Source organism: Mesorhizobium sp. BHscii (genome assembly GCF_053848065.1).
Genome location: NZ_JBSPKW010000004.1, coordinates 1 through 56217 on the forward strand (window position 1 = coordinate 1; position 56217 = coordinate 56217).

52 protein-coding genes (1 of these 52 only partly in view) are annotated in these 56217 nt (G+C 63.0%); 15 read left to right on the top strand and 37 right to left on the bottom strand.

The window, feature by feature from the left end; translation table 11 throughout:
• Window positions 1–457: 457 nt before the first annotated feature.
• Entirely contained in the window at window positions 458–2797 is a 2340-nt protein-coding gene (locus ACWTU7_RS07315; RefSeq protein ID WP_455846502.1) for a spermidine synthase, read from the bottom strand.
• 107 nt (window positions 2798–2904) lie between these two features.
• Window positions 2905–3642, bottom strand: coding sequence for a protein-L-isoaspartate(D-aspartate) O-methyltransferase (locus ACWTU7_RS07320; protein ID WP_029354979.1), 738 nt, complete (start codon window positions 3640–3642; stop codon window positions 2905–2907).
• A gap of 1373 nt (window positions 3643–5015) precedes the next feature.
• Here ACWTU7_RS07320 and nuoH point away from each other — a divergent pair.
• From nuoH to ACWTU7_RS07335, 3 genes are read left to right on the top strand one after another with little or no spacing between them, the layout of a single operon-like run.
• Entirely contained in the window at window positions 5016–6002 is a 987-nt protein-coding gene (gene nuoH / locus ACWTU7_RS07325) for an NADH-quinone oxidoreductase subunit NuoH (RefSeq protein WP_455838532.1), read from the top strand.
• 23 nt (window positions 6003–6025) lie between these two features.
• A complete protein-coding gene (locus tag ACWTU7_RS07330) occupies window positions 6026–6592 on the top strand; it encodes an NADH-quinone oxidoreductase subunit I (RefSeq protein ID WP_455838531.1) in 567 nt (188 codons plus the stop codon).
• A 39-nt stretch (window positions 6593–6631) separates the two neighbouring features.
• The gene (locus tag ACWTU7_RS07335) at window positions 6632–7072 is read left to right on the top strand and encodes a CBS domain-containing protein (protein WP_455838530.1); all 441 of its coding nucleotides are present in this window, start codon (window positions 6632–6634) and stop codon (window positions 7070–7072) included.
• Window positions 7073–7095: 23 nt separating this feature from the next.
• Here ACWTU7_RS07335 and nuoG read toward each other — a convergent pair whose 3' ends face one another.
• The 17 genes from nuoG to ACWTU7_RS07420 all read right to left on the bottom strand — a co-directional run bounded on the left by nuoG (window position 7096) and on the right by ACWTU7_RS07420 (window position 24889).
• Window positions 7096–9708 (bottom strand): NADH-quinone oxidoreductase subunit NuoG, encoded by a 2613-nt coding sequence (nuoG, locus tag ACWTU7_RS07340; RefSeq protein ID WP_455838529.1) that lies wholly within the window; start codon window positions 9706–9708, stop codon window positions 7096–7098.
• Window positions 9709–9739: 31 nt separating this feature from the next.
• Window positions 9740–11005 (bottom strand): NADH-quinone oxidoreductase subunit NuoF, encoded by a 1266-nt coding sequence (gene nuoF / locus ACWTU7_RS07345; protein ID WP_455838528.1) that lies wholly within the window; start codon window positions 11003–11005, stop codon window positions 9740–9742.
• Window positions 11006–11010: 5 nt separating this feature from the next.
• Window positions 11011–11523 carry an NADH-quinone oxidoreductase subunit NuoE gene (locus tag ACWTU7_RS07350; protein WP_455838527.1) on the bottom strand — a complete coding sequence of 171 codons (513 nt, stop codon included), beginning with the start codon at window positions 11521–11523 and terminating at the stop codon, window positions 11011–11013.
• A gap of 16 nt (window positions 11524–11539) precedes the next feature.
• The gene (gene nuoD, locus ACWTU7_RS07355) at window positions 11540–12754 is read right to left on the bottom strand and encodes an NADH dehydrogenase (quinone) subunit D (protein ID WP_455838526.1); all 1215 of its coding nucleotides are present in this window, start codon (window positions 12752–12754) and stop codon (window positions 11540–11542) included.
• A 28-nt stretch (window positions 12755–12782) separates the two neighbouring features.
• Entirely contained in the window at window positions 12783–13319 is a 537-nt protein-coding gene (locus ACWTU7_RS07360; protein ID WP_455838525.1) for an NADH-quinone oxidoreductase subunit C, read from the bottom strand.
• Complete coding sequence (locus ACWTU7_RS07365; protein ID WP_027152448.1) at window positions 13316–13819, bottom strand: NuoB/complex I 20 kDa subunit family protein; 504 nt, start codon at window positions 13817–13819, stop codon at window positions 13316–13318. Before ACWTU7_RS07365 ends, ACWTU7_RS07360 begins: the two co-directional genes overlap by 4 nt.
• Window positions 13807–14172 (bottom strand): NADH-quinone oxidoreductase subunit A, encoded by a 366-nt coding sequence (locus ACWTU7_RS07370; RefSeq protein WP_023800384.1) that lies wholly within the window; start codon window positions 14170–14172, stop codon window positions 13807–13809. The genes ACWTU7_RS07365 and ACWTU7_RS07370 overlap by 13 nt, the downstream gene beginning before the upstream one ends.
• Window positions 14173–14324: 152 nt before the next feature.
• Window positions 14325–15764 carry an NADH-quinone oxidoreductase subunit N gene (locus ACWTU7_RS07375; protein ID WP_455838524.1) on the bottom strand — a complete coding sequence of 480 codons (1440 nt, stop codon included), beginning with the start codon at window positions 15762–15764 and terminating at the stop codon, window positions 14325–14327.
• A complete protein-coding gene (locus tag ACWTU7_RS07380; RefSeq protein ID WP_455838523.1) occupies window positions 15761–17236 on the bottom strand; it encodes an NADH-quinone oxidoreductase subunit M in 1476 nt (491 codons plus the stop codon). The genes ACWTU7_RS07375 and ACWTU7_RS07380 overlap by 4 nt, the downstream gene beginning before the upstream one ends.
• Before the next feature lie 7 nt (window positions 17237–17243).
• Complete coding sequence (locus ACWTU7_RS07385) at window positions 17244–19004, bottom strand: Na(+)/H(+) antiporter subunit D (protein WP_455838522.1); 1761 nt, start codon at window positions 19002–19004, stop codon at window positions 17244–17246.
• Entirely contained in the window at window positions 18997–19251 is a 255-nt protein-coding gene (locus ACWTU7_RS07390) for a hypothetical protein (RefSeq protein WP_455838521.1), read from the bottom strand. The genes ACWTU7_RS07385 and ACWTU7_RS07390 overlap by 8 nt, the downstream gene beginning before the upstream one ends.
• Window positions 19248–20711, bottom strand: a complete 1464-nt coding sequence (locus tag ACWTU7_RS07395; protein ID WP_455838520.1) for a monovalent cation/H+ antiporter subunit D family protein — start codon at window positions 20709–20711, stop codon at window positions 19248–19250. The genes ACWTU7_RS07390 and ACWTU7_RS07395 overlap by 4 nt, the downstream gene beginning before the upstream one ends.
• A 4-nt stretch (window positions 20712–20715) precedes the next feature.
• Window positions 20716–21018, bottom strand: a complete 303-nt coding sequence (nuoK, locus tag ACWTU7_RS07400; protein ID WP_254022068.1) for an NADH-quinone oxidoreductase subunit NuoK — start codon at window positions 21016–21018, stop codon at window positions 20716–20718.
• On the bottom strand, window positions 21018–21518 hold the full coding sequence (locus ACWTU7_RS07405; protein ID WP_292181939.1) for an NADH-quinone oxidoreductase subunit J: 501 nt from the start codon (window positions 21516–21518) through the stop codon (window positions 21018–21020). The genes nuoK and ACWTU7_RS07405 overlap by 1 nt, the downstream gene beginning before the upstream one ends.
• A 263-nt stretch (window positions 21519–21781) precedes the next feature.
• Window positions 21782–22213 (bottom strand): CBS domain-containing protein, encoded by a 432-nt coding sequence (locus ACWTU7_RS07410; protein ID WP_455838519.1) that lies wholly within the window; start codon window positions 22211–22213, stop codon window positions 21782–21784.
• 1286 nt (window positions 22214–23499) lie between these two features.
• A complete protein-coding gene (locus tag ACWTU7_RS07415) occupies window positions 23500–23973 on the bottom strand; it encodes a methyltransferase family protein (protein ID WP_455838518.1) in 474 nt (157 codons plus the stop codon).
• Between the two features lie 22 nt (window positions 23974–23995).
• The gene (locus ACWTU7_RS07420) at window positions 23996–24889 is read right to left on the bottom strand and encodes an NAD(P)/FAD-dependent oxidoreductase (RefSeq protein ID WP_455838517.1); all 894 of its coding nucleotides are present in this window, start codon (window positions 24887–24889) and stop codon (window positions 23996–23998) included.
• Between the two features lie 107 nt (window positions 24890–24996).
• On the opposite strand from ACWTU7_RS07420, the gene ACWTU7_RS07425 reads away from it, so the two are divergent.
• Entirely contained in the window at window positions 24997–25644 is a 648-nt protein-coding gene (locus tag ACWTU7_RS07425; RefSeq protein WP_127208030.1) for a TetR/AcrR family transcriptional regulator, read from the top strand.
• Window positions 25645–26294: 650 nt separating this feature from the next.
• Here ACWTU7_RS07425 and guaA read toward each other — a convergent pair.
• From guaA to ACWTU7_RS07445, 4 genes are all read right to left on the bottom strand, one after another.
• Window positions 26295–27857, bottom strand: coding sequence for a glutamine-hydrolyzing GMP synthase (guaA, locus tag ACWTU7_RS07430; RefSeq protein WP_095518987.1), 1563 nt, complete (start codon window positions 27855–27857; stop codon window positions 26295–26297).
• A 55-nt stretch (window positions 27858–27912) separates the two neighbouring features.
• Window positions 27913–28578, bottom strand: a complete 666-nt coding sequence (locus ACWTU7_RS07435; RefSeq protein WP_455838516.1) for a 5'-methylthioadenosine/S-adenosylhomocysteine nucleosidase — start codon at window positions 28576–28578, stop codon at window positions 27913–27915.
• A 4-nt stretch (window positions 28579–28582) separates the two neighbouring features.
• Complete coding sequence (locus ACWTU7_RS07440; RefSeq protein ID WP_029348345.1) at window positions 28583–29041, bottom strand: PaaI family thioesterase; 459 nt, start codon at window positions 29039–29041, stop codon at window positions 28583–28585.
• Window positions 29042–29138: 97 nt separating this feature from the next.
• The gene (locus tag ACWTU7_RS07445; protein WP_455838515.1) at window positions 29139–30428 is read right to left on the bottom strand and encodes an RsmB/NOP family class I SAM-dependent RNA methyltransferase; all 1290 of its coding nucleotides are present in this window, start codon (window positions 30426–30428) and stop codon (window positions 29139–29141) included.
• Window positions 30429–30637: 209 nt separating this feature from the next.
• On the opposite strand from ACWTU7_RS07445, the gene ACWTU7_RS07450 reads away from it, so the two are divergent.
• Complete coding sequence (locus ACWTU7_RS07450; RefSeq protein WP_455838551.1) at window positions 30638–31333, top strand: MIP/aquaporin family protein; 696 nt, start codon at window positions 30638–30640, stop codon at window positions 31331–31333.
• Between the two features lie 112 nt (window positions 31334–31445).
• Here the strand turns inward: ACWTU7_RS07450 and katG are convergent, their stop codons facing one another.
• The gene (gene katG, locus ACWTU7_RS07455) at window positions 31446–33641 is read right to left on the bottom strand and encodes a catalase/peroxidase HPI (protein ID WP_455838514.1); all 2196 of its coding nucleotides are present in this window, start codon (window positions 33639–33641) and stop codon (window positions 31446–31448) included.
• A gap of 177 nt (window positions 33642–33818) precedes the next feature.
• Here katG and ACWTU7_RS07460 point away from each other — a divergent pair, with 177 nt between their 5' ends.
• The 7 genes from ACWTU7_RS07460 to ACWTU7_RS07490 all read left to right on the top strand — a co-directional run bounded on the left by ACWTU7_RS07460 (window position 33819) and on the right by ACWTU7_RS07490 (window position 40400).
• Window positions 33819–34727, top strand: coding sequence for a hydrogen peroxide-inducible genes activator (locus ACWTU7_RS07460; RefSeq protein ID WP_455838513.1), 909 nt, complete (start codon window positions 33819–33821; stop codon window positions 34725–34727).
• 329 nt (window positions 34728–35056) lie between these two features.
• Window positions 35057–36187, top strand: a complete 1131-nt coding sequence (locus ACWTU7_RS07465; RefSeq protein ID WP_455838512.1) for a TRAP transporter substrate-binding protein — start codon at window positions 35057–35059, stop codon at window positions 36185–36187.
• A gap of 71 nt (window positions 36188–36258) precedes the next feature.
• The gene (locus ACWTU7_RS07470) at window positions 36259–36906 is read left to right on the top strand and encodes a TRAP transporter small permease subunit (RefSeq protein WP_455838511.1); all 648 of its coding nucleotides are present in this window, start codon (window positions 36259–36261) and stop codon (window positions 36904–36906) included.
• On the top strand, window positions 36903–38324 hold the full coding sequence (locus tag ACWTU7_RS07475; protein WP_455838510.1) for a TRAP transporter large permease: 1422 nt from the start codon (window positions 36903–36905) through the stop codon (window positions 38322–38324). The genes ACWTU7_RS07470 and ACWTU7_RS07475 overlap by 4 nt, the downstream gene beginning before the upstream one ends.
• Window positions 38325–38720: 396 nt before the next feature.
• Window positions 38721–39245: a hypothetical protein gene (locus ACWTU7_RS07480; RefSeq protein ID WP_455838509.1), complete on the top strand. Its 525-nt coding sequence runs from the start codon at window positions 38721–38723 to the stop codon at window positions 39243–39245.
• A gap of 50 nt (window positions 39246–39295) precedes the next feature.
• Complete coding sequence (locus tag ACWTU7_RS07485) at window positions 39296–39652, top strand: SDR family NAD(P)-dependent oxidoreductase (RefSeq protein ID WP_455838508.1); 357 nt, start codon at window positions 39296–39298, stop codon at window positions 39650–39652.
• A gap of 34 nt (window positions 39653–39686) precedes the next feature.
• Entirely contained in the window at window positions 39687–40400 is a 714-nt protein-coding gene (locus ACWTU7_RS07490; RefSeq protein ID WP_455838507.1) for a haloacid dehalogenase type II, read from the top strand.
• Between the two features lie 82 nt (window positions 40401–40482).
• Here ACWTU7_RS07490 and ACWTU7_RS07495 read toward each other — a convergent pair whose 3' ends face one another.
• From ACWTU7_RS07495 to hisS, 6 genes are all read right to left on the bottom strand, one after another.
• Window positions 40483–40629 carry a hypothetical protein gene (locus ACWTU7_RS07495; RefSeq protein ID WP_455846503.1) on the bottom strand — a complete coding sequence of 49 codons (147 nt, stop codon included), beginning with the start codon at window positions 40627–40629 and terminating at the stop codon, window positions 40483–40485.
• Window positions 40630–40824: 195 nt separating this feature from the next.
• Window positions 40825–41298 (bottom strand): VOC family protein, encoded by a 474-nt coding sequence (locus tag ACWTU7_RS07500; protein WP_065010942.1) that lies wholly within the window; start codon window positions 41296–41298, stop codon window positions 40825–40827.
• Window positions 41299–41593: 295 nt separating this feature from the next.
• The gene (locus ACWTU7_RS07505) at window positions 41594–43366 is read right to left on the bottom strand and encodes an AMP-binding protein (protein ID WP_455838505.1); all 1773 of its coding nucleotides are present in this window, start codon (window positions 43364–43366) and stop codon (window positions 41594–41596) included.
• 212 nt (window positions 43367–43578) lie between these two features.
• Window positions 43579–44283, bottom strand: coding sequence for an ATP phosphoribosyltransferase (hisG, locus tag ACWTU7_RS07510; RefSeq protein ID WP_455838504.1), 705 nt, complete (start codon window positions 44281–44283; stop codon window positions 43579–43581).
• Entirely contained in the window at window positions 44280–45401 is a 1122-nt protein-coding gene (locus tag ACWTU7_RS07515) for an ATP phosphoribosyltransferase regulatory subunit (protein WP_455838503.1), read from the bottom strand. The genes hisG and ACWTU7_RS07515 overlap by 4 nt, the downstream gene beginning before the upstream one ends.
• A gap of 174 nt (window positions 45402–45575) precedes the next feature.
• A complete protein-coding gene (hisS, locus tag ACWTU7_RS07520; protein ID WP_455838502.1) occupies window positions 45576–47075 on the bottom strand; it encodes a histidine--tRNA ligase in 1500 nt (499 codons plus the stop codon).
• 215 nt (window positions 47076–47290) lie between these two features.
• Between hisS and ACWTU7_RS07525 the strand changes: the two genes are divergently transcribed.
• Window positions 47291–47542, top strand: a complete 252-nt coding sequence (locus tag ACWTU7_RS07525) for a hypothetical protein (protein ID WP_455838501.1) — start codon at window positions 47291–47293, stop codon at window positions 47540–47542.
• A 52-nt stretch (window positions 47543–47594) separates the two neighbouring features.
• Here the strand turns inward: ACWTU7_RS07525 and ACWTU7_RS07530 are convergent, their stop codons facing one another.
• On the bottom strand, window positions 47595–48230 hold the full coding sequence (locus tag ACWTU7_RS07530; RefSeq protein ID WP_455838500.1) for a DNA-3-methyladenine glycosylase I: 636 nt from the start codon (window positions 48228–48230) through the stop codon (window positions 47595–47597).
• 213 nt (window positions 48231–48443) lie between these two features.
• On the opposite strand from ACWTU7_RS07530, the gene ACWTU7_RS07535 reads away from it, so the two are divergent.
• Window positions 48444–49190: a L,D-transpeptidase family protein gene (locus tag ACWTU7_RS07535; RefSeq protein ID WP_455838499.1), complete on the top strand. Its 747-nt coding sequence runs from the start codon at window positions 48444–48446 to the stop codon at window positions 49188–49190.
• Between the two features lie 272 nt (window positions 49191–49462).
• A complete protein-coding gene (locus ACWTU7_RS07540) occupies window positions 49463–50383 on the top strand; it encodes a bifunctional 5,10-methylenetetrahydrofolate dehydrogenase/5,10-methenyltetrahydrofolate cyclohydrolase (RefSeq protein WP_095519004.1) in 921 nt (306 codons plus the stop codon).
• Window positions 50384–50580: 197 nt separating this feature from the next.
• On the opposite strand, the gene glcF is transcribed toward ACWTU7_RS07540, so the two are convergent.
• The 6 genes from glcF to ACWTU7_RS07570 form a co-directional block, all read right to left on the bottom strand.
• Window positions 50581–51912, bottom strand: a complete 1332-nt coding sequence (glcF, locus tag ACWTU7_RS07545; protein WP_455838498.1) for a glycolate oxidase subunit GlcF — start codon at window positions 51910–51912, stop codon at window positions 50581–50583.
• Window positions 51913–51921: 9 nt separating this feature from the next.
• Window positions 51922–52323: a DUF4870 family protein gene (locus tag ACWTU7_RS07550; RefSeq protein ID WP_455838497.1), complete on the bottom strand. Its 402-nt coding sequence runs from the start codon at window positions 52321–52323 to the stop codon at window positions 51922–51924.
• Complete coding sequence (locus tag ACWTU7_RS07555) at window positions 52320–53576, bottom strand: FAD-binding protein (protein WP_455838496.1); 1257 nt, start codon at window positions 53574–53576, stop codon at window positions 52320–52322. The genes ACWTU7_RS07550 and ACWTU7_RS07555 overlap by 4 nt, the downstream gene beginning before the upstream one ends.
• 76 nt (window positions 53577–53652) lie before the next feature.
• Window positions 53653–54168 (bottom strand): endonuclease domain-containing protein, encoded by a 516-nt coding sequence (locus ACWTU7_RS07560; protein ID WP_455838550.1) that lies wholly within the window; start codon window positions 54166–54168, stop codon window positions 53653–53655.
• A 2-nt stretch (window positions 54169–54170) separates the two neighbouring features.
• On the bottom strand, window positions 54171–55667 hold the full coding sequence (locus ACWTU7_RS07565; RefSeq protein WP_455838495.1) for an FAD-linked oxidase C-terminal domain-containing protein: 1497 nt from the start codon (window positions 55665–55667) through the stop codon (window positions 54171–54173).
• A 177-nt stretch (window positions 55668–55844) separates the two neighbouring features.
• Window positions 55845–56217, bottom strand: the end of a protein-coding gene (locus ACWTU7_RS07570) for a DUF3422 family protein (protein ID WP_455838494.1). It continues 950 nt past the right edge of the window; 373 of the gene's 1323 nt are visible here — the last part of the coding sequence; the start codon falls outside the window, past its right edge; its stop codon occupies window positions 55845–55847.

Genomic DNA, 56217 nt, shown 5'->3' on the forward strand with positions numbered 1-56217 from the left:
TACCTGAAGGTTGAAACCCAGGAGCCCGAACGCGAGAACCGGCGCGTCGCGATCCGCCGCATCACGCCGCTGGTCGCACCCGTGGCGAGCTCCGAATAGGCCCCACCCTTGTTTTGAGCCTGCCGGGAAGGTAGCGCCAGGCTCAGCGTACCTGTTGCGATATTGAGGTCGAAATCGAGTAACAACTGGGTTGGGTCAAGCCCTGCCCTGCTTGAGTGAACCGGATTAATTGACGCCGAGGAAGTGGGCGGCGCTCGGGCGTGTTAGAGCTGGCGAAGACCTTGCCGGGCGGGCCGATCTCGTGGATGCGGCCTTCATGAAGGACGGCGCGGCTGGCGAAACGCATTGCATTGAGTGACCAGCGTTATGCCGTCGGGACGAGGGCGAGCACCTCGGCAACCAATTCGGGGTCAAGTGCGGAGATCGTCGATGGCGCCCCGGTTAGGCGTGAAGAACTTCACGACCGGAAAGGGATCGTGGTTCGGAACCGATTTGCAAGCAAGGCTGGGGCGACAAGATAAAGGACCATGGCGATCATCACGACGCCGGAGAACCCGATATGCATTGCAAGCAGCGTGGCGAGAATCGCGCTCAGCACGGACGCACAGCCGTTGATTCCCCACGCCCAGGGAATGAATGTTTCCGAACGCGCGCCGACATGCCCGAGGCCGAGGGGAAACGGCATGCCCATAAAAAGAGCGAGCGGCGCTATGAGAAGGAGCGCGATCGCGATCTTCGCGGCGTCCGGGAACGCCAGCAGCCTTTCGAATACTGAGGGTAGCGCGAGAACGTAGGTGGCAGCCAGGACCGCGATAACCCCGACAGCGAGGGCGATGCCGCGCACCGCCGATCCGCGCCCGACAGCCGCTGCCCAGCGTGCGGCAACGGCGCTACCGAGACCGGCGAATGCGAGGAAGCCCGCAAGCACGACAGCGACAGCGTAGAACGGATGGCCGAGGAACAGCACAAAGCGCTGGATGAAGGCGATTTCGATGAAGAGGAAGGCTAGCCCCAAGGCAAGGAAGTAGAGCCCGAAACGCAGCCGGTGCAAAGCTTTCCCGAGCGCGTGTCTGCGAATCCATAGCGGCAGGAGGATCAGGACGGCGCTGAGGATGGCAGCCTGGACCAGAGTCGTTACGAGGATCAGGTAGCTCCAGTCGAGCATCGCTGCCCCGCCCTGGGTGCGCAGGGCTAGGAGTTCGGGCAGGGCGCGCCAGCGGAAGAAGTCGAAGAAATAGGGCCGATTGTCGGTGGCCGGTGCGATGGCGAACTTGTAGCGCTCGATGAAGTCGGCGCGCTCAGGGCCGAGGAGGGCGAGGGCTCCCTCGTAAAGATATTCCTGATCGAGCTGGTTGAAGTGGTTCACATCGCTCGCGGAGATGCCTGGCACCCAAGAGATGTCGAAGAAGTTCTCGGCCGCGAAGCTGCGAATGGCCGCAATGTCTTCGCCTTTGAAGGGCGACTTGGCGACGAGCAAAGTTGCGGTATTCCAGCTCCGGATCAGCGCCAGGTGCCGGCCCGGCTCGGCCACGCCTTCCGCCTCGAGCGCTGCTATGGCGGTGGCGAACAGCTTAAGGCTGTCACGCGGCGGCACTCGCAGCCATCGTGTGATAGCGACGACACCATCTGGTCTGAGAATCGCGAGGTAATCCCGCATTGCCTCCACGGTATAGGTGTAGTTTTCATGCAAGCTCTGCACGCCGGCCGCGGCCGCGCCGAAGGAGTCAAGGAGCGGCATCTGGATCAGGTCGTAGCGCTCGCCGGCAGTCGCAGCGAAGGCGCGCGCCTCGGCCAAATGCAAGCGCAGGTTCGGTCGGCTGAAGATACCGCCAGCGAAGTCGGCGAAGCGATTCCGAGCCAAGTCGATCATTTGCGGGTTGACCTCTACCGCATCCACCGTATCGGCCCCGGCGCGCAGCGCCAGCAGCACCTGCTCGCCGCCCCCGGCGCCGAGGATTAGTACCCGCGGCCGCTCGAGGATGCGGTACGGCAGCGCCGCCGTTGTCCGGTCGAGATAGGCGACCTTCGCCGGATCGCCTCCATAGGCGGTAATCGCCGCAATACTGTCGCCATCGGTGAAGACGGCGAGTTGCGCAGGCGGCTCTTGGGTGTTGGCCAGGCTGAGGCCAGGCGCGTAACGGAAGGGGACGGTCGGACTCTCGACAACCGTCAGCAACCCGAGCGGGCTCGACCGCTCCTCGATCACCCGCGCGTTCGGAACCTCCAGGGCCATGCGGAGGCCCTTATACTGCGACATATGCGGCTCGGGGGCCACCCAGGACGGCGGTAGCGATACTGCAACGAACGCCGCTGCCAATCCAAGGCCGCCCGCTGCGAGCCAGCGATGGCGGACCATGCCGAACGCGGCAAGGGCAGCCGCCGCGAATGCCAGTGCTGCAACGAAACGCAGCGCCGTAGATGGGAAGACCAGGAACAGGAGCCCGACGATACCCAGCGCACCGATCCCTGCGCCGGCTAAGTCGAAGGCGTAGACGCGTCCGATCTGTCCGGGATGGCGGCAGAAAGCAAGGCCGACGCAGGTCGCGCCAAAGAAGAACGGCAGGATCAGAAGCGCATAGCTGGCCGCGAGCCAACCGAGCTGTCGCGGATCCCAGATGATCTCGAGCGCGTTGAACGGCAGACGTTCGGCGATGGCAAAGCTGGCTACGGCGGTCATGCCGAACAGCGCTGCCGACGCCGCGAAAGCAGCCGGGTACCGCTCCACTAGCCAGCGCTGGGCGAGCGCAATGAACGTACCGCTCGCGCCGAAGCCCAAGAGCGCGATGCTGATGATCATGTAGGCAAAATGGTGCCATTGAACGATCGAAAACAATCGCATCAGCAGCAATTCGTAACCGAGAACCGCTGCCGAAATGAGACCGACTGGTAGCATGCGGCCCGCTCTCACCGGGAGGGACCTCCCCGCAGCGGAACGAAGCTCACCGGCAGCAGCTGCCGGGTCGTGATGCCTCCGCCTAGTCGCTTCTCGACGAGCATGAGAAACTGGGTTGCAAAGGGGCCTCCCACGGGGATGACCATCCGACCTCCTTCAGCGAGCTGCTCGACAAGCGGCGGCGGGATATGGCTGGCAGCCGCGGTCACGACGATGCCGTCGAAGGGCGCGTGCTCAGGCCAGCCGTAATAGCCGTCGTCCACCTTCACCTGAACGTTGTCGAAGCGGGGCACCGCAAGTCGTGCCGCTGCCCTCTTGCCCAGTTCCGGGATAATTTCGATCGAGTAAACCTTGGCGGCGAGGGGCGACAGGACGGCTGCCTGATAGCCCGAGCCGGTGCCGATCTCGAGGACGGTGTCGCCAGGCCGGACATTGATCAGGTCGGTCATAAGCGCGACGATAAAGGGCTGCGAGATTGTCTGACCGTGCCCGATCGGCAGGGGCCGGTCATGATAGGCCGCGCCGCGCTGCGCCTCGGGTACGAAACGGTCGCGCGGCACGGTGCCCATTGTCTTGAGCACCGCCGGATCGATACTGTATGCCGCGGAGCGGGCGTGTCCCTTTATCGTCTCGATCATGGCCGCACGCTCGGCTGCGCGGTCCTGCGCGGGCGCCGATGTCGAAACGAAGGCGGCGACACTCGCGAGAAACGCGGCCAGCAACGCTCGGCACTGGGCTAGAGCACTCATGAACCTCTCCTGACCCACGACGTCGAGAACAAAGGCGGCGGCTTTTTGAAGCAAACGCCGCTCCGATCTCACACCAAACATGTCGCGGCACCAGGTCCGGATCAACCCCGTTGGAGGTTGGTGGTGCGTCAGAAGGCGTCTTCCGTCTCAGGCGGCGACCGCAAATGGGACGGCAAGCAGCCTGGCTGCATTATGCACCCTTCACGGGTACCAGGGACCTCGCGGTTACCTGCCTGCAAGTCCGCTATCCACTTTATTGCAGCCCCTCCGACGAATCGATACAAACGTCCGGAGCGGGTCATGTCGAGACCTCAAGCAGGACTCGCCAAGCGGCTTTTGGCGCAGACCAAATCAGCCGATTTGCACGCCAGAGTACGCCGTAGCTCCCCCACGACGGTAATGCCTCTTTACACCCGGCTCCGACCGGGCTCGAGATAGTCTAGTCGCTGGAAGGAAGATGAGAGCCGTAAGAGCAGCCAACATCGAACGGAGACCCAACTGGGCGCCGAATCTGCGCTATCGCCGCCGTTTGCCCCTACTCCCACTCGATTGTCTACTGCCCTCATAGCTTATTGATTATGCGATAGAATTCTAATTGGCGTTCCTTCGAATACCGTCAACAATACCGTCACAAAATGGCTTAAATCCAAATCTGCGACGGAGCACCTCGCAGTATCCGAAACACCGCCGATCGCCGCACGGCCGTGCAGTGTCCTGAGATACCATCTTTCTGTTGGCCTCTGCTGTAGGGATGCCTGTCAGATCGTTAGCTCGGGATCGTGTTGCTTGCTAACCGGGTTTTTGTGCTCTGACGGGTCGATGGGCTGTAGCGCGGCTTTTGTTCCCATCGCGGCTGAGGAAGCGGGTCGTCAGTCAGGAAATGACCGCTAGCATTGACAATGCACCAAACCCTCCTCGCCTTTGGTCCGTTGGACCGATGGCGCTGCCGAGATTTCCCCATTTCTCGTCTGCGTTGTCGGTCTCTTTTTTGGCCGGGCGGGCGGCAACTCGTTCGGATTGCCCTTTAGTGGGGGAGCGTCACCTGCACCGATTAAGCGGTTCAGTGCCCTGCGTTCGGCCCTTAGGAATGTGTCTCGTGCCGAATGCCGTTTGTTGAACGGTAAGAAGGGGGCTGTTTGTGGAGGCGTTCAGTATTAGGCGCTGGGGCCATCTGGTCCCGTCATTGCGTGCCATTGCTCGATGTGCGGGCCCGTTTGAGCGCCAAGCGACACACACCATGGCCAGCAACGGTAAGACTGTGATACCATTGCACAAGTTGCGTCGCCGCCGGCAGACTGTCGTTTCCGCGAAGCCGGACAAGCGCAGTGCTCAGTATCGTAAGTCTCAACCCGATGAACAAGTAGCCGTGGATTATGGAACTTGTCGTCGCCCTTGGCCTGATCGCCTTCAAGGTCGCGTTGCTGATTGCGATCCTGCTGCTGCTGCCTTTGCCGCTGACCTGGGTGGAACGCAAGATCGCCGGGCACATCCAGCAGCGGATGGGGCCGATGCGCGTGGGGTGGCACGGGCTGCTGCAGCCGGTGGCGGACGGCATCAAGCTCTTGACCAAAGAGGACCACATCCCGGCCGAAGCCGACCGCTTCCTGTTCAAACTGGCGCCGATCCTGGCGCTCGCCCCGCCCTTCGTGGTGTTCGTCGCGATCCCCTTCGGCGAAAGCGTCTCGGTCCTCGGCGCCGAGATCACGCTCTACGTCTCCAACATGAACGTGGCGCTCCTTTTCGTCTTCGCGGTGATCGGGATCGAGGTCTATGGCGTCATCTTCGGCGGCTGGGCCGCGAACAGCAAATACGCGGTCCTGGGCAGCCTCAGGACTTGCGCGCAGATGATCAGCTACGAGATCCCCATGGGGTTCGCGGTCATCGGCGTGGTAATGCTGGCGCAATCCATGAGCCTGCTCGAGATCGTACGGGCGCAGGCCGATGTCTGGAACATCGTCTACCAACCGGTCGGGTTTTTCGTATTCTTCGTCGCCGGGCTGGCCGAAGCGCAGCGCATTCCATTCGACCTGGCGGAGGCGGAAGGCGATCTGGGGGCCGGGTTCCATACCGAATACAGCGGCATCCGCTTTGCGTTCTTCATGGTCAGCGAATACGCCGTCATGCTGCTGGTGTCGGTCCTGTCGGTCATCCTGTTCTTCGGCGGCTGGAACGGCGTGCTGATCCCGTTGCCGCCGCTCCTCTGGTTCGCGCTCAAGGTCGCGTTCTTTCTCTATGTGTTTATGTGGTTCCGCTTCACCTTCCCGCGCTATCGATACGACCAACTGATGGCGATCGGGTGGAAAGTCTTGCTTCCACTGTCACTGGCGAACATAATAGTAACAGGAGTTGCTTTCCTTTGAGGGCCACTCCAAGCGAGGCGGCGATGTCGCGCGCACTGCACGTACGTGGAACATGGATCGGCTGGGCATTCTTCGCCGATCTAGCGGGCGCTTTGGCGCTGACCTTCGGCTACATGTTCTCCAGATCCGTGACCATGCAGTATCCTGACAAGGAAAAATGGTTGCCCTATTCGCGTTACCGCGGGCATCACTTCCTGACGCGCGACGAAGAGGGCGAGATCAAGTGCGTGGCCTGCGAGCTCTGCGCGCGCATTTGTCCCTGCGACTGTATCGAAGTCATTCCCTACGAGGACGAGAAGGGCAACCGGCATCCAGCAAAATTCGAGATCGACATGGCCCGCTGCCTGTTCTGCGGGCTGTGCGAGGACGCCTGCCCGGCCGACGCGATCGCGCTTGGCCAAGAGTACGAATTCTCAAGTTTTTCCTCGCGTGACCTGGTGGTCGGACGTGACGATCTGCTCGGCAAACCGGGCAAGGCGACGACCGGCGGCGGTGTGGTCGCGGCGCGTCTGAACACCGAACAGGACGTGCTGGTCGAGACGAGTGAGCCGCAGGGATACAACTGGTGGCGGAATATCCGCCGAACGTGAACGCGCGGTAGCCGTCAAGCCGGAGCACAGGAGGCTCAGATGCTTGTCTACCAAATCTTGAAGACCAAATCTCCCGAGCTCATCTCGGTCACACCAGATCAGACGGTCGTAGAAGTCCTGCGGCTGTTTCGGGACAACAACATCGGATTCGTGGTCGTCAGCAGTTCGCCCGGGGAATGCCTGGGCACGCTGTCGGAGCGGGACTGCTGCTATGCGGTGGCTGAATACGGAATCGAGGCGCCCACAATGCGGGTCGCCGACATCATGAACCGCAGTGTGGTGACCTGTTCGACACAGGATTTGCTGCCCTTTGTGATGTCGCTCATGACCGACCGACGCACGCGCCATGTGTTGGTCATGGACGGCGACGCTTCTGTCGGCGTGGTGAGCATCGGCGACGTGGTCAAGCACCGGCTCGACGAATTGCTCCGTACCGAGCAAGCGTTGAGCGATTACATTGCCGGGACCCCTTATCACTGAGGATACAAACCCGGGGGAGCCGATTAGGGTGAACTGCCCGGAAGCTCGGCAATGCCTCGGCCGCGACTTTCAGGGCGCGCCTCGACTCCGGTGGCGAAGGCAGCGTGCGCCTTTTGAACCTCCACCGGACAAGGGTATTCGCCCCGCCGCATAAGGCTGTTGAGACGCAGGTCTCTATAGTTTTCCGGCACGAACACGAGCCTCCCGGGAAAATGCCTATTGACCTTGAGCTGCGCCCTCAGTTCGCCCTGGGTGGATCGTACGATCACCTGATCGCGATCCGAAAGGCCAAGCTGCGCGGCGTCCCACGCGCTCATCTCAACATATGGGTCATCCGCCACCGTATTTAGGATCTCCGAGCGTTCGGAAAGATATCCATTGTGGAACAGGCAGTTGCCGGTGACCAACATGAGCCGGTCGGCCGCATTCGGGTTAGGCGGAGGGGCGAAGAACTCGCCAGCCGGCGGCGTCGGGTCCGCCGTGGTGAATGCTCCGTCAGCGCCAAGCCCGTCCTGCGTCAGCCCTTGGTAGGCCGGAACCAGCCGGGCAATCTCGCGGAAGATTTCGCCTTGCATCGACGGTTGCATTGCCTGGTTGCGGAGCGCTGCGACGAAGTCCAAGATCGCCAGATTGCCCCGCGCCTCGAAGGCGGGTTCGCGGAACTTGCGGACCGCCTGGATCCGGCCCTCGTTGTTGGTGAAGGTGCCGGATTCCTCTCCATAACCCGCCGCAGGCAGGACGACATCGGCCAGACCCACGGTATCGGTGAGGAAGGTGTCCTGCACGATCAGGAGATCGGTGCCATCGAGCGCCCGCTTGACGAATCCCCGGTCGGGATAGGTCATCAGGGGGTCGCTTCCGACGATATAAAGCGCGCCTACCCGCCCCTTGTCACAAAGCGCCAGCATTGCGTCGAGATCCGCGCCCGGCCCAGGCGGAATTTCGGCGCCCCAGGCCCGTATGAGATCTGTGCGCGCCGTGTGATCGCCGACCGGGCGCAGCCCCGGCAGGGCCGCCGGCAGAACCCCCATGTCCCAGGCGCCCAGCTGGTTGGCTCGGTCGAAGAGGAACTGCATCGCCGGGCCCTTGCCGAGCACGCGGAGAATCTGCAGCAGGTTGGTGAGCTGCTGCAGCGTTGCGCGCGCTTCGGAAAGCCTCAGGAGGTCGGCGCTGACAAGCACAGCGACGCTCCCGCCGTCCAGCAGCGCAGCGGCTAGACGGTCCGGCCCGTCGCTGCCGGTAGTCGCTGGTGCCCAGCCGGTTGCCGCGCCGCCGCCCGCAAGAACCTCGCTCGGCAAGGCTTGGCCGGCCGCCGCCACGAGACCGGCCACCACTGCGGCAAGGGCCGCAGCCTCAGCGCCCGGAGCAACACGAACGACCGCTCGGGCATCGGTGTCCAGCCGGGATGGCCTCGCCGAGAGCATGAGCAACCTGGTCTGCCTCCGCCGCGCCGCGCCTCGCAGCAGGTATTCAGTGACCGGGTTCTCGTCGGTCACGTTGCCACCGACGACAAGCACGCAGTCGTTGCCGATCACCTCCTCCAGCGGCGCGCGGCTGTAGAAACCCGCCACCAACGGGCCGAGCGTCTCGAAGGGCGTGGACCAGCGCGACGAGCAGTCGATGTTGTTGGTCCGGAATACCGTCCGCATCAGCTTCTGGAACTGATAAAGCACCTCGTTGGGCAGGCGCGGCGAGGCCAGCCCGCCCGCAGCCTTGCTCTCGACGGCCGACAGGCGCCGGCGCAGGTAGTCCCCGGCTTCGTCCCAGGAAACCGGAACCAGTGCGCCGTCACGACGGATCATCGGCCGCTTGATCCGGTCCCGGCTCCCGACGAAGTCGAGGCCGAAGCGCCCCCGCACGCAGAGCGTTTCGCGATTGACGCCATGCTCCCACTTCGAGCGGACCCGCATGAACTCGCCCTTGCGCGCGCCGACGGTGAGCTGGCAGCCGGTGCCGCAATGCGGGCAGACCGTGTCGGTCTCGACCAGATCCCAGGGCCGTGCCTTGTAGCGATAGGGGAAGCTCATCAGCGCGCCGACCGGGCAGACCTCGACGCAATTGCCGCACTGGTCGCAACTCGCGAGACTGCCCTCGAAGCCGGTGACGGCGGTATCCATGCCTTTTTCGATGGTGCCCAAGGCGACCGCTCCGACCACGTCCTCGCACATCCGGACGCAGCGCTGGCACTGGATGCAGCGGTTGACGTTCATGATGATGACGGGGCTGAGACGGATGTCCTCGGAGTGGAACACACGTTTGGCATCGCGGAATCGGCTTTCCCGGGGCCCGTATGCCATCACCATGTCCTGAAGCTCGCACTCGCCGCCCTTGTCACAGATCGGGCAGTCGAGGGGGTGGTTGGCAAGCAGCATGTCGAGCATGGAAGAGCGCGTTTCGTCGATCAGCGGCGTGTTAGTCCGCACCACCATGCCGTCGGTGACCGCGGTGGCGCAGGAAGGCTGCAGCCGCCGCTGCCCTTCGATCTCCACTAGGCACATGCGGCAGGAGGCCAGCGCCGGCAGCCGCTTCAGATAGCAGAAGGTCGGGATTTCGATGCCCAAACGCTCTGCAGCCTGCAGCACCGTAGAGCCTGCGTCCACTTCCAGCGTTTGTTCATCGATCGTGACGCTAACCATGACTTCTTGCGGCCTTCTCCCTGCGCGCTCCTTAGTGAAACGAGCACCTGCCCTCCTCGATATGGGCGACGAATTCATGCTCGAAATGCGCCAGTGCCGCCCGCAGCCCCATAGCCGCGCCGTCGCCCAGAGCGCAGAACGTGTTGCCGAAAATGCCCTTGCAGAGCGCTTCCAGCTGTTCCAGATCGTCCGGCGCGCCCTGCCCTGCCTCGACCCGGCGCAGCACTTTCACCACCCAGTTCAGCCCTTCGCGGCAAGGCGTGCATTTCCCGCAGGACTCGTGGTGGAAGAACTCGATGATCCGGGTGGCGACCTTGACCATGCAGGTCGAGTCGTCGATCACGATCACTCCAGCCGAGCCAAGCATCGAGCCGACCGCAGCCAGCGAGTCGAAGTCCATCCCGACATCCAGCCCGCGCTCCGGGATCAGCGGCGCCGAGACCCCGCCGGGGATCACCGCCTTGATCCTGCGCCCCGGCGGCGGCCCGCCGGCGCGGTCCTCGACCAGTTCACGCAGCGATATGCCCATCGGCAGTTCGTAAAGGCCCGGGTTCCGCACGTGCCCGCTGAGGCAATAAAGCTTCGGACCGGGGCTCTTGTCAGGGCCGATGCTGCGAAACCAGTCCGGCCCCCGCGCCACGATATGCGGCACGCAGACCAGCGTCTCGACATTGTTGATCACGGTCGGGCTGGCGTAGAGCCCCGCGACCGCCGGAAATGGCGGTTTCAGACGGGGCTGCGCCCGCTTGCCTTCGAGCGAGTCGAGCATCGCCGTCTCCTCGCCGCAGATATATGCGCCGGCGCCGCAATGGATGTGCACGACGAAATTAAAATCCGAGCCCAGAATCCGTGTTCCCAGATAACCCTTCGCATGGGCCTCGGCGATCGCCTGCTTCAGCCGGTGGATCGCCAGCACGTATTCCCCGCGGATGTAGACATAGGCGGTTTCCGCCCCGATCGCGTAGGCGCTGATCACCATGCCCTCGATCAGTTGGTGCGGATCACGCTCCATGATGATCCGGTCCTTGAACGTGCCGGGCTCGCCCTCATCGGCGTTGCAGCACAGGTATTTCGGCTTGTCGGCCCGTTTCGGCACGAAGCTCCATTTCAACCCGGTCGGGAATCCGGCGCCGCCGCGACCGCGCAGGTTCGATTGCTTGACGAGGTCGATGATCTCGTCGGGCGTGTGCTCGCGCAGCGCCTTCGCCAGCGCCTGGTAGCCGCCGCCGGCCTCATAGCTCGAAAGCAGATGGCCATCCGGCACGTCCATGTTTCTGAGAAGGACCGGTTCGAACATGGCGGCTACTCACCCGGCGGTCCTGCGGCGGCGAGTTCGGCGCCAGTCGTTTGCCCCGCCGCCGCGCGCAGCCTGTCCAAGAGCGCGTCGATCCGCGCAATGTCGAGGTCGCCGTGATAGTCGTCGCCGACCTGCATCACCGGGGCCATCTCGCAAGCGCCGAGGCATTCGACGGTCGAAAGCGTGAACAGCCCGTCCGGGGTCGTGCCGCCCTTTTCGATCCCCAGCACAGTCTCCAGATGCCTCAGCAGGTCCTCGGATCGGCACAGCATGCAGGAGAGGTTGTCGCAGAGTTGCAGGTGGAACAGGCCCACCGGCTCGGTGTGGAAGAGGGTGTAGAAGGTCGCCAATTCGTAGACCCAGACCCGCTCGACACCGAGGATGTCGGAGACCTCTTCCAACACCGGGCCGGGCAGGTGGCCATGTTCCTTCTGCGCGATCAGAAGCGCGGGCATGATCGCCGAGCGCCGGTCGGGATACCGCGCCGCCGCCGCCTCGATCTTTTCGCGCATGTTCATCGCGTCAAATCCCCTGCTACTTGTCTACCTCGGCCATCACAGGGTCGAAGCTGCCCAGCACGGCGATCATGTCCGCCAGGTAGCGGGCATTGCTGACCCCGAACAGTCCCTGAAGGTTGACGAATGACGGCGCCCGCACTTTCATCCGGAACGGTTTTTGCGACCCGTCGCTGATGATGTAGAACCCGAGTTCGCCCTTTGGCGCCTCGATCGCCGAATAGACCTCGCCCTTCGGCACCTTGAAGCCATAGGCCGAGAGGTCGAAATGCTGGATCAGCGCCTCCATCGAGCAGTGCACTTTGTCCTTGTCCACCGGGAAAGCGATTGTCGGCATGTCGATCTGGAACGGCCCCTCGGGCATCTGGTCGAGGCACTGTTCGATGATCCGGACGCTCTCGCGCATCTCCTCGACGCGGCATCGCCAGCGCGCGTAGCAATCACCCTCATCGCGGGTAATGACGTTGAAAGCCAGCCGGTCGTAAATCTCGTAAGGCTCGTCGCGGCGGATGTCCCAGTCGACGCCCGAGGCCCGCAGGTTCGGGCCACTCAGGCCAAGGTCGATACCGTCCTCGGCTGAGATCACGCCGATCCCCTGCGTGCGCTTCAGGAACACCCGGTTGTTCTCGACCAGCCGTTCATAGTCGCGGATCCGGTTCGGGAAGATGCCGCAGAACTCCCTGATCTTGGGGAAGAACCCGCCGGGCAGGTCCTCGCGCACACCCCCGACGCGGCAGAAGGAGGTGTGCATCCGCGCCCCGCTGATCATCTCCAACAGGTCCATGATCATTTCACGCTCGCGCATGGCGTAAACCAACGCGGTCATGGCGCCCAGGTCCATCGGCAACGCACCGGTGATCAGGAGGTGACCGGAGATCCGCGCGAGTTCGGCCATCAGCACGCGGATATATTGCGCGCGGATCGGCGCTTCGATGCCCAGGAGCTTCTCCACCGCTAGCGCGAAAGCGAGGTTGTTCGAGGGCGGGCAGAGGTAGTCGAGCCGGTCGGTTAGCGGAAAAATCTGGGTGTAAGTGAAGCTCTCGGCCAGCTTTTCGGTGCCGCGGTGGAGGTAGCCTATGTGTGGGTCCACGCGCGCGACATACTCGCCGTCCAGCTCAAGGACGAGCCGCAGCACCCCATGCGTGCTGGGATGCTGCGGGCCGAGGTTGAGAAGCACCTCCTTTGTGTCGAGCGCTTCACCTGCCGGCCTGCTCAGTTCCGTGACTTCGGTCATCTCACTTCCCGGCGTCGAACGGCCTCCCTTATGGAATGTCCTTGGTGGCGAGATCGGGCTGCGTCGGCGGCGGGCCTTCCGCGCCAAACGGGTTCAGCGTATCCTTGTAGCCCCGGAGCGGAAAGTCCTTGCGCTGCGGAAAGCCCTCGAAGCCTTCCCACATGTAGATCCGGCGCAGGTCGGGATGGCCCTCGAACTGGATGCCATACATGTCCCAGGCCTCGCGCTCGTGCCAGTTGGCGGTCCGCCAGACCCCCGTCACCGACGGGACCCGCGGCGGATCGCCGAGGCGGCATTTGATCCGAACGCGCCATTTGTTCGGCAGCGAATAGAGGTGGTACACCGCCTCGTAGCGCAGCGTTTCGGGATAATGGTCGACCCCGCAGATGTCGGACAGGAAATCGAACCGCAGCGCCGGATGGCCCTTCAGGAATTGGCAAAGCTCGACGATCATGTCAGGCGGTGAGGCGAAAGCGTGAACCCCATGCGAGAAGCCAAGCTCCTCGATTTCCCCCCCGAAACGTTCCGCGATCAGGGTGCGGATGAGGGACGTCTCCACGCTCATGAGGCTGCAACCCGATCCAGAGGCGTCCCGGCCAGCGCGCGGGACCTCTTGATCTTCTCTTGGAGCAGAAGGATGCCATGCATCAGTGCCTCGGGCCGCGGCGGGCAGCCGGGCACATGCACGTCCACCGGCACGAAAGTCTCCGCCCCCTGCACCACGGCGTAAGTGTTGTAGACCCCGCCCGAGATCGCGCAGGTGCCCATGGCGATGACCCAGCGTGGCTCCGGCATCTGGTCGAAGAGCCGGCGCACGACCGGAGCGAACTTCCGCGTCACCGTGCCGGCGATGATCATCACGTCGGACTGGCGCGGCGAAGGCCGAAACACCACGCCGAAGCGGTCGAGGTCGTAGCGGGCGCAGCCGGCCGAGATCATCTCGATGGCGCAGCAGGCAATCCCGAAGGTCTCGGGCCAGAGCGCCGACCGCCGGCTCCAGCTGATGACGCTGTCGGCGGTGGTGAACAGCACGCTGTCGCGAATCGTTTCGCCTACTCCTCCCATTCCAGCGCTCCTTTCAGCCAGGCGTAGGCGAAGCCCACGATAAGCAGCAGCATGAAGACAAACATCTCGACATAGCCGACGAGCCCGATCTCCTTCAGCACGACGGCCCAGGGAAACAGGAACATCGCCTCGACGTCGAACACCACCAGCAGGATTGCTAGGATGAAGAACTGCACCCTAAAGCGGCCCCCGGCGGCCTCGCCGGCCGGGTCCATACCGCACTCATAGGGCATGTTCTTCGCGGGATAGGGGTTGGACGGGCGCAGGAGCGAGGAGACGAACAGCGTCGCCACGGCCACCAGGACAATTCCGGCGACCATGAAGAGAACCGGCAGGAATTCCATTCCAGTCATGTCGCGCTGCCCCGGTCACCCACCGAGGGCTTGCTCAAGCTGCGACCGACCAATCTTCTGGCCGGCGGTGCGGCCCTCGTGCAGCGACTAGGGCATCCTTTCGTAGCGCCAAGAGTATTCGGTTGGCCGGTTCATTGCAAATCCAATCGTAGTCAACCGCCGAACACGGAACTCTGGGCAAGCCTCAGAAACCACGCCGGAAACAGTCCGATGCCGATGGTGCCGGCGGCGGTCAAGGCGAGCGTGGCGCGGACGGACGGCGTCAGGGCAGGCTCGAACGCGCGCTCCGGCTCGCGCATGTAGATCACCATGACGATGCGGATGTAGAAGTAGGCGGCGACGGCGCTCAGCAGCACCGCGATCACCGCCAGCGTGACGAAACCCCGCTCGACGAGCGCCACCAGCACGTAGAACTTGGCGAAGAACCCGGCTGTCGGCGGAATGCCGGCGAGCGAGAACAGGTAGAGCAGCATCAGAAGCGCCAACCCGCGATGCGACTTGGCGAAGCCGGCGTAGTCCTCGATGACCTCGCCGGAGAAATCGCCATTCCGCATCATGATGACAATGCCGAAGATACCGAGATTCATGAAGGCGTAGATCAGCAGGTAGAGCATCACGCCGGCAATCCCGTCGGCGCCACCCGCCACCACGCCGAAGAGCGCGAAGCCCGCATGGGCGATGCTGGAATAGGCGAGCAGGCGCTTGAAATTGTCCTGCACCAGCGCCACGAAGCTGCCGAGCGCCATCGTCACCACCGCGATCACCGCGACGATGATCCAGGCGTCGGAAGCGGCGACCAGCGGGTTGAGGAACACGCGCAGGATCACCGCGAACCCCGCCGCCTTGGGGGCGACCGACATGAAGGCCGTGATTGTCGTCGGCGCGCCTTCATAGACGTCCGGCACCCACATGTGGAACGGCACCGCGCCGACCTTGAAGACCAGCCCCGCGACGATGAAGACCACCGCCAGGAGCAATCCGGGATCGAGCGGATCGCCGATCACCGCCGCAGCCATCCCGTCCAGCTGCGTCGTGCCGGTGATCCCGTAGATCAGTGAGACGCCGTAGAGGAAGATTCCTGTCGAGACCCCGCCGAGAACCACGTATTTCAGCGCCGCCTCGTTCGACCGCCGCTCCTTCCTGAGGAAGCCGGTGAGCACATAGGTCGAGAGCGCCATCAGCTCAAGGCCGACATAGATCGACAGAAGATCGGTTGCCGAGGCCATTATCATCATGCCGGAAAGCGCAAAGAGCAGCAGGACATAGTATTCGCTCAACGCGATCTCCTCGATCTCGGCATATTTTCGCGACAGGAGGAACGTCAGGATGGTCGAAAGGTAGAACACCATCTTGAAGAAGACCGCGAAGCGGTCGGCGATAAACATGCCCGAATAGGCCGGCCGCACCTCGCCCGCCAGTAACAGTGTCGCCAGGGCCGCAACCAGCACGGTTGCAGCGGAAGCCCAGACGAGGAAATGCCCCGGCCCCTTTGGCACAATCTGACCCAGGATCAGGAGGCTGCAGGCGCCGGTGACCACGACGATCTCGGGCAGGCTCGCAAGGATCGACTGGTAGAGCGCGGCGTCGGTCATGGGCCGTCCCCCCTGCCGTGCACCTGCGCCAGCAGATGCTTCGCCGATGCGTCGATGATGTCGAGAAAGGGTTTCGGATAGAGCCCGACCCAGAGCACAAAGGCGGCCAGTGGCAGGATCGCCACCATCTCGCGGGCGTTCACGTCGCGTATCTTGAACCGCGCGCCGACGCTGGCCGGACCGAGCGCGACTTTCCTGTACATGCCAAGCAGGTAGGCCGCGCCCAGCAGAGCACCCAGAACGGCGGCGGCGCCGACAGCCAGATTGGCCGCAAACGCGCCCGACAGCACCAGCAATTCGCCCACGAACGAATTCGTTCCCGGCAGCGCCATCGACGACAGGGTGAACAGCGCAAGAAACGCGGTATAGACCGGCGCCGCCTTCATCAGCCCGCCATAATCCGCGATGCTGCGGGTATGGGTCCGCTCGTAGATCAGACCGACGAACAGGAACAACGCGCCCGTCGTTACGCCATGATTGAACATTTGCAGGATGCCGCCCTCGAGCCCACGGAGGTTCAACGTGAAAATTCCCAGCGTCACGAAGCCCATGTGGCTGATGCTGGAATAGGCAACCAGCTTCTTGAGGTCATCCTGCGCCAAGGCAAGCAACCCGCCATAGACGATCGCAAGCGCCGAAAGGGCCAGCATTAGCGTCGAATAATGCAGCGACGCCTCCGGCAGCATCGGTAGCGAGAATCGCAGGAACCCGTAGGCGCCCATCTTCAGGAGCACTCCGGCGAGGATGATGCTGCCCGCCGTCGGCGCCTGCACATGGGCGTCCGGCAGCCAGGTATGGACCGGGACCATCGGCACCTTGACTGCGAAGGCGATCAGGAAGGCAAAGAACAGCCAGGACTGAACCCGGAACGGCAAATCCTGCGCCGTCAGGGCGAGGATGTCGAAAGTCTCGCCGCCGTGGAAATAGAGCACGATGACACCGATCAGGAACAGAAGGCTGCCCGCCAGCGTGTAGAGGAAGAATTTGAACGCCGCATAGACCCGGCCGTCGCCACCCCAGACGCCGATGATCACGTACATCGGGATCAGCATCGCCTCCCAGAAGACGTAGAACAGGAACAGGTCGAGCGCGCAGAACACCCCCAGCATCAGCGCCTGCATGGCCAGCAGGCTGACCATGAACTCCTTCACCTTGCGGTCGATCGCGACCCACGAGGCGAGCACGCAGATCCAGCCCAGTAACGCAGTCAGGAATACAAAGAGCGCGCTGATTCCGTCGATGCCGAGCGCGTAAGTGATTCCGAGCGCGGGCACCCACGGGCGCGTCTCGGTGAACTGCATCTCGTGGGTAGTGGTGTCAAAGCCGGCCAGCATAGCGATGCAGAGAGCGAGGTCGAGGACGGTGACACCTAGCGCCGTCCACCGCACCGCATCGTCGCTGCGGAGAAACATCAGAACCGCTGCCCCGGCGGCGGGCATGAACACGATGAGGCTAAGTAGCGGGACCGCCATCGCACCCCTACCGCCACACCACAGCGAAGACGGCGATGGCTGCGATCACACCGACGATCATCGCCAGCGCGTAATGGGTCACGACGCCGGTCTGCAGCTTGCGCAGCGCACCGCCACCGCGCAGGATTGAGCGGGCGACGCCGTTCACGACGGCGTCCACACCGTTGAGATCGATCCGCAGTCCGGCCCGTGCGGTTCCGTGCAGGAAGGGCAGCACCGCGGTCTCGGACACGTCGCTCACCGCCTTCTCGTAGCGCGCCAGCGGTTTTTCGGCGAGCCACATGAAATGCCGCGCGCCTTTGCGGTAGAACCAGTCGGTGTCGATGCTGATCGTGTTGTCGGGGTCGAGCGCCCTGAGGAACAGCACGAAGCCCAATGCGGTGAACATCAGTATGCCGAGGCTCTCGGTGATATGGACGCCGGTGTAGGGTTCGAAGTCGACTGGATGGGGCAGCAGCGCGTAAAGTGGTTGGGGGAACACCCCGATCGCGATGCACAGCACCGCCGCCATTGCCATCGCAACCAGCATATTGCGGGGCGGCTCCCGCGCCTCCAGCTTCCGGTCCATGCCGAAGAACATGTAGTACGGGAGCTTGAGCCCAGTGTGCAGGAAGGTCCCAGATGATGCCATCGTCAGCGCCAGCACCACCAGCGCGCGGTGATCCTGTCCGGCGGCGGCCACCACCATCGATTTGGTCACGAAGCCCGAGAAGAACGGAAATGCCGAGATCGCGAAGGCGCCGACCATGTAGAGCGCCACGGTCAGCGGCATGGTCCTGTAGAGCCCACCGAGCTCGGTGAGCTTGCGCCGCCCGGTGACGTGGATCACCGCCCCAGCACCCATGAACAGGAGCGCCTTGTAGAGGATATGCGCAAAGGCATGGCTGGAGGCCCCGTTCACCGCCATCTCGGTACCGATGCCGACGCCCGCCACCATGTAGCCCACCTGGCTGACGATGTGATAGGCCAGGAGCCGACGGCAGTCGTTCTCCAGCACCGCGTAGATGACGCCGTAAAGCGCCATTGCCGTGCCGAGCCAAACGAGAAGCTCGGTGCCCGGAAACGCCCGGGCCAGCACATAGACGGCGGTCTTGGTGGTGAAGGCGCTCATGAACACCGCTCCGGTGACGGTCGCCTCCGGGTAGGCGTCTGTCAGCCAGGCGTTGAGAGGCGGCACCGCGGCGTTGAGCATGAACCCGGCAAGGATCAGGTAGGCGGCGACGCCCATCCCCCCCTCGATCGGGCCGAAGAGCAGCGAACCTGTGGCGAGCCCGTGGAGAATGACGCCACCCAGCAGGGCGACGCCGCCGGTGATATGGACCATGAGATACCGGAACCCCGCACGGATCGCCTGCTTGCCGCGCTGGGCAAAGACCAGATAGGCAGAGGCAAACGCCATACCTTCCCAGAACAGGAACAGGGTCAGGTAGTCGCCTGCAAACACCACGCCGAGCGCGCTGCCAACATAGACGAACGCCGCCACATGCTCTCCAGCGCCCGTCAGGTGCAGCGCGTAGACCATGCCGATCAGCGCCATGATGGTGAAAACGGTGGCGAAGACGATGCTCAGTCTGTCGACCTTGGCGATCAGGATTTCCTGCCCGATGAACTCCGCCGCGCCGTGGCTGCCTGGCTGCACGGTGAGCACGGCGAGGATCGCCACCGCGGGGATCAGCATCAGATAGGCCTTGCGGATTGATCCTTTCAGGAAAGGGATCGGCAGGGCGCCAAGAATGAACAGCAGGGCGGGATGGACGAAGTCAATCATAGTAATCCTCATGCCGCATCAGCCCGCCCTGATGGCCGAGGAACTTGGAGACGAAGATCAGCAGGACGCAGGACAAGAAGCCATAGACGGCCGACCAGCCCGGCAAGCGGTCCCACAGGTATTCAGCGTGTTCGCGGGGGACCAGAAAATCGGCGATGACGATCAGAACGAGCGCCGAATAAAACAACCGGCGGCGTTGCTCCGCGTATCTCGCCTCACCAAAGAAATCGACGACACTCCTGATCATCTGACCGCTCCTTCCGCCAGGGTGAGAAAATAGCTGGGGAAAATACCCATCGACACCGACAGGATCGCGGTCGCGACCAGCGGGATCGTCACCATTGGAATTTCACGGACCGTCGCGGGACTTTCCTGTGTCTCCGTCCCGAAAAAAGCGACATAGCTGACCGGCAGGAAGTAGGCGGCGTTCAGCACCGAACTCACCAAGAGCACGATCAGGAACGCAATCTCCCCCGCCTCCACCGAGCCCAGCGCCAGATACCACTTGCTGACGAAGCCCGCGGTCGGCGGTACCCCGATCATGCTGAGTGAGGCCACGAAGAACGCCCCCATCGTCCAGGGCAGCCTGCGGCCGATGCCGGCCATGTCGCTGATGTTGCGCTTGCCAGACGCGCAATAGATCGATCCGGCGCAGAAAAAGAGCGTGATCTTGGAGAAGGCATGCGCCGCAATGTGGATGATCCCGCCGACCATCGCGACCGGCGAAAGTAGGACCGCGCCCAGCACGATGTAGGAGAGCTGGCTGACCGTCGAATAGGCGAGCCGCGCCTTCAGGTCGTCCCGCGTCAGGGCGTAGATGGACGCCATCAGAATCGTGAACGAGACCAGATAGGCCGTTGCAATGCCGAGCCCCAGCCCGTCCACCAGCCCCGCGCCGAAGACATCGAACACCACCCGCAGCACGCAGAACACGCCCATCTTGACCACGGCCACCGCATGCAAAAGCGCGCTGACCGGTGTCGGCGCCACCATCGCGGCAGGTAGCCAGGCGTGCATCGGCATCACCGCAGCCTTGGCGAAACCGAAGAGATAGCAGAAATAGACGACCGTCAGCAGCGGCGCCGCGGCGTCGACCCCCGCCAGCAGCCCCCCCGCCACAAAGTGGAGCGACCCGGCAATGTGGTAGGTCAGTGCCAGCGCGGCAAGAAGCAAGCTTTTCGACGCGCCCATCAAATAGACGAGGTACTTGCGGCTACCCGTCCATCCCTCTTCGTCCTCGTGGTGATAGACGAGCGGATAGGTGACGAGGCTGAGCACCTCGTAGAAGATCACCAGCGTGAATAGATTGGCGGCGAAGGCGCCCCCGACGGCCGCCGCGAGGCTGGTCGCAAAGCAGGCGAAGAACCGGGTCTGCGCGTGCTCGTTCAAGTGCCGCATGTAGCCGATGGAATAGATCGCCGCCACAATCCACAGCAGCGACGAGACGGTGGCAAACACCATGCCGAGCGCATCGACCCGGAAAGCGAATTCGATCCCAGGCAGAATCTCGAACAGGCGAAAATCTACCGTGCCGCCCGCCAGCACCGTGGGCGCCATCGAGGCGACAATTGCGAACATGGCGATCGCGGCCAACGGCGAGACGACATCGCGGAGTTTCTCGCGGTTGTTCAGAAGGAGAACGGCAAGGGCCGCCAGGCCTGCAACGGCGACGGCAAGCAGCGGCCGGATCGATATCACCGGTTCCAAGCCGCTATCCTTTCATCATGGTCACGTCGTCGACCTTGAGAGTGGACTTGTTCCTTACGAGGGCAACCAAGATGCCGAGGGCGACGGCAACCTCCGCCGCGGTGATTGCGATGACGAAGATCGCGAATATCTGCCCGCGGAAATCGTCGTAGTAATGCCCGAAAGCGATGAAATTAATGTTGACCGAGTTGAGCAGGAGCTCCAGCGACATCAGCACGACCAGGATATTGCGTCTAAGCAGTACGCCTGCTGCTCCGATCACGAACAGGACCACTCCGAGCAAAATGTACCACCAGAGCGGAACCATCACCCCTGCTCCTTCCGCGCCAGCACGATGGCGCCGACCAGGGCGGCCAGCAGGATGACAGAGGCGGCTTCAAACGGCAGGAGATAGTCGGCGAAAAGTGTCGTGCTGAGTTGCCTGATCTGATCGCCGCCGCGCACAACGACGGGCTCCGTGACCGAAAAGCGGTCGCTCCAGAGCACCAGCACAAGCATCTCCACCCCAAGCAGGACAAGCAGCACCAGAGCCGGCAGGTTGCCGCCCGGCAAGAACCGCTGCAACACCGCTTCGCGCACATCGATCATCATGATCACGAACAGGAACAGGACCATGATTGCGCCGACATAGACGAAGATCTGGATGACAGCGAGCAACGGCGCCTCGAGCAGGACGAAGATTGCCGAGATCTGCAGGAAACACGCCATCAGCGCCAATGCGCTGTGAACCGGATTCCGCGCCAGGACCACGGTCAGTGCCGTGATCACGGACGCCGCAGCGAACAGAAGAAAGAACGCCTGATCCATCGACGCCGGCCCTCCGCCGCGATCTGTCACTCGGCGCAAGACGGCCGGATTTGAGATAGCTGCGCACTTCAGATGCGTCTACAAATTGTGCCCTAGTATCGGATTTTTCTCAAGATTACATGGTTTGGGGCTACGTTATGCCCAAGTCTCAGCATCTGATACGGTGTGCGATCCCGCAGCCTGCTTATCCGTTGTTCAGGCTGCCGAAGGAGGTCCGGCACGGGTTCAGAAATTCAGAAAAAAGGACGTCGCCTTTGGCGAGCTTACCCGGCCCAGATGTAGTGAATAATCTCTTCGGCCTCGCGCTCGACCTCCTCGATGCGCTTCTTCACCACGTCGCCGATCGAGACAATGCCGTCGAGTTGGCCGTTCTTCACCACGGGCAGGTGGCGGAAGCGGCCTGTGGTCATGATCTCCATGACTTGGTTGATCGTGTGGTTCTCGGTGCAGAGGTTGACCTTGGCGGTCATTGCGTGACGGACACTCTGCTCCAGGGCCGCAGCCCCATGCTTGTTCATGGCGCAGACGATGTCGCGCTCGGACACGATGCCGACCACCTTGCGATCGCCATTGGTAACGACCAGTGCGCCGATCCTGTGCTCAGCGAGCCTGTTGATCGCCACGGTGAGCGTCTCGTTCGGGCCGATCGTCTCGACGGCTCGACCCTTGTCCTCGAGAATCGCTTTGACGTTCATGGCTTCCTCCAAGCGCTACTACGCTCCAGCCCTACGCCCCGTCTCCCTCTCGGTGCATTTTCTGCCCCATCGTGCGCCGCGCGCCTTGAGATTTCAAGTCCGACTTGCGCGCCCAGGCCACGTGCTTCCTGGCGGTAGGCCTTCATGATTGGCTCACACATACCGCCGCCTGCTACAGGGGTCGCCGTGCCGTCGCCGATGCTCATTGATCAGCCGAGAGCGCCGTCACGGATTCCGCGGAAGCCAATTCCGTCGGGCTCAGGGGCGCATGCCTGCTTCCCTCTAAACGCATGCTGCCGCTCTCGTCTATTTCTTGCAGGCGTCCCTGAACCCCAGGCGGCGCGCAGGTGCCGTTCAGCGTCGCGTGCGACGATTTTGGTAAGCGGCGCGAGGAATCGAACTTTCGCTCTTCAGAGCGATACCACTCAGCGAGGTGAGGCCCGTCGTCTGCTTCTACCGGTTGAGCACTGAAAGGTGATGAATCTGGCGCTCTTGCATTTGTTCAGCGCCTGCTCCAGGGCTGGCCCTCGAAACAGAAGAATATGCCGGGCGACATCACAGCGTCGGACGCGAAACCTTCGTGGTAAACATCCGGGTCGATCGAGTGAGCAGTGGAATCACTATGGCGGGCGTTACTGTGAGAAGACGATCAGGATCGTCATTGATCATGTGCGGCAGATGATCTTCCGGACCGCCGAAGATCCTACGCTAATCTACTCAAAAACAACCGCTTCGCCGAATTTATTAGGGTCTTTCCCGTCACTCCCACTCGATTGTTCTAAATCTAGTTAGGCCATTGATATAACTAGATTTTTTATTCGTTGCCGCGCAAGAAGCCGACCCATGGGCCGTCAAAACGTTACAGTCTTGATTTCAAAGGGAAGAATAGCACGAAAATTTTTGGTGCGGTTTCGGTATCTATCGAAGTCGATCGCCTTTCCGGACCCACTTTGGGCAACTCAGGTGGGTTTCACAGCGAACGAAGAAAGTACCGTCGCTAACTTTCATACCACAGCGCGCGCCACAACGCGACCCGCCGCGCCAGCGTCATCCAAGCGCCATGCCTCTCCGTCTGTAGGTGAACGGATACCGCTGTCAGTGCAAACTGGAAACTCCCGGCAGCATAAACTGGACACCTCAAGACCCACCCGCTCCGAGGGCGCGACAGCACGGTTCAAGGTGCAATGTCGCGCCCTCCACTTGCTGAACTTCTTCCCGGAGGGGTCGCGGCGAGGAAGCCGGTGCTGGTTTATCAGAAGGCCTCGCAGGCGGCAGCGGCGGAATAGTCAGAGCCAGCGGCGAACCTCGGCCTTGTAGCGGCGGTAGTCGTCGCCGAACTTCGCTTCGAGATAGCGCTCCTCGCGGGCGATCACCTGCGTCTGGATCGCGATCAGCACCAACGGGAGCAAGGCGAAGGCGATCGGCCCGTCGAAGCCGATCGCAAGGCCGGCATAGATAAGCGCCATGCCGAGATACATGGGATTGCGGGTCCACCGATAGGGACCGGTCGTTGCGATGAGGGTCGTTGGCTGCGACGGCGGAACGTTGGTGCCCAGCCGCCGGAACAGCCCCGCCGCCGCAAGCATCATCGCCGCGCCGGCAACGAACAGCAGCGCGCCCGTCGCGACCAGCAACCGCCAGTCGATGCCGAAAGAGCGCAGAGCGATGAACCGCTCCGCCGCCAGCCCCAACAGCAGCGCTCCCAGATAGACGAAGGGCGGAGGGAAGCGCACACCCGCGCTGTCCGGTTCGACGGCCATGCTCATCCTCCAATCTGTGCTTTCAAACCAGCATCGACTGCTGGGCGAAGATACCCGCCATCGCGCCTTGCCATGATGCCGTGGTGACCGAGGGCATGAGGGGGTTGGCGAGGTCGCCGGCGGCGTAGATGCCGGGCATGCTGGTTTCGCGGCGCTCGTCGACCTTGAGGGCGACGCCGAGGGGCGTATCGACCGTGGCGAGGCCCAGTGATTCATGCAGGCTTGCGGACGGCTTGTTGCGCGGATGCGCGAATAGGATGTCGACCGCGACATCGGGGCCGGTATCGAGCTTGACGGTGGCGCTATGGCCCCCGTGATGGGCGATCTCGGTGATCCGGCCCTCGACGACAGGTATGTTGCGACGCGCCAGATCGGCCCGGATATCGGGCGGAATGTCGTGACCATCGGCGAAGAGCGTCAACCTGTCGGTCCAATCGTGGAACAGCCTGACCTGGTTGTGCGACTGCGGGCCGGACCAGACGAGGCCCCAATGCTGGCCGGCGACTTCAAAGCCGTCGCAATAGGGGCAGGGCACGATGGACGTGCCCCAGCCTTCGGCAAAGCCCGGAACATCAGGCATCTGGTCGGCGACGCCATAGCTCAGGATCAGGCGGCGCGCCCCAAGGCTTGCGCCATCGGCAGTGAGGACGGAGAAATCGTCGACGGCGCCGGAGACGCTGTCGGCCCGGGCATTGACCAGCCTGATCGTGGGATAGCGCGCCAGCTGCTGCCGCGCCTCGGCCAGGATGTCCAGCGGTGGCTTGTGATCGTGGCCGAGCAGACCATGCGAGTGGCCGGCGAAGCGGTTGCGCGGCAGGCCGGTATCGAGAACGGTGACCTTGCGGCGGGCACGGCCGAGCTGCAGGGCGCCGGCGAGACCGGCAAAGCTGCCGCCGATGATGATGACGTCATCCATGGTGATGGGCTCCGTGTTGTGGTTGGGCTGGGCCTGGCTTGCACATTTCAGATACTACATGGTATCGTAATTCAAGAATTAGGATACTGTCAAGGACTGGAATTGTCGTGAGCGAAAATAGTCAGGCCCGGCGCGGCCGGCCCGCCAACGAGACGCTTGGCCAAACGATAGTGGACGCCGCGGGCGAACTCTTTGCGGAATTGGGTTTTCAAGCGACGACATTGGACAAGGTCGCCCAGCGAGCGAAGATATCCAAGCTCAGCATCTATCGGCACTTCGAGAACAAAGAGGCGCTGTTCAGCGCGGCCTTTGCGGCCCGCTGCCATCAGTTTGTACCACAGGCCCTTTTTGAAGGCGTCGACGGTTCGGCCGAAGAGCAGCTCATGGCGGTGGGATCATCCCTGCTTCGCACGCTGTTACGCCCGGACGTCCGCAGTGTCGAAGCCATGGTCATGGCCGACAGGACGAGTCAAAAGTCGTTGAGCAAGCTCCACTATGAAGCCGGCCCCGCCCATGTCATCGCCCAAATCGAGGCCCTGTTGCGCCAGTTGCACGCGAAGGCGGTTCTGAACGTGCCCGATCCTCTCCGGTCTGCCCGCTTGTTTGCCGCGCTTTTCAAAGGATCCGATCTCCTGATTATCGCACGCTTCGATCAGGCGAGAGCAGAGGACGACAACGAAATCGAATCCTATTGCCGGTCGGCCGTCGCCATGTTCATCGCCGCGCACGGTGGCAACGACCACGCGGGCGGATAAGCATTTGATTGCTCCGGGCAGCTTGGCCGGGACCGTGGTCCAGGCGCTTCGTCATATTGGGCCGGCGCGCGCGGCCGAGCTTGCACAGATCGCGGCACCTCATCTTTCTCCCAACCATAAAAGACGCTCGCATCTACCGCGGTCCAAGCTCCCGCCTGGATGCGGTCGACACTTCTCTTCATTGCAGATCCGGCAGCAGTTGGGACAACATTTGATAGGTGATGCGACGGTGCCATCCGACGATATGCGATCGGGTCCGGAACATCGATCGGTACCACAGCCAAAGCTGAAACTATGTATGTCGATAACTAAAGTACCGTCAGCGCGGAAATGTCATGCTACGGGGCATTTTCGTTATATATTTCAAAGCGTTGACACACAGAAAAGTACCGTCAAACTCTAAAAACGAATGACGGTACCTTTTAGAATGCTCTGTCGGATACGAAAAGCACCGTCAAAAGTACCGTCAGAGTGATCTGCTACAAGCTGCGAGCCGCGCCAAGCGCTCCGATAAACTTAACGATTTCAATGACTTTGAGGTTTGTCAATTCCATTGATAATGTGCCTTGGCTAGCAGTCTGCCCTGCCCGCAAGTCATTGTATTTTCTACGAAATACTACGCTAGAGCCGCCTATCATCGCCGTTTCCCGTCACTCCCACTCGATTGTACCCGGCGGCTTGCTCGTCACGTCGTAAACGACGCGGTTGATGCCGCGCACCTCGTTGATGATGCGGGTGGCGGCGGCACCGAGGAACGCCATGTCGTAGTGGTAGAAATCCGCCGTCATGCCGTCGACCGAGGTGACAGCGCGTAGCGCGCAGACGAATTCATAGGTGCGGCCATCGCCCATCACACCGACGGTCTGCACCGGCAGCAGCACGGCGAAGGCCTGCCAGATGGCGTCGTAGAGGCCGGCCTTGCGGATTTCGTCGAGATAGATGGCGTCGGCCTCGCGCAGGATCTCCAGCTTTTCGCGGGTGATGCTGCCTGGGCAGCGGATGGCGAGACCGGGGCCGGGAAACGGATGCCGACCGATGAAGCTGTCGGGCAGGCCGAGCTCCCTGCCGAGCGCCCTCACCTCGTCCTTGAACAATTCGCGCAGCGGCTCGACCAGTTGCATGTTCATGCGCTCGGGCAGGCCGCCGACATTGTGGTGCGACTTGATCGTCACCGACGGGCCGCCGGTGAAGGAAACGCTTTCGATAACGTCGGGATAGAGCGTGCCCTGCGCCAGGAAATCGGCGCCGCCAAGCTTCTCGGCCTCTTCCTCGAACACCTCGATGAACAGCCGGCCGATGGTCTTGCGCTTCTTTTCCGGGTCCGACTCGCCCTCGAGCGCGCCGATAAAACGGTCCGAGGCGTCGACCAGGATGAGCGGCAGATTGTAGTGCTGGCGAAACATCTCCACCACACCAGATGCCTCGTCCTTGCGCATCAGCCCGTGGTCGACAAGGATGCAGGTGAGCTGGTCGCCGACCGCCTCATGGATCAGCAGCGCGGCGACCGAGGAATCGACGCCGCCCGAAAGCGCGCAGATGACCTTGCCCTTGCCGACCTGCTTGCGGATCGTCTCGACCGCGTGCTCGCGGTAGGCGCGCATCGTCCAGTCGCCCTCGATGCCGGCGATCTTGTGGACAAAGTTTTGCAGCAGCCGGGCGCCGTCCGGCGTGTGCACCACTTCGGGGTGAAACATGATGCCGTACATCTTGCGCTCGACATTGCCGAAGATGGCGAAGGGCGAGCCTTCCGATTTTCCGAACACCTCAAATCCCTTGGGCAGGGAGATGACGCGGTCGCCATGGCTCATCCACACCTGGTGGCGCTGGCCGGGCGCCCACAGGCCCTCAAACAGCGGGCTGTCCTTCTGGATCTCGACGAAGGCACGGCCGAATTCGCGATGGTCGGAGCTTTCGGCGACGCCGCCCATCTGCACGCACATGGCCATCTGGCCATAGCAGATGCCGAGAACCGGCACGCCGGCGTCGAAGACGATCTGCGGCGCGCGCGGGCTGCCGATGTCGCCGGTCGAGGCCGGGCCGCCGGACAGGATCACCGCCTTCGGATTGATGCGCTTGAACGCCGCTTCGGCCGACTGGAACGGCACGATCTCGGAAAAGACGCCGGCCTCGCGGATGCGCCTGGCGATGAGCTGCGTGAACTGGCTGCCGAAATCGACAATCAGGACGGTGTCGGGATGATTGGCTATCTTCATGGCGAGCGTTTAGAGAAAGAAATGAGTCGGCGCAATGGGTTGCGAGGTGCCTCCCTCAATCCGATTCAGCGTCTTCATGCGACGGTCCAAATTCCAGGGCGCCGGACCCGATCGCCCGTTCCAGCCGCGTGACCGCATCCGCCAGCTTCTCGTCGATGACGTGGAGATACTCCTTCCAGTCGCCGACATGCCTGAGATCGGCAGCCCCGTCGGAAATGCCGCGCAGGCCGACGAGCGGCACGCCGAACAATTGGCAGGCTCGCAGGCAGGCGAAGGTCTCCATGTCGACCATATCCTCGGCAATCGCATCATAGGCGCTGCCGGAAATGATGGCTGCGCCGGTCGACAGCGTCGCCTCCCTTATATCAGGGATCCTGAGCGGCAGCGGTACGGTCACCGGCAGGTCGAGAAACGGCGTCGCGCCCTTCTCGAAGCCCAAAGGCGAGGCGTCGATGTCACGGTAGGCGACCGAAACGGCCTGGTAGATTTCCGTCTGTTCCAGTGTCCGGCTACCCGCCGAACCGAGCGACACGACGAGATCCGGCAGCGCCTTTTCAGACTTCAGCCATGACAGTTCCGCGCCCAGCCTCACGCCCGCCTCGACCGGTCCAACGCCGGTCATGACAGGCGAGAACAGCCGCTGCAGATGAGGGCCGTATTCGGCCTGCGCCGCCATCACGAAGAGCACGTCCCTACCCGCAATTCTGACGGCCCTGCGCATCGGATCAGCCTTCAATGCCATCGCGACCGACCACCGTCATCATCGTTCCAGTCATGGTGGCGATCAGCTTGGCCTCGCCGTCGACGGCGAAGGCATAGGCCTGGCCGTCGGCGACGATGATGGTGCGGCCGGGCTTCGTCACCGAGCCGCGGAACAGGAAGCGTTCGCCCCGGCCCGGCGCTAGCAGATTGACCTTGAACTCAATAGTGAGCACGCCCGAATTCTCGGGCATCAGCGAGAAAGCCGCATAGCCGCAGGCCGAGTCCAGCGCCGTCGAAATGACCCCGGCATGAAGGAAGCCATGCTGCTGGGTCAGCGCCGTCGAATAGGGCATCTCGATCTCGATGATGCCGGGCGTCACCAGCGTCAGCTCGGCGCCGATGGTCGTCATGGCGTTCTGGCGCGCGAAGGATGTCCTGACGCGATCCTCATAGTCGGGGGCGGGTACGATCTTTGCTGCCATGGGCTTGTCACGCTCCTGTCTGAAATCTTATTGCAGAGGCAGGAGCGACAGGCAATCGCTATTGCTGCACTGCAGCAATCAGGTCCGCCGGCATGGTTCAGCCGTCCTTGCGCAGCGCACAGACATAAAATCCATCGGTACCGCTCAGCGCCGGCGACAGCGAAATGCCGCCTGCGGCGCCGATACGTGCAGCCGTCTCGTGGCCCGGAAAGCGGCTGTTCCAGAGCTGGCGGTGATCGACCGGGACAAAGCCGCTGTTACGATCTCGGAAGGCAGCGACCTGTTCGCCATTCTCCTCGTCGAACACCGAGCAGGTGATGTAGACCAGCAGCCCGCCCGGTTTGACGAAGGCTTTGGCCGCATCGAGGATCGCCGATTGCTCGCCTTTGCGTGCATCGAGCTGCTTCTGCGTCAGCCGCCATTTGGCATCGGGCCGGCGCCGCCATGTGCCGCTGCCGGTGCAGGGCGCGTCGACCAGGACGATATCCATGTGGCCCGAAAGGGTGCTGAGCTCGGCCGGCTTGGTGACGATTTGCACGTTGCGGTTTTCCGAGCGCCGGATGCGTTCGAAGATCGGCGCCAACCGCGCCTTTTCGGCATCATGGGCAAACACCTGGCCGCGATTGTCCATCGCCGCCGACAGTGCCAGGGTCTTGCCGCCGGCTCCGGCGCAAAAGTCGAGGACCTGCATTCCGGCCTCCGCGCCAGCCAGCGTGGCGGCGATCTGCGAGCCTTCGTCCTGAACCTCGAACCAGCCTTTCTGGAAGGCCGGTTCCGCCTGCACGTTCGGGTGCCTGCCGTTGCCCGCGATCGGCGGGATGCGAATGCCGTGCGGTGCGATCCGTGCAGCCCTGGCGCCGGTCCCGGCCAGCTCCGCGAGCACCTTGCCGCGGTCGGCCCGCAGCGTGTTGACCCTGAGGTCCAGCGGTGGGCGGGTCGCTAACGCCGCACCTTCGTCGACCCAGCTGGCGCCAAAGGCCTGCTCGAAAAGCGGTTCGCACCAATCCGGAATATCAGCCCGTACCGCCGACGGCGCAGCGTCGAGCCGGCGATCGGTGACGGCCCTCAGTTCACCGTCGTTCAACAGCGGCGGCGCAAACTTGTCGCCGTCGAGCGCTTCGTTCAGCGACTGCGCCGTCTGGTTCCATTCAAGCAGCAGCGCGCCAAAACCGATGGCGCGCGGCGTATCTTCGCCCAGCAAAAACCCGGCCGAGCGTTTCCGGCGCAGCGCGTCATAGACGATGTTGCCGATCGCCGCGCGATCGCCGCCTCCGGCGAAGCGGTGCGCCAGGCCCCAATCCTTCAGCGCGTCGGCCACCGGCCGGTGTCGTCGGCCGATATCCTCCAGCACTTCGATGGCCGCCGCCAGCCGTCCGCCCAGTCGCATTTTCTTATCCGTTACTCAGCAAATCAATTTCCCTGCTCTAAAGCGACCGACTGGCGCACACAAGCGGGAGAGTCCCGGATGCCAGATCGAAGCAGCCCCGTTGGCATCCGCGGCTCTAATCGGTGCATTGCTTGTGCTTTCAAACTTTTGAAGTTGCGGTAGTCTTCCGCTGCGTGATTCGCGAAGAACTGCAAGCGGATCGGCGGGAAATTACGAAGGAGAGGGCAATGAAGACTTATCTGGCGGAAGTTTTAGGCACATTTCTACTGGTGTTCATCGGTACGGCTTCGGTGGTGACTGGCGGCTTCGGCGGCGCGCTGCCGCTTGGCCAGGAAGGCATCGGTCTTGCATTCGGCATCGGCCTGATTGCGGCGGCCTATGCAATCGGCCCGATTTCGGGCGCGCATCTCAACCCGGCGGTGACGCTCGGCGTGTTCCTCGCCGGCCGAATGCAGGCCAAGGACGTCATCCCCTATTGGATCGCACAGATCATCGGCGCCATCATTGCGTCGCTGGCGCTATGGATCATCGTCTCCGGACAAGTCGGCGGCCATACAGGCGGCTTCGGCGCCAATGGCTGGGATGCAACGAAGTGGGGCGTCAGCTCGGCGTTCCTGTGGGAGCTGATCGGAACTTTCACCTTCGTGACGGTGATCCTCGGCGTCACCAGCGGCAGCCACACGACGGCCTTTGCCGGCCTTGTCATCGGCCTGACGCTGGCGGGACTGCATTTCGCCATCATTCCGGTGACCGGCACATCGCTCAACCCGGCCCGCTCGATCGGCCCGGCGCTGTTTTCGGACAGTGCCGCGATCGGCCAGCTCTGGCTGTTCATCGTCGCACCGCTGATCGGCGGCGCCATCGCCGGCGTGGTTGCCAAGACCCGCATCTTCGAGAAGGATTGACAGTCGAAGGGCTGCATCAAGAAAGGCGCGGGCCAGGCCCGCGCCTTTCTTGATGAGACTCGAGAAACTTACCGCAGGCGAGAAGCTATCCCGCTCCGGACTTTGGCGCCGATCAGGCGAGTTCGAAGCGATCGGCGTTCATCACCTTGTTCCACGCCGCCACGAAATCGTTGGCAAATTTCTCCTTGGCGTCCGCGGTCGCATAGACTTCTGCGAGCGCCCGCAGCTGCGAGTGCGAGCCGAAGATGAGGTCGACGCGGGTGCCGCTCCACCTGAGCTCGCCTGTCGTCCGGTCGCGTCCTTCGAAAACGTCCTTGGCCTCCGATGTCGACTTCCACACCGTACCCATGTCGAGCAGGTTGACGAAGAAGTCGTTGGTCAGCGTCTCAGGCCGACTGGTGAAGACGCCGTGGCTGGACTGGTCGGCGTTTGCGCCGAGCACGCGCAGGCCACCGGCGAGGACTGTCATCTCCGGTGCCGTCAGCGTCAGCAATTGCGCCCGATCCACCAGCGCCTCCTCAGGCGACAAACGCTGCCTGCCGCTGAGATAGTTGCGGAAACCGTCGGCGGCCGGTTCGAGCGGGGCGAAGGAATCGACGTCGGTCTGCTCCTGCGACGCGTCCATGCGCCCCGGCGTGAACGGAACTTTCACTTCGTTGCCGGCGTCCTTCGCGGCCTTTTCGATTGCGGCGCCGCCGCCAATGACGATCAGGTCGGCAAGCGAGACTTTCTTGTCGCCGGACTGTGAAGCATTGAACTCCTGTTGGATCGCTTCGAGTTTCTCCAGCACCTTCGCCAACTGAGCCGGCTGGTTGACGTCCCAATCCTTCTGCGGCGCGAGGCGAATGCGCGCGCCGTTGGCGCCACCGCGCTTGTCGGAGCCACGGAAGGTCGAGGCGGACGCCCAGGCCGTCGAGACCAGCTGCGGCACCGAAAGACCGGAGGCGAGGATCTTCGCCTTCAGGGCGGCCACGTCCAGCTCGTCGACCAGCACATGATCGACTGCAGGTATAGGATCCTGCCACGGCAGCTCCTCCTTGGGAACGAGCGGGCCGAGATAGCGCACGATCGGGCCCATGTCGCGGTGGGTGAGTTTGTACCACGCGCGGGCGAAGGCATCGGCGAACTGGTCCGGATTCTGATGGAAGCGCCTGGATATCTTTTCGTAGGCAGGATCGAACCGCAGAGCGAGGTCTGTGGTCAGCATCGAAGGCGCGTGACGCTTTGCCGGGTTATGCGCATCGGGCACCGTGCCCGCGCCGGCGCCGCCCTTCGGCGTCCACTGGTGCGCGCCGGCCGGGCTCTTGGTCAGCTCCCATTCGAAGCCGAACAAGTTGTCGAAGAAGTTGTTGCCCCACTTCGTCGGCGTCGTCGTCCAGGTCACTTCCAGGCCGCTGCCGATCGCGTCACCGCCTTTGCCGGTGCCAAATGTGTTCGTCCAGCCGAGGCCCTGCTCTTCGATGCCGGCAGCTTCCGGCTCCGGGCCTACCAGAGTCGCATCGCCGGCGCCGTGGGTCTTGCCGAAGGTGTGTCCGCCGGCGATGAGTGCGACGGTCTCCTCGTCGTTCATTGCCATGCGTGCGAAGGTCTCGCGGATATCGCGCGCCGCGGCGAGCGGATCCGGGTTGCCGTTCGGCCCTTCGGGGTTGACGTAGATCAGACCCATCTGCACGGCGGCGAGAGGGTTCTGGAGATCGCGTTCACCGCTATAGCGCTCGTCGGCCAGCCACTTGCCTTCGGGACCCCAGTAGATGTCCTGTTCTGGCTCCCAGACGTCGGCGCGCCCGCCGGCGAAACCGAAGGTCTTGAAGCCCATCGATTCCAGGGCGACGTTGCCGGTGAGAATCATGAGGTCGGCCCAGGAGATCTTGCGGCCGTATTTCTGCTTGATGGGCCACAGCAGCCGGCGAGCCTTGTCGAGATTGACGTTGTCCGGCCAGCTGTTGAGCGGCGCAAAGCGCTGCTGGCCGGCTCCGGCGCCGCCGCGGCCGTCGCCGATACGGTACGTGCCGGCGCTGTGCCAGGCCATGCGGATGAACAGTGGCCCGTAATGGCCAAAGTCGGCCGGCCACCACTCCTGTGAGTCCGTCATCAGGGCATGCAGGTCCTTGATCACGGCGTTCAGGTCGAGACTCCTGAATTCCTTGGCATAGTCGAATGCCTCGCCCATCGGGTCGGACAGTGCGGACTGCTGGTGGAGGACCTGGACGTTCAGCTGGTTCGGCCACCAATCGCGATTGGCCCTGGCAGCGGTTGCGTGCACGACCGGGCACTTGCCCGCGCTTGGGTCATCAGTCATTGCGTCCATCGTTCTCTCCGATTTGTGGATTTCCGGGATTTGTGGATTTCCGGGATTTGTCGATTTCCGGGATTGTTGATTTTCCCGACGGGCCTTGAGCCACGCCATTCTGGAATGGTTCCAGACTAGGCCGCATTGCCGATAAAAACAAATTGCCTTTCCTGTTAGTTGCGATAGGTTTTCCTTATGATAGGTCTCACCATCCGGCAGATGCAATATTTCGAGGCGCTGGCACAGACGCTGCATTTCGGCCGCGCGGCGAAGCTGGCCGGCGTCAGTCAGCCGGCGCTGTCCTCGCAGATCGCGGAGATGGAGCTGCGGCTGAATTGCCGGCTGTTCGAGCGCGGCAGCAAATCGGTTCGGATGACCGACGAGGCACTGGCCATGCTGCCGCGCATCGAGCGCATTCTTGCCGATATCCGCGAGATCGAGACCACGGCCCGGCGTGGCCGACCCGCCATGGAAGGACGCTTCCGGCTCGGCATCATCCCGACGGTGGCGCCCTATCTCCTGCCGCATGTGCTGCCGGAGCTGAAACGGCATTTTCCGGCCTTGCAGCTCGAATTGCGCGAAGCGGTGACGGCGTCCCTGGTCGAGGACACCGCCCTGGGAAAGCTCGACGCCTTCATCGCGGCCGTTCCCCTCGATCAGCCGTGGCTGATCACCGAGCAGCTTTTCTCCGACCGATTCTTCCTTGCCGTGCCGGCCGGCGATCCCGCATTCGCCTCGCCGCCGGTGCCGCCGGAAAGCCCGGCCTTGGAAAGGCTGATGCTGCTGGAGGAAGGCCACTGCCTGCGCGAACAGGCGCTTGCCGTCTGCGGCAGCGTGCGGCCGGTGGCAATGGCGAGCTATGGCGCAACCAGCCTGACGACGCTGCTGCAGATGGTGGCGCACGGGCTCGGCGTCACACTCATCCCGGAAATGGCCGCAGGGCCGGCCAGCGCCATGCGCGATTTGAAGATCGTGCCGTTCCAGGAACCAATGCCGCAGCGCACGATCTGCCTCGCCTGGCGGCGCAACAAGGTCCGGCACGACGAATGTCTCGAACTGGCAAAGATTATCCGCGGGCTGGATCAGGCGGTGCTGGCGGCGTGAGGATCAGAGGCGTCCGATTGACCTCAATCTCGCTTCCAAGCTGCGAGCAAGGGGCCTATGCTTCCATAAACAGGGTCTTTTCGGGACGGCCAACACTGGGGATCGTTACGACCGCCTTGGCAGCCTGCGCAGCAGTCCTACATTCGTCATGGGAGCCAGATGAACGACTTGCGCCGACTACTAAAAAGTCGGATGCGGAAACACAGTGGCGCTTGTGCCGGACCAAATGCCCGAGGTCCGATATCAGTGGCAGCGAAATTGGTTGCGTGAAGGGCGAGTTTGCATATTCTGGTTGTGGGAGAAGAGTTTACAACAACGGGAGGAATAAAATGTCCGACAACAAAATCTCGCGTCGCGGGTTCCTGGAAAAGTCTACCGCCATCACGGCCGGTGCGGCTGCAGCAACGACGCTCGCGGCCCCGGCCGTGCTGGCGCAGGCGCCGGTCACCATCAAGATGCAGACCTCCTGGCCTGCTTCGGACATCTGGATGGATTTCGCGCGGCAATACATAGAGCGCGTCGAAAAGATGTCGGGCGGCCGGCTGAAGTTCGAGCTCCTGCCCGCGGGTGCGGTCGTGGGTGCCTTCCAGGTGCTGGATGGCGTCAATGACGGCGTCATCGACGCCGCGCACACGGTCCCCGTCTACTGGTATGGCAAGCACAAGGCCGCGTCGCTTTTCGGAACTGGCCCTGTGTTTGGCGGCAGCGCCACCACCATGCTCGCCTGGTTCCACCAGGGCGGCGGCAAGGATCTCTACCGCGAGCTGACGCAGGACGTCATGGGCCTGAACGTCGTCGGCTTCTATGGCTTCCCGATGCCGGCGCAGCCGTTCGGCTGGTTCAAAAAGCCTGTCACCACCACCGCCGAACTGCAGGGATTCAAGTATCGGACGGTGGGCCTTGCCGCTGATCTCATGCAGAACCTTGGCCTCAGCGTGGCGCAGCTGCCCGGCGGTGAAATCGTGCCGGCCATGGAGCGCGGGGTTATCGACGCCTTCGAATTCAACAATCCGTCATCCGACCTTCGCTTCGGTTCGCAGGACGTCGCCAAGAACTATATCTTGTCGTCCTATCATCAGGCGAGCGAGTCGTTTGAATTCCTGTTCAACAAGGACGTATTCGACGACCTCGACGACGATTTGAAGGCCATCCTCGAATATGGCGTGGAGGCGGCCAGCACCGCGAACACCGCGCTCGCCCTCCACAGCTATTCAGCCGACCTGCAGAAGCTGCAGACCGAGCACGGTGTCACCGTGCACCGCACCTCCAAGGAGATTCTCGACGCACAACTCCAGGCTTGGGACAAGATCATCCCGACGCTGGAGGCGGATGAGTTCATGAAGCGGGTGCTCGATAGCCAGCGGCAATGGGTCGAACGCGTTGTCTACTACGAGCTGATGAATTCAGCCGACCTGACACTGGCATACGAACATTATTTCCCAGGCAAGCTGAAGCTCTAATTTCGCGCCTCCGCTTCGGCAATCCGGCGGTCTTGCGGACCGCCGGATTTGCATCTGACGGAATCCAGCACATGCTCCGCTACATTGCATTCGCCGATGAACTTTCGGCATGGTTTGGAAAGGTGTTCGCCTGGAGCGTCGTCATCATGACGCTCGGCGTGAGCTATGAAGTTGTCGTGCGATACCTGTTCAGCGCGCCGACCGCGTGGGCATTCGACCTCAGCTACATGCTCTATGGCACCATGTTCATGATGGCCGGCGCCTACACCTTGTCGCGAGATGGCCATGTGCGCGGCGATTTCATCTACCGTCTGTGGAAGCCGCGCACGCAAGCGGCGGTCGAACTTGTCCTCTACATCATCTTCTTCTTCCCGGGCGTCACGGCGCTGATTCTGGCCGGCTGGAAGTATGCCGCACGCAGCTTCCGCTATCTCGAGGTAAGCTCGAACAGTCCGGCCGGGATTCCGATCTTCCAGTTCAAGGCCGTCATCGTGGCGGCAGGCATCCTGCTCTTCGTGCAGGGGATTGCTCAGGTGTTCCGCTGCGTCGTCTGTCTGCGAACCGGAACATGGCCGCGGGCGGCTGAAGACGTGGAAGAGACCGAGAAGGTGCTGATGGAAGCCAAGACGCTCGATGTTCTGCATCACGGGTCGGAAGCAGTCGACCTTCCATTCCTCCACCCCGACGATGAACCCGACCGCGACGGAGAAGACAGATGAGCGATCCTCAGGTCGCCGTCGCGATGCTGCTCATTCTGCTTCTGGCGATCTTCCTTGGCTTCCCGGTTGCGTTCACTTTGATGGCGCTCGGGGTCGCCTTTGGCTACTACGCTTATTTAAATCCGGGACGCATGTGGCGCGCCTACGAACGGGCGGTTGAGGATGGTGCCGACGGCTGGACGCTTGTGGAGCATTGGGTCGGCGGCTTCTTCAACAACCGCATTTTCGATCTGTTCGTGAATCAGACTTATTCGGTGATCTCGAACGACGTGCTGACTGCTATCCCTCTGTTCCTGTTCATGGGCTACATCGTCGAGCGGGCCAATATCATTGAGCGCCTTTTCGGCACCCTCTATATCGCCACCCGGCACATTCCCGGCTCCATGGCGGTCGCCGCCCTCATCACCTGCACCCTTTTCGCAACGGCCACAGGCATTGTCGGCGCGGTCGTGACACTCATGGGCCTGCTGGCGTTTCCCGCCATGCTGAAGGCGCGTTACGACATCGGCTATGCCTCGGGAGTGATCTGCGCGGGAGGAACCCTCGGCATCCTCATTCCGCCGTCCATTCTGCTCATCGTCTATGGCGCGACGGCGGGTGTGTCGGTGGTTCGTATGTATGCGGCAGCCCTGCTTCCAGGACTGCTGCTCGCCGGCCTCTATCTGATCTATGTGGTGGCGAAGGCGGTGCTGCAGCCGCAGGTGGCGCCGAAGCCGACCCGAGACGAGGTAGGCCACTATTCGGTCCTGCAAATCAGCTGGATGCTGCTGACCTCCTTCGTCCCCCTGGCGGTCCTGATCCTCGCGGTGCTCGGCGCTATTCTCTTCGGCCTCGCCACGCCTTCGGAGGCTGCCGCTATCGGCGCGCTCGGCGGCGTCGTGCTGGCCGCCGCCTACCGCGCCCTGACCTGGCAACGCCTGAAGGAGTCCGTCTATTTGACGGCGCGCACGACCGCGATGGTCTGCTGGCTGTTCGTCGGCTCCGCGACCTTCGCCTCGGTCTTTGCCTATCTGGGAGGCCAGCAACTGATCAGCGATTTCGTCACCGGCCTCGACATGTCGCCGCTGATGTTTCTGATCGTCGCCCAGATCATCATCTTCATCCTGGGCTGGCCGCTGGAATGGACGGAGATTATCGTGATCTTCGTTCCGATCTTCCTGCCGCTGTTGGCGCATTTCGAGATCGATCCGCTGTTTTTCGGCGTGCTCGTCGCGGTCAACCTTCAGACGGCCTTTCTGTCGCCGCCCATGGCGATGTCGGCCTACTACCTCAAGGGCATTTCGCCGCCGCATGTTCAGCTTTCGGATATTTTCCGCGGAATGATGCCCTATATGCTGATCGTTATCCTGTGCATGGTCATCATCTACATCTTCCCGCAGATCGTGTACGGGCTGCCCAACCTGATCTACGGAGGCTGAGACGGGGATGCCGCGGCGAGTGGAGGACAATAGATGAATTTGAGCCGCTTCCTGGCCGTCTTGGCGTTTGTTGTCTTTCTGGCGTTTTTCGGCGTCGTAATCCGGTTCGTCCCGCATCCCGATCTAGGCGTTGCGGTCGGCATCGGCGTCCTCCTTGCGGGCTACGACCTATGGAGCCAGCTAAGGTCTCGCGCGAGGTAATAGCTGGATTGGGGCGGTCGCGGGGAAGCTGCATGGCTGCAGCGTCGATGCGGGCGAAGGCCGAACCGTCCGCTCGGCGTGAGAACATCAACTTCAATCAAATCATCGTGAGTTGCGCCGAACGCCCGGAACCGCCGACGCGTGCCCGGCATTGGTTTTGCGGATGAGTCTGCGTCCAGAACAAGGAGCAGTGTTATGGCTTACCGTGATTACATCCACACGCCGGTGACGCCGCGCGACATCCGATGGGGACTCCAGCAGGGTGCCGTTGCGGGCATTGTCGCAGGCCTCGTCTTTGCGGCGTTTGAAATGACCGCGAGTGCGTTCATGATGGGGGCGGAAGCGTTCTTCACGCCCCTGCGCATGATCGGCGCCATCGCGCTTGGACCGGAAGCTCTCGATCCCGGCTACCCGCTCTTGACGGCCAGCATCGCTGGCGTGGTCGTGCATTTGATCCTGGCCATCGTCTATGGGATTGTGTTCGGGGAGATTGCCGCAATGCTGCGAGGGCGAGCAGCCTTCGTTGGTCTCGGCAGCATCTTTGGCCTCGCCTTGTGGCTCGTCAATTTCTATGTGATCGCGCCGATCGCATTCCCCTGGTTTCTGCAAGCAAGCCCGGTCGTGCAGTTCATTGCCCACACATTTTTCTTCGGTACCGTCCTCGGCTGGTTCCTGTGGAAATCGCACGAGAGAAGCGGGCTCGAAGGACCGGCGGTTTAGCCTTGCCAGCACCGACCTGGCGCCGTCGGATTGAGGCTGAAGAGACAGCGGTGATCACCGGCGCTTCTGCTGGCATTGGGCGCGCTATTGTGCTGCGCCTCGCGCGGGAGGGTGCGAAGGTCGCTTTGATCGCCCGCGACAAGCCCGCTCTGAGCCAGCTGACAGTGGAAATCGAAGGTGAGGGCGGCGAGGCTCTCGCCATAGCCGCCGATGTTTCCGACGCGCCCAAGTATTCGCAGCCGCCGACGAGATCGAGTCAGCACTGGGGCCGATCGACGGGCAACCGCTCAATGTCATGTCCAACGATCTGGCATAGAAAAGCGGGCGGCTGGCTGCCCTACAACGATCAGGTTTTCGACTATCTCAAGCGGCAGCTCGACAAGATCGACCCCTCTTACCGCGACTGACGGACCCCCCAATCGACGAGCATGGAGAGCTAAAGTGACGAAAGTTGAGGTATTGTTCTTCGACGTCCTGGGGACCGTTGTCGATTGGCGCGGCAGCATAGCGGCGGAGGCAAGTTCTTTTCTGAAGCGCCACGATGCTTTGCATATCGACGCTAGTGCTTTTGCCGATGCTTGGGTCGGACGCTATGACGCATCGGTTGAAGACGTTCGCTGCGGTCGGCGGCCCTTTGTCCCGCTCGATCTGCTCAACATGGAGAACCTGGAAGCCTGTCTGAAAGGATATGGCTTGATGCCATCGGCTGTACCGAGCGCCGAACTGGAAAATCTCAATCTGGCTTGGCACCGCCTCAAGCCGTGGCCGGACTCGGTGGAGGGTCTTTTCAGATTGAAGGAACGCTTTATCGTCGCACCGCTGTCCGATGGGAACACCCGACTTCTGGTGGACATGGCAAAACATGCCGGGCTGCCATGGGATACGATCCTCGGCGCTGATGTCTCCGAGGCCTATAAGCCGATGCCACAGGTGTATCTTCGTGCCTGCGAGCTGCTGGGCGTGGAGCCGGACAGGGCGATGCTGGTTGCCGCCCACGACTACGATCTGGACGCCGCGCGTCGATGCGGATTGAAGACGGCGTATGTCGTTCGCGCAAATGCGCATGACCCGTCGAAGGCTGCCGTTGTCAAGCCGCGCGACGGTTGGGAATACATGGCAAATGACTTGATCGAACTCGCTGCAGTTCTGAAGTAGGTTGCGAGGGCCGCTCCGGCAGCCGGCAACAAAAGGCCGCGTTGTCCGCAAAGAGTCAGCACCAGCGTGCCGTACGGCTCGCCTACACGCCGAGCCACCGCTCGGCATGGTCGAGCACCACGAAAATGGTGATGAACATAATCGCACTCGAAAGCGCTCCGATAAGGATCCTGACGCTCAGCGAACCTTCGTCTACCGACAGCCCGCTGGCTCCGACTGCGACAGCCATCACCAGGGAAATGAAGGTGCGGAGCGGTCGAGTTGCCCGTATTGCAGAGCAAGCCAATGACATCGCCGACTATCACCCGATCGCCCAGCTTGATGCGAAGGCTGCCGCGCTGCGCAAGCTGGTGGCTGGACGGCCGCACTTGGGCGGCGAGCGGACAAGCTCTGGCAGCAATTGGCCGCAAATCGCGATGGAGCATCAACCGCGCCGCGCCGCCTCGATCGCGGCGACGTCGATTTTCACCATGGTCATCATGGCATCAAACGCGCGCTTTGCCTCGTCGCCGCCAGCCGCCATCGCGTCAGTCAGCACGCGCGGCGTGATTTGCCAGGAAATCCCCCATTTGTCTTTGCACCAGCCGCACACGCTCTCCTGGCCGCCGTTGCCGACAATGGCATTCCAATAGCGGTCGGTCTCCTCCTGATCATCGGTGGCGATCTGGAAAGAGAACGCTTCGTTGTGCTTGAACTCGGGACCCCCGTTGAGGCCGATACAAGGAAGGCCCGCGACTGTGAATTCGACCGTCAACACGTCGCCCTCTTTGCCGGCCGGGTAGTCACTGGGTGCACGGTGCACGGCACTCACCACGCTGTCAGGAAATATCTCGGAGTAGAAGCGGGCGGCAGCCTCGGCGTCCTTATCGTACCAGAGGCAAATCGTATTCTTTGCCATTGCGGGTTCCTTTCGCTTTGGGGCTGAGATTTCGGCCTTGTTTCCCCATCCGCTCTCTTCCGAAATAGGTAGCCAACCGCTTTTCTCCACCCCCGGAAGAGTCCGTCTCGCACGGGTGATCGCAAAGGGGCAGCTTACCTTAACGTCGCTGTCCGCTTTGGCCCGGGTTCCGGACGATAAGCGAAGGTCCGCTCCTGAAATGCGTCGGGAATGTTCGGAGCGTCCGCAAGGCGGACCAACATTGCGACGCCTAACCAGACGACAACAGGACTACGATGCTCCGCCGGTCCGCCCCTCAGGCGGTCTTCGGCGTCACCAGCCCCAGTTCGTCAACCATCGCCTCGCGCATGAGAAACTTCTGCGGCTTGCCGGTCACCGTCATCGGCAATTCGGTGCGAAAGCGGACGTGGCGCGGGATCTTGTAATGGGCGATCTGGCCGGCGCAAAAGGCCTTGATCTCCTGCTCTGTGGCGATCTGGCCCGGCTTGAGCACAATCCACGCGCAAAGCTCCTCGCCATATTTCGGGTCGGGAATGCCGAACACCTGCACTTCCCTGACCTTGGGATGGCGATAGAGGAACTCCTCGACCTCGCGCGGATAGACGTTCTCGCCGCCGCGAATGACCATGTCCTTGACCCGGCCGACGATGTTGCAATAGCCCTCGGCGTCGATGGTGGCGAGGTCGCCGGTGTGCATCCAGCCGTCGGGATCGATCGCCTCGCGGGTTTTTTTCTCGTCGTCCCAATAGCCCTTCATCACCGAATAGCCGCGCGTGCAGAGTTCGCCCGGCGCGCCGACCGCAACGGTGGCGCCATCGGCATCGATCGCCTTGACCTCGACATGGGGATGGACGCGGCCGACCGTCGAGACGCGTTTTTCCAGTGGGTCGTCGACGCTGCTCTGGAACGACACCGGGCTGGTCTCGGTCATGCCATAGGCGATGGTCACCTCTGCCATGTGCATCAGCGACACCACCTTCTTCATCACCTCGATCGGGCACGGCGAGCCGGCCATGATGCCGGTGCGCAAGCTGGTGAGATCGAAGGTGTCAAAATCCGGATGGTCGAGCAGGCCGACGAACATGGTCGGCACGCCGTAGAGGCCGGTGCAGCGCTCGCCCGCCACTGCCTTCAGCGTGGCGCCGGCTTCGAAGCCCTCGCCCGGGAAGACCATGGTTGCGCCCTTGGTGACGCAGCCGATCGTGCCCATCGACATGCCGAAGCAGTGATAGAGCGGCACCGGGATGCACAACCGATCCTCGACGGTCAGCCTGATCGCCGATGTGACGAAATTGCCGTTGTTGACGATGTTGTTGTGGGTCAGCGTCGCGCCCTTTGGCGCGCCTGTCGTGCCTGAGGTGAACTGGATGTTGATGGCGTCGCCGGGCTTCAGCCCCTCGGAGATCCGGTCGAGGCTGTCATGCTCGTCGCGTGCTGCCATCGCGAGAACGTCGGCGAAATTGAACATGCCGGGAGAATTCTCCTCGCCCATGCGGATGACGATCTTCAGCGCCGGCAATTTTTTCGACTCAAGTTTGCCGGGCGTCGCAGTCGCGATCTCCGGCGCGAGCGTCTCGATCATGCCGAGATAGTCGGACGTCTTGAATTTGGCGGCGGTGACCAGCGCTCGGCAAGCGACCTTGTTCAACGCATAATCCAGCTCAGTCAGCCGGTAGGCCGGATTGATGTTGACCAGGATCAGGCCGATGCGCGCGGTGGCGAATTGCGTCACCAGCCATTCCCAGCGGTTCGGCGACCAGATGCCGACGCGGTCTCCCTTTTCGAGACCGAGCGCCAGGAAGCCTGCGGCCAGGGCATCCACCGTGTCTGAAAGTTCGCTCCAGGTGAAGCGCTTGTCCTGTTCGACGAAGACCGCGGCATCGAGCGTGCCGTATCTGCTGACGGTGTCCGAAAGCAGCGCCGGGATGGTCTGCTGCAGCAGCGGAACGGTGCGCTCGCCCGACACATGCGCCCGGCCGTCGACCGGCGCGACAAATGTACCGCCGTTGCGCGGGCGGCGGCCGCGCAGACTGGTGGCATTCTTCAACTCGTCGAGATTGATCGGCATCGCCGTCTCCTCCGCAGACGAGGCCGAGTCTATCAGCCTGCCGGGGTGGTGGAAATCCCGTTGATGGTACTGGAGCGCCATCCCTCCCCCCTTGAGGGCCCCTTGAGGGGAGGGTGGACAGCCGCCGAAGACGGATGGACGGGTGGGGTCGTTTGCGGCAGCGCTCGACGTGAGACGACCCCACCCGCCTCGCTCCGCGAGGCACCCTCCCCTCAAGGGGGAGGGATTGCGCCTGCCATCTTCGCCGCGATGTCGCGCAGAACTGCTTCATCCGCAGCGGCGCGGATCTTCCGCGATGCGACAAGGCAGGCCTGCGAGCGCAGAATGACGCCGTCGGCCAGCACCTTCAGATGGTTGGCGCGCAGCGTCGAGCCTGACGTTGTGATGTCGACGACGACATCGGCCAATCCCGCCGCCGGCGCGCCTTCGGTGGCGCCCAGGCTCTCGACGATGCGATAGACCTGGATACCGTGCTTTTGCGAAAAGAACTGCTGCGTCAGCCGCCAGTATTTGGTGGCGATCCTGAGCCGCCTGCCGTGGCGCTGTCGGAAATCGGCGGCGACATCGTCGAGATCGGCCATCGTATCGACATCGAGCCAGATGTCGGGCACCGCCACCACGACATCGGCGTTGCCGAAACCGAGGCGGGCGACGATCTCCGCACGCGCCTCCCAATCGGCGAGGCTTTCGCGCAACAGATCCTCGCCGGTGATGCCGAGGTCGACCGAGCCCTGGCCGATCTCGCCTGATATTTCGGTCGCCGACAGAAACGCCACCTCGACGCTCTCCACACCTTCGATGCGGGCGCGGTATTTACGCTCGTCGCCGGGCAGGCTGACGGCAAGCCCGGCGTTGGCCAGCACCTCCAGCGCCTGCTCCTTGAGCCGGCCCTTCGACGGGATCGCCAGCGTGATCATTGCGCCTTCTCCCGCAACGCTTCGATGCGGTCGAGCCAGACGGAAAAGCCGACGCCGGGGATCGGCGTTTTCGCGCCGAGCAGCGTCAGCAAGCGGTCATAGCGGCCGCCGCCGGCCAGCGGCCGGTCGCCGTTTTCCGCCGCGATCTCGAAGACCAGACCGGTGTAATAGTCGAGCGGACGACCGAAGGCGGCGTCGTAGCGGATTTTTGCCGTGGGCAGGCCAAGAGCTTCGATCGACTTTGCACGTGCGGAAAAATTGTCCAGCGCCGCGCCCAGCGAAAGCCCGGCGCCGGCCGCGAACGTTTCGAGCGCCTGTGCGGCGCCGTCAAGCGCTACGTCGATCGCCAGAAAATCCTTCAGCGCCGAAAACGCCTCGTTCGACAGCCGCACGCTGCGCAGTTCGGCCTTTTCGATGAGCCGCCTAGCAATGTCGGCCGGCGAGCGCCCGGCCGACGCCGACAGCCCCGCTTGCTCCATGCCGCCGGCGATGTGCGACGAAAGCCCTTCCAGGTCGCCATTGAGGACAAGGGCAGCGACTGGGCCGGCGAGCTGGCCGTTGCGTGGCGGGTTGGCGAGGTCGGCAAGCGCTGCCTCCAGCATCGCCGCCGAACCGAAAGCCCGGGCCAGCCGCATGCGCCAGCCGCGCGGCAGGCCGAGCGCGGCGAGCACCGCTTCGAATATGGTCTGATCGCCGAGCGTGATCGCCAGTGCCTGGTCCGGCAGCACCAGCGAAAGCAGCGCATGCGCATCGGCCAGCGAACGCGCGTCCGCTTGCGCCGTGTCGCGGTCGCCGAGATCCTCGATGCCGGCCTGGAAGAATTCATTGCCGCCCTCGCGACGCTGGCGAAACACCTCGCCGAGATAGGAATAACGGCGCGGCGTGCCGGCCTGGCTGGCGATATGGTCGAGGCAGACCGGAATGGTGAATTCCGGCCGCAGGCAAAGCGTCTGTCCGGTCTCGCTTTCGGTGAGGAAAATACGCCGGCGCAGATCCTCTCCCGCCATGTCGAGGAAGGGGTCGGCCGGCTGCAGCACCGCGACTTCCACCGCATGCGTGTTTCGCGCGGCGAAGAGCGCCGCGATGTCCGCGGCGATGGCGGGGTAACGGGAGGTCATGGGACCCCACCTTGCCTTCTCCCCTTGTGGGAGAAGGTGGATTGGCGCGAAGCGCCAAGACGGATGAGGGGTGCTGGAAGAAATGAGGCGTCGGCGCTCCCTGGAGCACCCCTCATCCGACCGAGCTTCGCTCGGCCACCTTCTCCCACAAGGGGAGAAGGGGAGACCGGCGCCCTACTTGCCACGCGCTCGCTCCTCGGCCTGCGCCGCGAGTATCTTCCTGACCTCGCCAACCAGCTCGCTTTCCGCCACCGTCACCTGCGCCGGGCGTGCGGCGCGCCATTCGGCGTTGTCCGCAATCTCCGCCGACATGCGGGCGCCCTCGATCAGGTCCTTGATCTGCACCTCAGCCTTGGCCCGCTCGTCGCCGCCCTGGATGATGGCGACCGGGCTGCCGCGGCGGTCGGCATATTTGAGCTGCGCCTTCATGCCGGCGCCGCCAAGATACATTTCGGAGCGGATGCCGGCGGCGCGCAGCTCGGCCACCAACTTCTGGTAGCGGCCGAGGCTTTCGGTGTCCTTGTCCATGGTGAGCACGACGACCGGCGCGACGACATCCGACATGTCGAGCTTGCTGAGGTTCTTCAGCGCCGTCATCAGCCTGGAGACGCCGATGGAAAAGCCGGTCGCCGGCACCGGCTCGCCACGAAAGCGCGAGACGAGGCCGTCATAACGCCCGCCACCGCCAACCGAGCCGAAGCGCACGATTTTTCCCTCTTCGTTGGGGATTTCGGCCAGGAGCTCGGCTTCGTAGACCGGACCGGTATAATATTCGAGACCACGAACGACGGAACGATCCATAACTATTCGGTCTTCGCCATATCCAGCTGCCCTTACCAAGTCTTCAATGGTTGATAGTTCGGCAACGCCTTCGTTGAAGGACTGGCTGGCTCTCACTGCGGAGACCGGGTGTCCTAAATCACCTAGCTCAGGCTTCGCCGTAGCGTGAAGGATTGCCTCAGCTTGAACGTTGTCCAGCCCGGCGCCCTTGGTAAAATCACCGCTCTCGTCCTTGCGTCCGGTGCCAAGCAGCAGACGAACCCCCTCGACGCCCAGCTTGTCCAGTTTGTCGATCGCCCGCAGCACCGTCAGCCGGCGGCCGACGTTCTCGTCGCCACCGAGGCCGATCGCCTCGAGCACGCCGTCGAGCACCTTGCGATTGTTGACCCTAATGACGTAGTCGCCGCGTTTGATGCCCAGCGCCTCCATCACGTCGGCCATCATCATCGCCATTTCGGCGTCCGCCGCCACACCCGGCGTGCCGACCGTGTCGGCATCGAACTGCATGAACTGGCGGAAGCGGCCGGGGCCGGGCTTCTCGTTGCGGAACACCCAGCCGGAGCGGTAGCTGCGATAGGGTTTAGACAGACGCTCGAAGTTCTCGGCGACGAAGCGGGCCATCGGCGCGGTCAAATCGTAGCGCAGCGAGAGCCACTGGTCATCGTCGTCCTGGAAGGAGAATACGCCCTCGTTCGGCCGATCCTGGTCGGGCAGGAATTTGCCCAGCGCATCGGTGTATTCGATCATCGGCTGCTCGACCGGCTCGAAGCCGTAAAGCTCATAGACCGAGCGGATCGTCGCCATCATCTTCTCGACGGCGCGGATATCGTCGGCGCCGCGGTCGACAAGCCCGCGCGGCAGCCGCGCTTTCATCTTTTCCGATTTGTCGGCCATCGTATGGGTACTCGGTGTTTCCTAGCGTTCCGTGGATCGGCAAAATTACTGAATTTCCACAGCGCGGGTGTCCTAACCGATGCAGCCGGGAGCGGCAAGGGTTTGTACCTTTCCTGAAACACACCGGGCCAAAACGAAACAATTCCGCCATGAGCGCGGCATCGTGCCGACACAATCGCAGCCGATAAAGCGCGCCGAAACAAGGGGTTCGAGCCATGACCACGGCACGGCAATTCGACATCATCGACAGCGGCGCCCGCGAGCTGCCCCGGCTGCGGCCGGCCGATCATCATGCACCGTTGCCTGCAACCCAAATGGCGGGACCGTTCGAGGTTGCCACGGACGAGCGTACAGGACCGACCATGCGCGATGCGCTGGTGACCGGCCTGCTGGTGATCTACCCAGCCCTTGCCACGGTGGCGGCCATCGTCGCCGGGCTTTTTCTGGCCGGCGCCAGCGGCGCTTGAGTTTTTGAGCGCCCTGCCTTCTCCCCTGTGTGGGAGAAGGCAAAAAGGAAGCTCACTTCGGCCGCTTGAACGCCTTGCGCTCCGCCTCGACCTGCTCGCGGCAGACACAGCCCTCGAGATGGTCGTTGACCAGCCCCATGGCCTGCATGAAGGCGTAGACGGTGGTCGGGCCGACAAAGCTCCAGCCGCGTTTTTTCAGCTCCTTTGAAATCCGCACAGAGACCGCCGTAGTCGGGTTGGCGCGCAGATGCGCGAGATCGATGACTTCGGGCCGCTGGTCCGGGCCGGGTTCGAACTTCCAGAACCAGGCAGCCAGCGAGCCGGCCTCGTCGGCCATTTCACGGGCGCGCTTGGCGTTGTTGATGGTCGAGACGATCTTGCCGCGGTGGCGGATGATGCCGGCATTGGCGAGCAGGCGCTCGACGTCCTCGTCGGTGAAGGCGGCGATCTTGTCGATATCGAAGCCGGCGAACGCCTCGCGGAAATTCTCGCGCTTGCGCAATATGGTCAGCCAGGACAGGCCCGATTGAAAGCCTTCGAGGCAGATCTTTTCGAACAGCCTGCGGTCGTCGGTGACCGGGCGGCCCCATTCATGGTCGTGGTAGTGCAAATAATCCGGCAGATTTCCGTGCCAGAAGCAGCGCGCGACACCGTCGGGTCCGGAGAGCAGGCCTGTCTTCTCATCCATGGCAGAATTCCATTCGTTAATGCGTCTCAGCGCTGCCTTTACCGCGGCTTTACCAGATTCCTGAACCGGCCGGTAACCACGCCGAAAGGTTTACTGACAATGGAGCATTTTACGCATTCCGATTCACGTTTCGGTTGCCGCTCCGCGCCCAATGTCCGCGAAATCGGGGACGCTTTTGGGCCCCGGCGTGTTCGATGATCAAGGTGCGTTCCGATGAAGACACTTTTGTTCCCGCTGCTCGGCGCCGCGGCCGTACTGGCCGCTGCCGCTACATCCTCCAGCGCCAATGACCGCTATGCCGACAGGCCGCCAGTGATGGTGAGCCCCGACCTTTCGGCGCCCTGGGTGCTGCAGCTCGGCCGCGCGCCGGGCATCGTCCGCCAGAACCGGCAAGAGATGCAAAAGCCGCAGCGCCGTTCTCAAAGGCAGGCGCAACCGGCTCAGCTGCATACGGCGGCGATGCAGGCGCCGGCCAAGAAGCGCCTGCTCGCGCGGCCGCAGATCAACCCGATCTACCTGCCGCAGCAGGTCGCCTATGACGGTCCGGAGAAGCCGGGCACGATCGTCATCGATACGAGGGAGAATTTCCTTTATCTGGTCGAGAACAACGGCAAGGCGAGGCGCTATGGCGTCGGCACCGGCAAGCCGGGCTTCGAATGGGCCGGCAAGCACAAGATCTCGCAGAAGAAGGCCTGGCCCGAATGGCGACCGCCGGCGCAGATGATCTCGCGCGAGGCCGCCAACGGCCGTTATCTGCCGACCTATGTCGCCGGCGGCGTCGAGAACCCGCTCGGCGCGCGCGCGCTCTATCTCGGCTCGACGCTCTACCGCATCCACGGCACCAACCAGCCCTGGACGATCGGCGGCGCCGTGTCGTCGGGCTGCATTCGCATGCGCAACGAGGACGTCGTCGACCTCTATGAGCGGGTCGATGTTGGCACGACGGTTGTGGTGATGTAATCTGCAGTTGATTTTGTTGCCGATTCTGTCCAGAAGACTCTGGATCATCGGATACGGGGGACGGGCCGTGTGGGGATGCGGCCAGTCAAGAAAGGGCGGCGCGGCAAACCGCGCTGCCCTTTCTGTTTCTAGAGCGCGACAGGATCACGTCTGGCAGTGTCAGCTTTGACCGGTAGGTCGCGCCCGGGGTATGGCGGTTCGCATTCTCGCTGCCATTCTTCTCGTTATTTTGCTATGTCGGCTGCAACGTTCCCAGACAAAGGCCAATCTACATGCCCCTGTCCGATGACAGCCGCTATCTCAAAGGCGGCCCGGTCGCCCAACGCATCATCGCCTCGGTGCGCGAGGATGCAGCGATCGCCACCGCAGAAGGTTTTCCGCCCAAACTGATATCGATCACCGTCGGCGACACCGCTGCGGTCGACGTTTATGTGCGCAACCAGCGCGCCAAGGCGGCATTGGCCGGCATCGGTTTCGAGGAAAGACGGTTTGCCGCCGACATCACCGCCGGCGAACTCGAAGCAGCGATCCACGGTCTTAATGCCGATCCGCGCGTCACCGGTATCATCATCCAGCGGCCGGTGCCCGTGCATATCCCGATCAAGACGCTTCAGGCGGCGGTGCATCCGCTCAAGGACGTCGAGGGCATGCACCCGGCCTCGATCGGCAACATCGTCTACAACCAGCTCGACCTTGCACCGTGCACGGCGGCCGCTTCGGTCGAACTGCTCAAGGAGACCGGCCTCGATCTGAAGGGGCTCGAGGTCGTCATCGTCGGCCACTCCGAGATCGTCGGCAAGCCGATCGCCTTCCTCTTGATGAGCAAGGGCGCGACGGTGACGGTCTGCCATCACATGACGCGCTCGGTGGCAGCGCACGCGCGCCGTGCCGATGCGCTGTTCGTCGCCGTTGGCAAGCCGCGGCTGATCAAGGCCGACATGGTCAAGCCGGGTGCAGCCGTCATCGACATCGGCATCAATGCCGAGACAGGACCGGACGGCGAGAGCCGCATCGTTGGCGACGTCGACGCCGAGAGCGTCAAGCATGTCGCGTCCTGGATCACGCCGGTGCCGGGCGGCGTCGGCCCGATCACCGTGGCGATTCTTTTGCGCAACACAATGGTGGCGCTCAGCCGCCAACGCGCACGCTACCAGGCGACCTACGGTGTGGTGGACAAGCTCGCGGCGGAATAGGCACGTAGCGGCAGGCCTCCTCACCCAGCCTCCGCTTCGCTCGGCTGACATCTCCCGAGGGGAGAGGAGGCTTTCAAGGCCGGCACCAGTCTCTTGTCCCCAACGGGGAGAAGGTGGCAGCCCACGGGTCTTGCCTCCGGCAAGCCCGAGGACAGGCTCCGCGGCCGGATGAGGGGGCTCGCCTCAGAACTGTCCCGTCACTCCGCTGCCACGACTGCCCTGTTGTCCGGAACGCCTTCCGGCCTCGGTCCGCCATAGGCCCAGTCGAGCAGTTTTACCGTGTGCACCACCGGCAGCTTCGCCGCTGACGCAATCTGGGTGATGCAGCCGATATTGCCGGTGGCGACGATTTCAGCACCTGTCGCCTCGATATTCCTGACCTTGCGATCACGTAGCTGAGCCGAAATCTCGGATTGCAGGATGTTGTAAGTGCCGGCCGAGCCGCAGCACAGATGCCCCTCGCGCGGCTCGCGCACGATGAAGCCCGCCTTGGCCAAAAGCTCCTTGGGCTGGCGGGTGATCTTCTGGCCGTGCTGCATCGAGCAGGCAGAGTGATAGGCAACGATGGTGCCGGGCTTGCGCACCGGCTCGGGCAGGTCGAGACCCACCAGATATTCCGTGATGTCCTTGGCCAGCGCCGACACGCGCGCCGCCTTGTCGGCATAGGCCGGATCGAGGCGCAGCATGAAGCCGTAGTCCTTGATGGTGGTGCCGCAGCCCGACGCGGTGATCACGATGGCATCCAGCCCTCGCTGGTCGATGGCGCGCGTCCAGGCGTCGACATTGCGCCTGGCCGAGGCAAGCGCTGCCCCCTCGCGGCCCATGTGATGCACCAGCGCGCCACAGCAGCCCTCACCCTCGGGAACCACGACCTCGACGCCCAACCGCGTCAGCAGCGCGATCGTCGTGTCGTTGATGCCGGGATCGAGCACGGATTGTGCGCAGCCGGTGAGAATGGCGACGCGGCCGTTTTTTGCGGCGCCCTGCCCGGCATGGATGCCCGGCGAAGCCATTGGCGAGGCCGCAGGAACCGACGCTGGGGCAAGCTTGAGCATCGCGCCCAGCGGCTTCAGCGCCGGGATCTTTTCGAACAGACCGGCGAATGGCTGCGCGAGCCTCGCCAGCTTGAGCGCAGCGCGAAAGCGCGAGGGATAAGGCAGGACAAAGGCCAGCATGGCGCGCGTCAGCCGATCGAGCGGCGAGCGCCTGTAGGTCTCCTCGATATGGACGCGGGCGTGGTCGACCAGATGCATGTAATTGACGCCCGACGGGCAGGTTGTCATGCAGGCGAGGCAGGACAGGCAGCGGTCGATATGGGTGACGATCTGCTTGTCAGCGGGGCGACCGTTCTCCAGCATGTCCTTGATCAGGTAGATCCGCCCGCGCGGCGAATCCAACTCGTTGCCAAGCGTTACATAGGTCGGGCAGGTGGCCGTGCAGAAGCCGCAATGCACGCATTTGCGCAGGATCTTCTCCGATTCCGCGACATGCGGATCGGCAAGCTGGGCAAGCGAAAAATTGGTCTGCACGCAAAAATCCTATAATCCCAAGAACCAGCTTTCCGGGTCTTTGACCGGCTCGCCGCGCTGCAGCGCCTGCAGGCCGAGAATGCAGCGGGCAATGAACCAGACGGCGACGACGAACATCAGCGCGACGCCTATCGCCACCATCATCAGCACAACCGAGATCAGCGCATAAAGCAGACCGATCCAGAAGGTGCGGATCAGGAATGTATAGTGGCTCTCGACGAAGCCGCCTGCTTTGCCGCGGTTGATATAGGCCAGCACGATGCCAACAATACCGGTGACGCCGACGACGAGGCTGGCGAGATAGAGGATGTAGATGACCAGCGCGTTGGTCGAACCCGGCTCCAGCCAGCGGTCGGTCTGGCGCGGCGCGGGTTTACCTGAATCGGTCGGGCCTGGATTGATGTCGCTCATAATGCTGCTCCCTCGGTTGCCGTCCCAAGAGTAGCAGAGCTTGCAGCCGGTGCCATACGGCCGGGATTGAGGATATTCTTAGGATCGAATTCGGCTTTGAGCCGCGCCGACAACGCTGCCAGTTGCGGCGCCTGCGGCTCAAACACCGGCACAGCGGCGCGATGCGAAGGCGCCGCGCGCACCAGCGTCGCATGGCCGCCGCCATACTGTCTCACCAGGCCGCGCAGAAGATCGGCTTCGGGATCGCCATGCTCCATGCGCAGCCAGATCAGTCCGCCCTGCCAGTCATAGAAGGCATCGGCCGCCGCCTGCATGCGCAGCGCCAGCACCATCTGGTGACCTTGCGCCGGCGCCATCGAAACGCGCCACACCGGCTTTTCCAGGCCGTCGGCAAACGGCGCGCAATCTCTGATGTCGCGCCAGACGGAATGCGAGATATCGCCCGAAATCTCCTCGAGCGGGCCGGCATTTCCGAGCAGGTCTTTCAGCGCGGCGATGCGGTAGGCGACCGACGGGCCGAACCCCTCGACGCGCAGCAATGTCGCCGCGGCATTGCCGAGGCTCCCGCCGGCGACCCGCGCGGCGACGCGTTCGGGAAGATGGGCCGCACTCGACACTTCGGCGCTGGAGCCGAGCGCCAGCGCCATGGCGGCGGCGGCATGATCGTCGAGCAGGCCGCGCAGAGCGAGCGTGACTTCGGTCTCGGCTGATGGCAGCACCTTGAAGGTGACGTCGGTGAGGACGGCAAGCGTGCCCCAGCTGTTGGCCATGAGTTTCGACAGGTCGTAGCCGGTGACGTTCTTGACGACGCGGCCGCCGGACTTGAAGGCCTCGCCGCGACCGGAAACCGCCGCTACGCCGAGAATATGGTCGCGCGCCGCCCCCGCCTTCAGCCGGCGCGGGCCGCAAAGGTTCGCAGCCAGCACGCCGCCGATCGTGCCTCGCCCTAACTCACCGCCGAGCAGCGGGCCATAATCCAGCGGCTCGAAGGCCAGCTGCTGGCCGTTTTCGGCAAGCAGGCTTTCGATGTCGGCGAGCGGCGTGCCGGCTTTGGCCGACAGCACCAGTTCGGCCGGCTCGTAGAGCGTCACGCCGGACAGTTTCGACAGGTCGAGCGTATGCTCGGTCTGCAGCGGACGGCCGATACCGCGCTTGGAACCATGGCCGAGGATTTCGAGCGGCGAGTCTTCGGCGGCGGCCCAGGCAACGGTGGAGAGGGTTTCGGCTGCGGTGGAGGGAGTGAAGGTGGTCATGGCTATCTCTGGTTCCTCGCTCCCGCAACGCGGGGGAGAGGTGGCTCGGGCGAAGCCCGAGACGGAGAGGGGGCAATCATAGAACGCCACCTCCAATCTTCTTGGCCGCAAAAACGAACCTCAGGTCCGAGGCGATCACGTCTTCGGCCAACCGCCGTTCCAGCGCCGCAAGAATGGTCTCGCAAACGCTTGTCCGGCTCTTGAGTACGTCGACGTTCCAGAACCGCACTGCCGAGAACCCTTCGCCACGCATGAATTCGTCGCGTCGTCTGTCATAGGAACTCTCGGCATGGTGACTTCCGTCCAGTTCAACGACCAGCTTTTCGCTTCGGCAGGCGAAGTCGGCGAAATACGGCCCGATCGGCATCTGTCGCACGAATTTATATCCGCCAAGCCTTTTGGCTTTCAGTTCCGTCCACAGGGTTGCTTCCATCGGATTGTCGCCATGCCGAAGCTCACGAGCACGCGCGATCCTTTCAGGCGAGCGGCGACTTGGCACGTCGGCCGCAGACCCCCTCTCCGTCTCGGGCTTTGCCCGAGCCACCTCTCCCCCGCTTCGCGGGGGCGAGGAACCCCCATTCTGAAATCCCATCATCAAAACCTCGGAATGTCCGGAAACGCTGTCTGCCCGCGATGCACGTGCATGCGTCCGAGCTCGGCGCAGCGGCGCAACTGGGGAAACACCTTGCCCGGGTTGAGCAGATGGTTGGGATCGAAAGCGCATTTGACCCGCATCTGCTGGTCGAGGTCGATCTGGTTGAACATTTCTGGCATCAGGTCGCGCTTCTCCACCCCCACCCCGTGCTCGCCGGTCAGCACGCCGCCGACTTTGACGCAGAGCCGCAGGATGTCGGCGCCGAAACTTTCCGCCTTGTCGAGCTCGCCCGGCACATTGGCGTCATAAAGGATCAGCGGATGCAGGTTGCCGTCGCCGGCATGGAAGACATTGGCGACCCCGAGGCCGTATTTCTCCGACAGTTCGCGCATCCCGTGCAGCACGCGCGGCAGTTCCTTGCGCGGGATGGTGCCGTCCATGCAGTAGTAGTCGGGCGAGATGCGGCCGACCGCCGGAAAGGCAGCTTTGCGGCCGGCCCAGAAGCTCAGCCTCTCTTGCTCCGACTGCGAGACGCGGCATGTGGTCGAGCCGTTCCTATAGGCGATGGCTTCGACAAGGCCGATCAGGTGATCGACCTCGACGCCCGGCCCGTCGAGCTCGACGATCAGCAGCGCCTCGACATCCAAGGGATAGCCGGCATGGACGAAATCCTCGGCCGCGTGGATCGCCGGGCGGTCCATCATCTCCATGCCGCCCGGGATGATGCCGGCGCCGATGATGTCGGCGACGCATTGGCCACCCTGCTCGCTGGTCGGGAAGCCGATCAGCAGCGCGCGCGCCGTCTCCGGCTTCTTCAGGATGCGCACAGTGACCTCGGTGACGACGCCGAGAAGCCCTTCGGAACCGGTCATGACCCCGAGCAGGTCGTAGCCTTCCGCGTCGAGATGCTTGCCGCCGAGCCGCACCACCTCGCCGTTCATCAGCACCATCTCGATACCGAGCACATTGTTGGCGGTAAGACCGTACTTCAGGCAATGCACGCCGCCGGAATTCTCCGCGACATTGCCGCCGATCGAGCAGGCGATCTGGGAGGATGGATCGGGGGCGTAGTAAAAGCCTTCCTGCTCGACGGCGGTGGTGATGCCGAGATTGGTGACGCCCGGCTGGGCGACGACGATGCGGTTGGGAAAATCGATCTCGAGAATGTGGTTGAACCTGCTCATCACCAGCAGCACGGCATCTTCGAGCGGCAGCGCGCCGCCGGACAGCGAGGTGCCGGAGCCGCGCGGCACGACGCGGATGTTGCGGTCGTTGCAATATTTCAGCACGCGCGAGACCTGCGCCACCGTTTCGGGCAGCACCACGACCAGCGGCAATTGCCGATAGGCGGTGAGGCCGTCGCTCTCGAACGCACGCATCGAATTGGCAGCGTCGACGACGCCTTCGCCCGGCACGATGATGCGCATATCGGCGACGATCTCGTCGCGCCGGCGCATCGTGGCGTCGTCTGGCTTCGGCATCAGCAGGCCGGACATCGACAGTCTCCTTCGATCGACTGGTAAAAATCTTTTACCAGCGGCAGGCGCCTGTTGCAAATCCTGCTTTGGCCGAAATCGAGCGCCGACACCGGGACGGCCTTCCGCAGCGGCAATCTGCCGCTGCGATTTCATCCTCCCCTTGTGGGTTGTTTGGACCGGGAGGGTGATCCGCTCCTACTCGCCCGCCTGCTTGGCGGGTTCGGAGTGCAAACGGCGCACACGGCGCACGCCCCACCAGACCAGCAGGATGGCGAGTGGCACCGAGGCGGCGGTGACGAGCTCGGGCGCGAAGGCATGGCCGTAGATCGAGGCGCCCTTGGCGACGTAGCCGATGAGGCCGACGACGTAGTAGGAGACGGCGGCCACCGAGAGCCCTTCTACCGTCTGCTGCAGCCGCAGTTGCAGGCGGGCGCGGTTGTTCATCGACGCCAGCAGATCGCGGTTCTGCTTCTCGACTTCGACGTCGACCCAGGTGCGCAGCAGCGTGGTGGCGCGGGTGAGCTTCGTCGACAGATTGGCCTGACGCTCCTCGACCGAACGGCAGGTG

What these genes read in the sequence shown, in the direction of transcription:
- ACWTU7_RS07415 (WP_455838518.1), bottom strand. Translation starts at nt 23,973, where the DNA reads ATGGCCGTCGAACCGGACAGCGCGGGTGTGCGCTTCCCTCCGCCCTTC.
- ACWTU7_RS07405 (WP_292181939.1), bottom strand. Translation starts at nt 21,518, where the DNA reads ATGGATCAGGCGTTCTTTCTTCTGTTCGCTGCGGCGTCCGTGATCACG.
- ACWTU7_RS07330 (WP_455838531.1), top strand. Translation starts at nt 6,026, where the DNA reads ATGTCGCGCGCACTGCACGTACGTGGAACATGGATCGGCTGGGCATTC.
- ACWTU7_RS07525 (WP_455838501.1), top strand. Translation starts at nt 47,291, where the DNA reads ATGACCACGGCACGGCAATTCGACATCATCGACAGCGGCGCCCGCGAG.
- ACWTU7_RS07555 (WP_455838496.1), bottom strand. Translation starts at nt 53,576, where the DNA reads ATGACCACCTTCACTCCCTCCACCGCAGCCGAAACCCTCTCCACCGTT.
- ACWTU7_RS07335 (WP_455838530.1), top strand. Translation starts at nt 6,632, where the DNA reads ATGCTTGTCTACCAAATCTTGAAGACCAAATCTCCCGAGCTCATCTCG.
- ACWTU7_RS07445 (WP_455838515.1), bottom strand. Translation starts at nt 30,428, where the DNA reads ATGCGACTGGGCGGACGGCTGGCGGCGGCCATCGAAGTGCTGGAGGAT.
- ACWTU7_RS07440 (WP_029348345.1), bottom strand. Translation starts at nt 29,041, where the DNA reads ATGGCAGCAAAGATCGTACCCGCCCCCGACTATGAGGATCGCGTCAGG.
- guaA (WP_095518987.1), bottom strand. Translation starts at nt 27,857, where the DNA reads ATGAAGATAGCCAATCATCCCGACACCGTCCTGATTGTCGATTTCGGC.
- ACWTU7_RS07390 (WP_455838521.1), bottom strand. Translation starts at nt 19,251, where the DNA reads ATGATCAGGAGTGTCGTCGATTTCTTTGGTGAGGCGAGATACGCGGAG.
- nuoG (WP_455838529.1), bottom strand. Translation starts at nt 9,708, where the DNA reads ATGGTTAGCGTCACGATCGATGAACAAACGCTGGAAGTGGACGCAGGC.
- ACWTU7_RS07315 (WP_455846502.1), bottom strand. Translation starts at nt 2,797, where the DNA reads ATGATCATCAGCATCGCGCTCTTGGGCTTCGGCGCGAGCGGTACGTTC.
- katG (WP_455838514.1), bottom strand. Translation starts at nt 33,641, where the DNA reads ATGGACGCAATGACTGATGACCCAAGCGCGGGCAAGTGCCCGGTCGTG.
- ACWTU7_RS07530 (WP_455838500.1), bottom strand. Translation starts at nt 48,230, where the DNA reads ATGGATGAGAAGACAGGCCTGCTCTCCGGACCCGACGGTGTCGCGCGC.
- nuoH (WP_455838532.1), top strand. Translation starts at nt 5,016, where the DNA reads ATGGAACTTGTCGTCGCCCTTGGCCTGATCGCCTTCAAGGTCGCGTTG.
- nuoF (WP_455838528.1), bottom strand. Translation starts at nt 11,005, where the DNA reads ATGTTCGAACCGGTCCTTCTCAGAAACATGGACGTGCCGGATGGCCAT.
- ACWTU7_RS07465 (WP_455838512.1), top strand. Translation starts at nt 35,057, where the DNA reads ATGTCCGACAACAAAATCTCGCGTCGCGGGTTCCTGGAAAAGTCTACC.
- ACWTU7_RS07460 (WP_455838513.1), top strand. Translation starts at nt 33,819, where the DNA reads ATGATAGGTCTCACCATCCGGCAGATGCAATATTTCGAGGCGCTGGCA.
- ACWTU7_RS07360 (WP_455838525.1), bottom strand. Translation starts at nt 13,319, where the DNA reads ATGAGCGTGGAGACGTCCCTCATCCGCACCCTGATCGCGGAACGTTTC.
- ACWTU7_RS07515 (WP_455838503.1), bottom strand. Translation starts at nt 45,401, where the DNA reads ATGACCTCCCGTTACCCCGCCATCGCCGCGGACATCGCGGCGCTCTTC.
- ACWTU7_RS07370 (WP_023800384.1), bottom strand. Translation starts at nt 14,172, where the DNA reads ATGACTGGAATGGAATTCCTGCCGGTTCTCTTCATGGTCGCCGGAATT.
- ACWTU7_RS07420 (WP_455838517.1), bottom strand. Translation starts at nt 24,889, where the DNA reads ATGGATGACGTCATCATCATCGGCGGCAGCTTTGCCGGTCTCGCCGGC.
- ACWTU7_RS07505 (WP_455838505.1), bottom strand. Translation starts at nt 43,366, where the DNA reads ATGCCGATCAATCTCGACGAGTTGAAGAATGCCACCAGTCTGCGCGGC.
- ACWTU7_RS07365 (WP_027152448.1), bottom strand. Translation starts at nt 13,819, where the DNA reads ATGGGAGGAGTAGGCGAAACGATTCGCGACAGCGTGCTGTTCACCACC.
- ACWTU7_RS07550 (WP_455838497.1), bottom strand. Translation starts at nt 52,323, where the DNA reads ATGAGCGACATCAATCCAGGCCCGACCGATTCAGGTAAACCCGCGCCG.
- ACWTU7_RS07470 (WP_455838511.1), top strand. Translation starts at nt 36,259, where the DNA reads ATGCTCCGCTACATTGCATTCGCCGATGAACTTTCGGCATGGTTTGGA.
- ACWTU7_RS07350 (WP_455838527.1), bottom strand. Translation starts at nt 11,523, where the DNA reads ATGAACATGCGCGAAAAGATCGAGGCGGCGGCGGCGCGGTATCCCGAC.
- ACWTU7_RS07385 (WP_455838522.1), bottom strand. Translation starts at nt 19,004, where the DNA reads ATGATTGACTTCGTCCATCCCGCCCTGCTGTTCATTCTTGGCGCCCTG.
- ACWTU7_RS07475 (WP_455838510.1), top strand. Translation starts at nt 36,903, where the DNA reads ATGAGCGATCCTCAGGTCGCCGTCGCGATGCTGCTCATTCTGCTTCTG.
- ACWTU7_RS07410 (WP_455838519.1), bottom strand. Translation starts at nt 22,213, where the DNA reads ATGAACGTCAAAGCGATTCTCGAGGACAAGGGTCGAGCCGTCGAGACG.
- ACWTU7_RS07500 (WP_065010942.1), bottom strand. Translation starts at nt 41,298, where the DNA reads ATGGCAAAGAATACGATTTGCCTCTGGTACGATAAGGACGCCGAGGCT.
- ACWTU7_RS07320 (WP_029354979.1), bottom strand. Translation starts at nt 3,642, where the DNA reads ATGAGTGCTCTAGCCCAGTGCCGAGCGTTGCTGGCCGCGTTTCTCGCG.
- ACWTU7_RS07540 (WP_095519004.1), top strand. Translation starts at nt 49,463, where the DNA reads ATGCCCCTGTCCGATGACAGCCGCTATCTCAAAGGCGGCCCGGTCGCC.
- ACWTU7_RS07480 (WP_455838509.1), top strand. Translation starts at nt 38,721, where the DNA reads ATGGCTTACCGTGATTACATCCACACGCCGGTGACGCCGCGCGACATC.
- ACWTU7_RS07435 (WP_455838516.1), bottom strand. Translation starts at nt 28,578, where the DNA reads ATGCGCAGGGCCGTCAGAATTGCGGGTAGGGACGTGCTCTTCGTGATG.
- ACWTU7_RS07380 (WP_455838523.1), bottom strand. Translation starts at nt 17,236, where the DNA reads ATGGCGGTCCCGCTACTTAGCCTCATCGTGTTCATGCCCGCCGCCGGG.
- ACWTU7_RS07495 (WP_455846503.1), bottom strand. Translation starts at nt 40,629, where the DNA reads ATGGCTGTCGCAGTCGGAGCCAGCGGGCTGTCGGTAGACGAAGGTTCG.
- ACWTU7_RS07375 (WP_455838524.1), bottom strand. Translation starts at nt 15,764, where the DNA reads ATGACCGACGCCGCGCTCTACCAGTCGATCCTTGCGAGCCTGCCCGAG.
- hisS (WP_455838502.1), bottom strand. Translation starts at nt 47,075, where the DNA reads ATGGCCGACAAATCGGAAAAGATGAAAGCGCGGCTGCCGCGCGGGCTT.
- nuoD (WP_455838526.1), bottom strand. Translation starts at nt 12,754, where the DNA reads ATGACCGAAGTCACGGAACTGAGCAGGCCGGCAGGTGAAGCGCTCGAC.
- ACWTU7_RS07535 (WP_455838499.1), top strand. Translation starts at nt 48,444, where the DNA reads ATGAAGACACTTTTGTTCCCGCTGCTCGGCGCCGCGGCCGTACTGGCC.
- ACWTU7_RS07565 (WP_455838495.1), bottom strand. Translation starts at nt 55,667, where the DNA reads ATGTCCGGCCTGCTGATGCCGAAGCCAGACGACGCCACGATGCGCCGG.
- nuoK (WP_254022068.1), bottom strand. Translation starts at nt 21,018, where the DNA reads ATGGTTCCGCTCTGGTGGTACATTTTGCTCGGAGTGGTCCTGTTCGTG.
- hisG (WP_455838504.1), bottom strand. Translation starts at nt 44,283, where the DNA reads ATGATCACGCTGGCGATCCCGTCGAAGGGCCGGCTCAAGGAGCAGGCG.
- ACWTU7_RS07560 (WP_455838550.1), bottom strand. Translation starts at nt 54,168, where the DNA reads ATGGGATTTCAGAATGGGGGTTCCTCGCCCCCGCGAAGCGGGGGAGAG.